At 73.4% G+C, this 57,102-nt stretch carries 49 protein-coding genes and 2 pseudogenes (1 of these 51 only partly in view); 31 read left to right on the top strand and 20 right to left on the bottom strand.

Annotated features, from left to right (window positions below; all coding sequences use genetic code 11):
- Together AB0C84_RS13915 and AB0C84_RS13910 are read right to left on the bottom strand one after the other, a co-directional pair.
- A pseudogene (locus AB0C84_RS13915) lies at nt 1-251 on the bottom strand (UvrD-helicase domain-containing protein); its annotated part reaches 6 nt to the left of the window's first position; the annotation flags it as partial.
- Nucleotides 252-482: 231 nt separating this feature from the next.
- Nucleotides 483-1,133 carry an NUDIX hydrolase gene (locus tag AB0C84_RS13910; protein ID WP_361065239.1) on the bottom strand — a complete coding sequence of 217 codons (651 nt, stop codon included), beginning with the start codon at nt 1,131-1,133 and terminating at the stop codon, nt 483-485.
- 183 nt (nt 1,134-1,316) lie between these two features.
- Here AB0C84_RS13910 and AB0C84_RS13905 point away from each other — a divergent pair, with 183 nt between their 5' ends.
- From AB0C84_RS13905 to AB0C84_RS13890, 4 genes are all read left to right on the top strand, one after another.
- Nucleotides 1,317-1,709 (top strand): hypothetical protein, encoded by a 393-nt coding sequence (locus tag AB0C84_RS13905; RefSeq protein WP_361065236.1) that lies wholly within the window; start codon nt 1,317-1,319, stop codon nt 1,707-1,709.
- Between the two features lie 177 nt (nt 1,710-1,886).
- Nucleotides 1,887-3,173, top strand: coding sequence for a PAS domain-containing sensor histidine kinase (locus AB0C84_RS13900; protein ID WP_361065233.1), 1,287 nt, complete (start codon nt 1,887-1,889; stop codon nt 3,171-3,173).
- Between the two features lie 107 nt (nt 3,174-3,280).
- A complete protein-coding gene (locus tag AB0C84_RS13895; protein ID WP_179847730.1) occupies nt 3,281-3,841 on the top strand; it encodes a hypothetical protein in 561 nt (186 codons plus the stop codon).
- A gap of 14 nt (nt 3,842-3,855) precedes the next feature.
- Nucleotides 3,856-4,383 carry a hypothetical protein gene (locus tag AB0C84_RS13890; protein ID WP_361065230.1) on the top strand — a complete coding sequence of 176 codons (528 nt, stop codon included), beginning with the start codon at nt 3,856-3,858 and terminating at the stop codon, nt 4,381-4,383.
- Between the two features lie 13 nt (nt 4,384-4,396).
- On the opposite strand, the gene AB0C84_RS13885 is transcribed toward AB0C84_RS13890, so the two are convergent.
- Nucleotides 4,397-5,215, bottom strand: coding sequence for a zinc-binding dehydrogenase (locus AB0C84_RS13885; protein ID WP_361065227.1), 819 nt, complete (start codon nt 5,213-5,215; stop codon nt 4,397-4,399).
- Between the two features lie 112 nt (nt 5,216-5,327).
- On the opposite strand from AB0C84_RS13885, the gene AB0C84_RS13880 reads away from it, so the two are divergent.
- From AB0C84_RS13880 to AB0C84_RS13865, 4 genes are all read left to right on the top strand, one after another.
- Entirely contained in the window at nt 5,328-5,975 is a 648-nt protein-coding gene (locus AB0C84_RS13880) for a helix-turn-helix domain-containing protein (RefSeq protein WP_361065224.1), read from the top strand.
- Nucleotides 5,972-6,880, top strand: coding sequence for a hypothetical protein (locus tag AB0C84_RS13875; RefSeq protein ID WP_361065221.1), 909 nt, complete (start codon nt 5,972-5,974; stop codon nt 6,878-6,880). The genes AB0C84_RS13880 and AB0C84_RS13875 overlap by 4 nt, the downstream gene beginning before the upstream one ends.
- A gap of 460 nt (nt 6,881-7,340) precedes the next feature.
- Complete coding sequence (locus tag AB0C84_RS13870) at nt 7,341-7,661, top strand: DUF6355 family natural product biosynthesis protein (protein WP_361065218.1); 321 nt, start codon at nt 7,341-7,343, stop codon at nt 7,659-7,661.
- A gap of 292 nt (nt 7,662-7,953) precedes the next feature.
- A complete protein-coding gene (locus AB0C84_RS13865; RefSeq protein ID WP_361065215.1) occupies nt 7,954-8,319 on the top strand; it encodes an Mth938-like domain-containing protein in 366 nt (121 codons plus the stop codon).
- Nucleotides 8,320-8,391: 72 nt separating this feature from the next.
- Here AB0C84_RS13865 and AB0C84_RS13860 read toward each other — a convergent pair whose 3' ends face one another.
- Nucleotides 8,392-9,837, bottom strand: a complete 1,446-nt coding sequence (locus AB0C84_RS13860) for a serine/threonine-protein kinase (protein ID WP_361065212.1) — start codon at nt 9,835-9,837, stop codon at nt 8,392-8,394.
- Between the two features lie 735 nt (nt 9,838-10,572).
- Between AB0C84_RS13860 and AB0C84_RS13855 the strand changes: the two genes are divergently transcribed.
- Entirely contained in the window at nt 10,573-11,373 is an 801-nt protein-coding gene (locus tag AB0C84_RS13855) for a hypothetical protein (protein ID WP_361065209.1), read from the top strand.
- A gap of 134 nt (nt 11,374-11,507) precedes the next feature.
- Here AB0C84_RS13855 and AB0C84_RS13850 read toward each other — a convergent pair whose 3' ends face one another.
- Together AB0C84_RS13850 and AB0C84_RS13845 are read right to left on the bottom strand one after the other, a co-directional pair.
- Nucleotides 11,508-11,702, bottom strand: a complete 195-nt coding sequence (locus AB0C84_RS13850; protein ID WP_361065206.1) for a DUF397 domain-containing protein — start codon at nt 11,700-11,702, stop codon at nt 11,508-11,510.
- Nucleotides 11,699-12,514 carry a DUF5753 domain-containing protein gene (locus tag AB0C84_RS13845; protein ID WP_361065203.1) on the bottom strand — a complete coding sequence of 272 codons (816 nt, stop codon included), beginning with the start codon at nt 12,512-12,514 and terminating at the stop codon, nt 11,699-11,701. The genes AB0C84_RS13850 and AB0C84_RS13845 overlap by 4 nt, the downstream gene beginning before the upstream one ends.
- Before the next feature lie 103 nt (nt 12,515-12,617).
- Between AB0C84_RS13845 and AB0C84_RS13840 the strand changes: the two genes are divergently transcribed.
- Nucleotides 12,618-13,043, top strand: coding sequence for an ATP-binding protein (locus AB0C84_RS13840; RefSeq protein ID WP_361065199.1), 426 nt, complete (start codon nt 12,618-12,620; stop codon nt 13,041-13,043).
- Between the two features lie 136 nt (nt 13,044-13,179).
- Here the strand turns inward: AB0C84_RS13840 and AB0C84_RS13835 are convergent, their stop codons facing one another.
- Nucleotides 13,180-13,632: a hypothetical protein gene (locus AB0C84_RS13835; protein ID WP_361065196.1), complete on the bottom strand. Its 453-nt coding sequence runs from the start codon at nt 13,630-13,632 to the stop codon at nt 13,180-13,182.
- 282 nt (nt 13,633-13,914) lie between these two features.
- On the opposite strand from AB0C84_RS13835, the gene AB0C84_RS13830 reads away from it, so the two are divergent.
- Nucleotides 13,915-14,463, top strand: a complete 549-nt coding sequence (locus AB0C84_RS13830) for a hypothetical protein (protein WP_361065193.1) — start codon at nt 13,915-13,917, stop codon at nt 14,461-14,463.
- A 260-nt stretch (nt 14,464-14,723) separates the two neighbouring features.
- Complete coding sequence (locus AB0C84_RS13825) at nt 14,724-15,275, top strand: hypothetical protein (protein ID WP_361065190.1); 552 nt, start codon at nt 14,724-14,726, stop codon at nt 15,273-15,275.
- A 48-nt stretch (nt 15,276-15,323) separates the two neighbouring features.
- On the opposite strand, the gene AB0C84_RS13820 is transcribed toward AB0C84_RS13825, so the two are convergent.
- The gene (locus tag AB0C84_RS13820; protein WP_179847718.1) at nt 15,324-15,731 is read right to left on the bottom strand and encodes a limonene-1,2-epoxide hydrolase family protein; all 408 of its coding nucleotides are present in this window, start codon (nt 15,729-15,731) and stop codon (nt 15,324-15,326) included.
- A gap of 50 nt (nt 15,732-15,781) precedes the next feature.
- Here AB0C84_RS13820 and AB0C84_RS13815 point away from each other — a divergent pair, with 50 nt between their 5' ends.
- The 7 genes from AB0C84_RS13815 (at nt 15,782) to AB0C84_RS13785 (ending at nt 24,096) form a co-directional block, all read left to right on the top strand.
- Nucleotides 15,782-18,868, top strand: a complete 3,087-nt coding sequence (locus tag AB0C84_RS13815) for a BTAD domain-containing putative transcriptional regulator (RefSeq protein WP_361065186.1) — start codon at nt 15,782-15,784, stop codon at nt 18,866-18,868.
- Nucleotides 18,869-18,936: 68 nt separating this feature from the next.
- Nucleotides 18,937-20,475, top strand: coding sequence for an MFS transporter (locus AB0C84_RS13810; RefSeq protein WP_361065183.1), 1,539 nt, complete (start codon nt 18,937-18,939; stop codon nt 20,473-20,475).
- Between the two features lie 125 nt (nt 20,476-20,600).
- Nucleotides 20,601-21,515, top strand: a complete 915-nt coding sequence (locus AB0C84_RS13805; RefSeq protein ID WP_361065472.1) for an SPFH domain-containing protein — start codon at nt 20,601-20,603, stop codon at nt 21,513-21,515.
- Nucleotides 21,516-21,527: 12 nt separating this feature from the next.
- Nucleotides 21,528-21,770, top strand: coding sequence for a hypothetical protein (locus AB0C84_RS13800; protein ID WP_179847715.1), 243 nt, complete (start codon nt 21,528-21,530; stop codon nt 21,768-21,770).
- 2 nt (nt 21,771-21,772) lie between these two features.
- A complete protein-coding gene (locus AB0C84_RS13795) occupies nt 21,773-22,396 on the top strand; it encodes a GPP34 family phosphoprotein (RefSeq protein WP_361065180.1) in 624 nt (207 codons plus the stop codon).
- 98 nt (nt 22,397-22,494) lie between these two features.
- Entirely contained in the window at nt 22,495-23,184 is a 690-nt protein-coding gene (locus tag AB0C84_RS13790) for a lysophospholipid acyltransferase family protein (RefSeq protein WP_361065177.1), read from the top strand.
- Nucleotides 23,185-23,247: 63 nt separating this feature from the next.
- Nucleotides 23,248-24,096: an ATP-binding protein gene (locus AB0C84_RS13785; RefSeq protein WP_258943786.1), complete on the top strand. Its 849-nt coding sequence runs from the start codon at nt 23,248-23,250 to the stop codon at nt 24,094-24,096.
- 3 nt (nt 24,097-24,099) lie between these two features.
- Here the strand turns inward: AB0C84_RS13785 and AB0C84_RS13780 are convergent, their stop codons facing one another.
- The gene (locus AB0C84_RS13780; protein WP_361065174.1) at nt 24,100-25,530 is read right to left on the bottom strand and encodes an MFS transporter; all 1,431 of its coding nucleotides are present in this window, start codon (nt 25,528-25,530) and stop codon (nt 24,100-24,102) included.
- Nucleotides 25,531-25,637: 107 nt separating this feature from the next.
- Between AB0C84_RS13780 and AB0C84_RS13775 the strand changes: the two genes are divergently transcribed.
- Both AB0C84_RS13775 and AB0C84_RS13770 read left to right on the top strand, forming a co-directional pair.
- The gene (locus tag AB0C84_RS13775; protein WP_361065171.1) at nt 25,638-26,270 is read left to right on the top strand and encodes a TetR/AcrR family transcriptional regulator; all 633 of its coding nucleotides are present in this window, start codon (nt 25,638-25,640) and stop codon (nt 26,268-26,270) included.
- A 69-nt stretch (nt 26,271-26,339) separates the two neighbouring features.
- Nucleotides 26,340-27,581, top strand: a complete 1,242-nt coding sequence (locus tag AB0C84_RS13770) for a lipase (RefSeq protein ID WP_361065168.1) — start codon at nt 26,340-26,342, stop codon at nt 27,579-27,581.
- Here the strand turns inward: AB0C84_RS13770 and AB0C84_RS13765 are convergent.
- Entirely contained in the window at nt 27,571-28,632 is a 1,062-nt protein-coding gene (locus tag AB0C84_RS13765; protein WP_361065166.1) for a mechanosensitive ion channel family protein, read from the bottom strand. The two genes, AB0C84_RS13770 and AB0C84_RS13765, sit on opposite strands and share 11 nt — an antisense overlap.
- Nucleotides 28,633-28,800: 168 nt before the next feature.
- Between AB0C84_RS13765 and AB0C84_RS13760 the strand changes: the two genes are divergently transcribed.
- The gene (locus AB0C84_RS13760) at nt 28,801-30,441 is read left to right on the top strand and encodes a CocE/NonD family hydrolase (protein WP_361065163.1); all 1,641 of its coding nucleotides are present in this window, start codon (nt 28,801-28,803) and stop codon (nt 30,439-30,441) included.
- A gap of 17 nt (nt 30,442-30,458) precedes the next feature.
- Here AB0C84_RS13760 and AB0C84_RS13755 read toward each other — a convergent pair whose 3' ends face one another.
- Nucleotides 30,459-30,914 carry a peroxiredoxin gene (locus AB0C84_RS13755; protein ID WP_361065161.1) on the bottom strand — a complete coding sequence of 152 codons (456 nt, stop codon included), beginning with the start codon at nt 30,912-30,914 and terminating at the stop codon, nt 30,459-30,461.
- A gap of 223 nt (nt 30,915-31,137) precedes the next feature.
- Here AB0C84_RS13755 and AB0C84_RS13750 point away from each other — a divergent pair, with 223 nt between their 5' ends.
- The 3 genes from AB0C84_RS13750 (at nt 31,138) to AB0C84_RS13740 (ending at nt 36,568) form a co-directional block, all read left to right on the top strand.
- The gene (locus AB0C84_RS13750) at nt 31,138-32,394 is read left to right on the top strand and encodes a glycosyltransferase (RefSeq protein WP_179847709.1); all 1,257 of its coding nucleotides are present in this window, start codon (nt 31,138-31,140) and stop codon (nt 32,392-32,394) included.
- 98 nt (nt 32,395-32,492) lie between these two features.
- Nucleotides 32,493-35,444, top strand: a complete 2,952-nt coding sequence (locus AB0C84_RS13745; RefSeq protein ID WP_361065158.1) for an AAA family ATPase — start codon at nt 32,493-32,495, stop codon at nt 35,442-35,444.
- Between the two features lie 296 nt (nt 35,445-35,740).
- Complete coding sequence (locus tag AB0C84_RS13740) at nt 35,741-36,568, top strand: nitroreductase/quinone reductase family protein (protein ID WP_361065155.1); 828 nt, start codon at nt 35,741-35,743, stop codon at nt 36,566-36,568.
- On the opposite strand, the gene AB0C84_RS13735 is transcribed toward AB0C84_RS13740, so the two are convergent.
- Together AB0C84_RS13735 and AB0C84_RS13730 are read right to left on the bottom strand one after the other, a co-directional pair.
- Nucleotides 36,565-37,647, bottom strand: coding sequence for a dihydrodipicolinate reductase (locus tag AB0C84_RS13735; RefSeq protein WP_361065152.1), 1,083 nt, complete (start codon nt 37,645-37,647; stop codon nt 36,565-36,567). The two genes, AB0C84_RS13740 and AB0C84_RS13735, sit on opposite strands and share 4 nt — an antisense overlap.
- Nucleotides 37,644-38,432 carry an SDR family oxidoreductase gene (locus AB0C84_RS13730; protein WP_361065149.1) on the bottom strand — a complete coding sequence of 263 codons (789 nt, stop codon included), beginning with the start codon at nt 38,430-38,432 and terminating at the stop codon, nt 37,644-37,646. The genes AB0C84_RS13735 and AB0C84_RS13730 overlap by 4 nt, the downstream gene beginning before the upstream one ends.
- A 183-nt stretch (nt 38,433-38,615) precedes the next feature.
- Between AB0C84_RS13730 and lanKC the strand changes: the two genes are divergently transcribed.
- From lanKC to AB0C84_RS13710, 4 genes and pseudogenes are all read left to right on the top strand, one after another.
- A complete protein-coding gene (gene lanKC, locus AB0C84_RS13725; RefSeq protein ID WP_361065146.1) occupies nt 38,616-41,231 on the top strand; it encodes a class III lanthionine synthetase LanKC in 2,616 nt (871 codons plus the stop codon).
- Nucleotides 41,232-41,236: 5 nt separating this feature from the next.
- Nucleotides 41,237-41,347 carry a SapB/AmfS family lanthipeptide gene (locus AB0C84_RS13720; RefSeq protein ID WP_089315262.1) on the top strand — a complete coding sequence of 37 codons (111 nt, stop codon included), beginning with the start codon at nt 41,237-41,239 and terminating at the stop codon, nt 41,345-41,347.
- Nucleotides 41,348-41,408: 61 nt separating this feature from the next.
- Nucleotides 41,409-43,094, top strand: a complete 1,686-nt coding sequence (locus AB0C84_RS13715; protein WP_361065143.1) for an ABC transporter ATP-binding protein — start codon at nt 41,409-41,411, stop codon at nt 43,092-43,094.
- An 800-nt stretch (nt 43,095-43,894) separates the two neighbouring features.
- A pseudogene (locus AB0C84_RS13710) lies at nt 43,895-44,557 on the top strand (ABC transporter ATP-binding protein); the annotation flags it as partial.
- A gap of 228 nt (nt 44,558-44,785) precedes the next feature.
- Here AB0C84_RS13710 and AB0C84_RS13705 read toward each other — a convergent pair.
- Together AB0C84_RS13705 and AB0C84_RS13700 are read right to left on the bottom strand one after the other, a co-directional pair.
- Complete coding sequence (locus tag AB0C84_RS13705; RefSeq protein WP_179847701.1) at nt 44,786-45,391, bottom strand: response regulator transcription factor; 606 nt, start codon at nt 45,389-45,391, stop codon at nt 44,786-44,788.
- A 288-nt stretch (nt 45,392-45,679) separates the two neighbouring features.
- Nucleotides 45,680-46,633 carry an ornithine cyclodeaminase family protein gene (locus tag AB0C84_RS13700; RefSeq protein WP_361065139.1) on the bottom strand — a complete coding sequence of 318 codons (954 nt, stop codon included), beginning with the start codon at nt 46,631-46,633 and terminating at the stop codon, nt 45,680-45,682.
- 256 nt (nt 46,634-46,889) lie between these two features.
- Between AB0C84_RS13700 and AB0C84_RS13695 the strand changes: the two genes are divergently transcribed.
- Nucleotides 46,890-47,963, top strand: a complete 1,074-nt coding sequence (locus AB0C84_RS13695) for a S1 family peptidase (RefSeq protein WP_361065137.1) — start codon at nt 46,890-46,892, stop codon at nt 47,961-47,963.
- 290 nt (nt 47,964-48,253) lie between these two features.
- Nucleotides 48,254-49,309 carry a S1 family peptidase gene (locus AB0C84_RS13690; RefSeq protein WP_339154002.1) on the top strand — a complete coding sequence of 352 codons (1,056 nt, stop codon included), beginning with the start codon at nt 48,254-48,256 and terminating at the stop codon, nt 49,307-49,309.
- A gap of 80 nt (nt 49,310-49,389) precedes the next feature.
- Here the strand turns inward: AB0C84_RS13690 and AB0C84_RS13685 are convergent, their stop codons facing one another.
- From AB0C84_RS13685 to AB0C84_RS13665, 5 genes are all read right to left on the bottom strand, one after another.
- Nucleotides 49,390-50,124, bottom strand: a complete 735-nt coding sequence (locus AB0C84_RS13685; protein ID WP_361065133.1) for an alpha/beta fold hydrolase — start codon at nt 50,122-50,124, stop codon at nt 49,390-49,392.
- A complete protein-coding gene (locus AB0C84_RS13680) occupies nt 50,121-50,783 on the bottom strand; it encodes a GNAT family N-acetyltransferase (protein WP_258943802.1) in 663 nt (220 codons plus the stop codon). Before AB0C84_RS13680 ends, AB0C84_RS13685 begins: the two co-directional genes overlap by 4 nt.
- Nucleotides 50,776-50,985: an MbtH family protein gene (locus AB0C84_RS13675; protein WP_179847696.1), complete on the bottom strand. Its 210-nt coding sequence runs from the start codon at nt 50,983-50,985 to the stop codon at nt 50,776-50,778. Before AB0C84_RS13675 ends, AB0C84_RS13680 begins: the two co-directional genes overlap by 8 nt.
- Nucleotides 50,986-51,010: 25 nt before the next feature.
- Complete coding sequence (locus AB0C84_RS13670; RefSeq protein ID WP_361065130.1) at nt 51,011-54,967, bottom strand: amino acid adenylation domain-containing protein; 3,957 nt, start codon at nt 54,965-54,967, stop codon at nt 51,011-51,013.
- A partial coding sequence (locus AB0C84_RS13665) for a condensation domain-containing protein (RefSeq protein ID WP_361065127.1) occupies nt 54,964-57,102 on the bottom strand: 2,139 nt, incomplete at its 5' end. The genes AB0C84_RS13670 and AB0C84_RS13665, both read right to left, overlap by 4 nt.

The following is a 57,102-nucleotide window of genomic DNA, read 5'->3' as shown; positions in this document are numbered from 1 at the left end:
GAGCCGGACGGCGGAGCCGAGGATCTCGTGGGTGGTGCGGTAGCTGAGGGTGAGGCGGGTCGAGCGGCGGCCGCGGATGTCGATGCCGAGGACGCTCAGCGACACGTGGTCGTCGTAGAGGCGCTGGTGGACGTCGCCGACGAGGAAGATGTCGTCGGGGCCTTCGGGGACCATGGCGCGCAGCATCTTCCAGTGCGCGGCGGCGAGGTCCTGCGCCCGTCCACGACGATGTGCCGGAAGCGGAGCCGCATGCGGGGGAGCGAGGCGTCCTCGGTCCGAGGAGGCGGTGCCGGTGGGAGGCGAACCACATTGGCGGCTTGGAGGAGGCCGTGGGTTCTGGTGGGCGGCGTCGGGACGAAGATCAGGGCCCGGCGGTGTGCGCCGGGCCCTGAGTTGTGCGTTGATCAGCCGGCGACCTGTGGGAAGCCGGACGGTGGTGTCAGGAGGGCCGGTGACCCGTCCCTCCTACTCGGTTGCGGTCGTCAGGCCGCCGCGAACCAGTCGGTGAGCATGCCGACGTGGTTCTCGGAGGTCACCTCACCTCCGTGGGCGTTCTTCAGATCGGCGGTCAGCTCCTGGAGCGTGTTGGCACGCACCCAGGCCGCCTGCTTCGCGTCGTCCCGAGGGAACACCCTCGGGAAGTCGCGCCGGTTCAGCGTTCCCAGGTCCACCGTGCACGGCACGGTGACGATCCAGGCCTCGTCCGACGAGCGCTTGCTGGGCACGTAACGCGGCTTGGTCGCGTACCACACCCGGCGCCGCAGGTCCAGGCTCGCTTCCTCGCGCAGCTCGCGGCACGCCGCGATCACGGAGGTCTCACCCGGGTCCTGGAAGCCGCCGGGGAGGCCCCAGCCGCGACCGCGGTTCCGCTCGACCAGGACGATCCAGCGGTTGCCGTTCTCGTCCCGAACCGAGGCGAGCGCGTCCGAGGTGCGGTTCTCGGCCCAGCCGCCCAGCAGGTTGCGACCACGCTGGATGGACGTCTTCTCGCACGGGTTGACCGGACGGCCGTTGACCACCTCGAAGGGGATCAAGGCCAACCGCTGCCGGGCCGGCCAGTTGATCCTGGTCGGGTCCGTCTCGGGATCCGCCCAGTCGGCTGCCAGCACCTTCGGGTCTGTGTGCTCACGCATGTTGGTTTTCTCCTAGTTTGTTCCGCTTGATCGGCGGGGGCTCTTTCACACTCCCCCGCCGATACAGTCCGGAGACCCCGGACGGTCGCAAGCTCCGCGCGTCGAGTCATCCCGATCCCCCGGCCCCGGACGTGGAGGGAAAGTCGATGGACACGCAGGTGCGAAGGTCCGCATCCTGCTCATGTGGGGAAGATGGAGATGATCGCCGCCCGGGTCGCCGAGGGCGCGACCGTGGACTTCCGGCCCTCAGGGTCCTCGATGGTCCCGCTGATCCGGAGCGGGGATCCGGTCACCGTCGCGCCGGTCGATCCGGCGAGACTGGAGGTCGGTGACATCGTGCTCGCCCGCGTGGCCGGGACGGTCTACCTGCACCTCGTCTCGGCCCTCGACCCCGCCAGGGGCCGCGTGCAGATCAGCAACAACCGCGGCCGGATCAACGGCTGGACGGGACGCGAACGGGTCTTCGGGATCTGCGTCGCCGTCAAGGGAGATCAGCGCGCGGGTGCCATGGCGAAGGTCGTGGCCCAGGAGCCGGCCCCCCGGGCGTCCGGCCGAACTCCGCCCAGTGATCAGTGAGCCCCGGGTTCTGGGCGACGGCCTCGGGCGCCTGCTCGGCGGCGCCGTCATGGTGACCAGCGGACGCGGTGCCGGGGCGGTGCGGCCGCGCCACCTCCCGAGCAATTGGTGATTCGTTGAGGGCATTTCGCCTCTTTGTTGGACGTTGGTTGCCCACAGCATGGATAGAACAGGTATATGACCGATGTCGACTTCTCAGCGATCTTCGAGGCGTCGCCGGTGGCGATTTCGATCTTGTCGTCCGCTTGGGAGTACGTCACGGTCAACCGCGCCTACGAGCGGCTGACGGGCTGGTCACGGGACCAGCTGATCGGCCGGAACGTGTTCGAGGTCTTCCCGGGCGGGCCTTCGGGGCGCAGCGCCGACCAGCTGCGGGCCTCGTTGGAACGGGTGGTGGAGACGGCCGAGGTCGACACCATGCCGTTGCAGCGCTACGACACCGAGGAGCCGGGCCGGCGAGGAGTCTTCCACGAGCGGTACTGGACCATCGTCAACGCCCCGATGCCGGGGCCGGACGGACAGGTGGCGAGGGTCATCAACCGGGTGGAGGAGGTGACGGGCTTCCTCCAGGCGCTGCGCGAGGCCGAGAGCGACACCGGCTCGCAGCCGCGGGCGCTGGCCGCGCAAACGAGTGCGATCGAAGCGGAGCTGTTCGTGCGGGCCCGTGAACTGCAGGAGGTCAACCAGCGGCTGCGGCGTGCCCAGGAAAGCGAGCGGCTGGCCACGGTCGCGGCACGGCAGGCGTTGCGGCATCAGCAGCAGGTGGTCGCCGACACGTCCCACGATCTGCGCGGTCCGCTCGCGGCCCTGCGGACTCGTCTGGAGGCTGCCCTGCCCGATCTCGACGCCGATTCCCGCCAGGTCCTGCACGCCGCGCTGTGCGACGCTGAGCGTATCGGCGACATCGTCGCCGACCTGCTGGAACTGGCCCGACTTGAGGCCGGCGTCCCCATGCGGACGCAGCAGGTCGACCTGGCGCACCTGGTCCGGACCGAGACCGACCGCCATATCCAGAGCCACCGGCCCCTGGACCTCCATGTCGCCGTCGACGCCGACGCCGGCGTCGCCGTGGCGGCTTCGCCCGTCCAGATCGCCCGCCTGCTGAACAACCTGATCGACAACGCCGAACGCCATGCCCGGACCCGCATCGACATCACGGTCGCCCAGGGACAAGGGGAGGCGGTGTTGAACGTCACCGACGACGGGAGCGGGATCCCCGCCGAGGAACGTGAGAAGGTTTTCCAGCGCTTCTACCGGGGTCCCGACGCCCGCCGATCCGATCCCGGAGGCACCGGCCTGGGCCTGGCCATCGCCCGTAAGATCGCGCAGAGCCACCACGGGGACCTGTACATCGCCGACCACTCACCCGGCACCCGCCTCACACTGCGACTGCCCCTCCAACACCCTGAAAGCCCCGCCAGCGGCAGTGCTGCTTCGGGTGGCGACACCCCCGACGACCGGTGAGGTTCCCGCACGCACCCGGCTCAGGTCTCCTCGGCCGATCGTGAAACCGGCGGGGCGGTTCGGGAGTCTCACCTCCGTTCCCTGATCCTCCCCGACGAAAGGTGATCGTGAGCGAGCAGCTCGACCAGGTCTTCGGCCGGTTGGTCCACCGCAGCTGGGAGCGTTTCTCCGAGGAGCTCCACACCCGCGAGATCGACGATCTTCTCGTCGGCGCCGTGATCACCGCGGCGGTCGCCCACGGCAACGCGCTCATCGACCTGAACTCCGACGGCAACCACCACTACCTGCGGTTCCAGCACCGGGAGCGCAAGCATCGCCTGATGTTCCAGCTCACGCACCGGGCCGGCACCGTCACGGCCGCCAAGACGCTCGGCCAGCACGCGGCCGTGACGATCGCCTACGGCGAGTACGTGCGGGACGCCCGGACGGTGTGGCAGGCACTGAAGTCCGAGGTGAAGAGCGGTTTCCTGGACGTCGGAGAACCCGGCGTGTTCACCGTCGACGCGGACATCGCGTCCGGCTACGTCTACGTGCAGGTGCCCCTGCTGCTGGACCTGGACCAGTACTTCGCCGACCACTACACGGTGAAGTACCCCGTCCTGCAGGAGCACATCGCCGCCGTCACCCAGGCCTGCGCGAAGTACCTGCACGGCCGCATCGCCGCCTGAACCGGAGGACCGCCATGCTTTCGATGATCAACAAGTTCAAGAACAGCGCCGAGGAGCGGGAGAGCAAGGACGAGGCCCTCATCGGCGAGATGGTGTTCACGATGGCGCACCTGGGGTGCCCCGTCATCGGGATCAAGTCCGGCGCGGATCTGCAGTACGTCCGGTTCAAGCCGGTCGGCGACCCGGTCCTGTACAGCTTCACGATCGTGCTGGACCGCAAGACGGGGGACGGCGTGCTCCAGCAGGCCGTCCTCGGCAGCAAGGCGACGCTGACGTTCGTCGCCGAGGTCAAGAACCACATCGCCGATCCCGACGATCTGGTGGCGATGTTCCGGACCGACATGGCGAACATGCTGCGCAGCCCGTGGTTCGGCGACGTCAAGCTCGACCACCAGCTCAACTCGATCACCGCCACGAAGAAGCAGCTCATCGACATCGACGACTACGCGGACGCCGACGGCGCCGACCGCGACCGGCTCCGGCAGCTCCTCCAGGGCACCATGCAGGAACTGCGCGAGAAGGTGGCCCCGTACAAGAAGTGATCCGCCGGCCGGGTCAGGGGGTCAGGACGATCCTGCCGAACACCTCGCCCGCGTCCATCTTCTGGTGGGCCGACGCCGCATGGTCGAGTGGCAGCACCTCATGGACGGCCGTGTGCAGGTTCCCGTTCGCGGCCTCGGCGAACTGGGACGTCCGCACGGCCGTCCTGTCAGGGGTGGGGACGGTGTCGGAGCTGAAGGTGGCGAATGACAGCGACCTGCGGAAGGCGTCCATCAGCCGCATACCGAAATTCTCGGGTGGCTGTCCGCCGACCACTCCGACGGCCATGAACCGCCCGTCGGGGTTCAGCCTGTCCAGGAAATGAGGCAGCCGGGGCCCGCCCACGACGTCGATCACCACGTCGAAGCCCAGGGGCGCGCCAGGGCCACCGCCCTCCCCGGAACGGTCGAGGACATGGGTCGCGCCCAGGTCCCGCAGGCGGGCGCCGCGCTCGGCCGACGAGGTGGTGACGGCCACCGCGGCGGCGCCGGTCAGGCCGTCGGGCAGCGGCAGGACGTCCTCGACCGCGGCGACGGCCTGCTCGGCGTACCCGCCCGCCAGGCCGGTGGACGCCCACACCCGCCGGCCCCTCCACGAGGCGTTCACGCCCTCCCCCACCGCGGTCACGCGGCCCGCGACCTCGCTGCCGAGGAGATGGCCCTCGCGGAAGCCGTGGGCGGCGAGCATCCCGCGGCGGATCACGGCGTCCACGCCGCCCACCCCGATGGCCTCCACGGCGATCCGCACCTGCCCCGGCGCGGGGACGGGCGCGGGCAGGTCGACGACCGCCAGCCCCTCGGGGGCGCCGAACTTCCTGATGACGACGGCTTTCATCCTGACTCCTCCGGGCGGTGCGTGGGCGGTGACCCGGCCCCCAGGGCGAGGCGGCGCCACCGGTCTCGGAACGTCATGGGCGCACCCGCCCGGCTGGCTAAAGTGAGACGCGATGAACGGCCGTCTGCCTCACACCGAGCGCTCCGACGCACGCGACAACCGGGCCCGTATCCTGGCCGCCGCCCGCGCGGTGTTCGGTGAGGAAGGCCTCGGTGCGCCGATGCGGAAGGTCGCCCGGCACGCGGACGTCGGCCAGGCCACGCTGTACCGGCCTTTCCCGACCAAGCAGGATCTGATCGCGGAGGCCTTCGACGAGCAGCGGCGGGCTTGCCGGGCCATCGTCCGCGACGCCCTCGCGGACCCGGATCCGTGGCACGGATTCCGGAGCCTGGTCGAGCGGATCTGCGAACTCCACGCCCGCAGCCGGGGGTTCGCCGACGCATCCATGGCGGCCTTCCCCGAGGCCATGGACTTCGCCGCCGATCGCGAGCGGACTCTGCGGGCGGTCGCCGAGTCGGCCCGCCGCGCTCAGGAGACCGGCCGGCTGCGCTCCGGGTTCGTCGTCGACGACCTGGTCCTCATGCTCATGGCCCACCGGGGCTTGCAGGACGCACCGCACGACGCCGGGCTCCGCGCGTCCCGCCGTTTCGCCGCCTACGTCATCGAGGCCTTCCACGCCGCTCCGGAGTCGGACGCGCCCGCGCCCCTGCCGCCCGCACCGCGCCTGCACCTGGGCCTCGCGAACGAGCAGCCTTCATGAGCACAACGGCAAGAAGCCCGCTGGATGGCCTGGAGGCGGTCAACTGGGCTGAACTCCACCACGCGTACGGGTCGGCTGAAGACGTCCCCGGCCAGCTCAGGACACTACTGTCGGCAGACGCCGAGGAACGTCACCAGGCTCATGCCCGGCTGGGCGGGAACGTCTACCACCAAGGAACCCGCTGGCAGGCGAGTTGCCATGTCGTTCCGTTCCTGACCGAAATGGCGGACGATCCGGCAACGCCGGACCGTGCGGCGGTGGTCGATCTGCTTCGCGCCGTCGCGCTCGGAGACCGCGACGACACCTGTCTCCCTTTCGAGCCCGACCGTGAGTTCGCCCAGGCCGACAACGTGACCGCCACCGACGTGGCAACGGTCGTGGAATGGCTCTATAACGAAGACGACGAGCCCGGCGAATGCGAGGCCGTCGCGGTTTCCTGGGACCGCGACGCCTACCTTGCGGCAGCCGCGATCAGCGACCGGTTCGTCGTCTGGACGAAAGATCCTGACCCCGTGGTCGCCGCGATGGCGGCTGAGCTGCTGGCCTGGTTTCCCGCCACCCCACGCGCGGTCTCGCATCTGATGGAGATCCCCGAAACCCGGGAACACCAGATGGCGCGGGCGAGCGCCAACCTCAGCCTCGGCTATCTCGCCCCGGACGAACCGGCGATCGATGACCGGTTGACTGCCTTGCTCGCCGCCGGGACGTTCGGTGTCCAGCTCACCGCGGCCGTCGCCCTCGCGATCCGGCTCGGCGAGCAGATACCCGACGCCGGACTGCGCGTACTCGCCGAGGCCCGGGACCATACTGACGAGATCAGCGCGACCGCGTTCCCGCTCCCCTGGGACCGATCACTTCTCGGATTCGCCGCCCTGGCCCTCTACCGCATAGGCCTGTCGCCCTAGCTCCAGTTCTTCGGCGGAAGAGAGCCGAACTGCACGGATACGTGGGTTCTTCGGTCTGACGGCACGGTGGTGCCGAGGCCTGGGACGAGACCGCCACGACCGTCACCCCGGGTCGCCCTCGCGCACCTGGTGGAGGGTGGTGCCGACGCCGCGCGAGGGCAGGACAGGGACGAGGCCGGGCCTGAGTGGCGATCGACGCATACCGGCCGCCCGCCGGCCACCGCCTCGGCAACGAAGGCGCCGACGGTGTCGATGACCGGCGTCGTAGTGGGCGCGGGGTCGTCCAACGTGTTCATCCGGAGGGCCCCGAAGAAGTGAACCCGAGCGGTACTCATGGACGACGCCGGATCCCCCCAGAGAAGGATACTAAGCGTAGTCAAGTCATTGCACTATGTGTTCATGGGGTCCGGCCGCGCATGGAATGCCCATGTAACCGGGCCCCTGTGTCAGGAGGACGACCATGAACACATCCACGCGTCTGAGCATCGGGGCGTTTGCCGTGGCGGCGAGTTGCACGCTGCTGACCGCTGCGACCCAGACCGCGCAGGCCGCTCCGGGCGGCCGGGCGGCGATGGCAGCGCCTCCGCCGTGCGGTCTGCACGTCCGCGGGAGCCAGGACTACTACACCAACTGCGCGGCGGTCAGCGAGAAGATCTGGGTCACCGTCAACTGGGGCTACGGCAAGGAGAACCACTTCCGCTGCATCCAGGCCGGTGAAAGGCAGAGGCTCGGCTACTACCTGTCGATCCACAACACCTACCACGACAGCTGGAACTGCTAGCCGGTGATGGTCCGCAGGCATGTCGTGCGGCGATGATCGGTCCCGCGCTGGTCGGGCGGCCTCGACGGTGGTCGAGGCCGCCGCGGCCGCTCCCGGGGAGGCGCTCTTGACCGTGCCGACCCAGGTCTGCGAAGCGCAGGTCCGCACGGCCCAGGGGCCGCGTCGGTGAGGTTCGCGCGGCTCAGGTTCGCGCCCGGCCGCCGGCGCCGCGGCTCGGGCGGCTCCAGGCGCCGATCGGCGGGGATACTGCTCTGCACAGCAGGAAACGCCATGGGACGGAGAGGAAGCCGCGATGACGACGTCACCTCAGATCACTCATGTCTCGTGGGGCCGCATGGAGGTCGAGGGTCTCGAACCGGGCAAGGATTTCAAGCTTCACCCCGGTGGGGGTCGTGCCTGGGACTGGTCCGAGACGGGGACGCGTCACGAGCCGGGGATCCAGCCCGCCGACGTCCAAGAACTCCTCGACCATGGATGCACGGTGATCGTGCTCAGCCGTGGCATGGAACTACGGCTGCTGACCATGCCGGAGACCCTCAAGCTGCTGGAGAAAGCGGGGGTCGAAGTGCATGTGAAAGAGACCGCGGTCGCCGTGGAGCTCTACAACGAGCTTGCCCGGTCGACGGCTGTCGGCGGTTTGTTCCACTCCACGTGCTGATCGGGCGGCATGCCAGGTGGAAGTGCCTGCTGGACGGGTCACCAGCGAGTCTTACAGCCGGCCCCGGCGGGTTCAGAGCTTCTCCTTGAGGGCCCTTTCGATGATTTCGGCGATCTGGAGGACCTTCGTCCGCCGCTCCTCGTCCGTGCGCGACGAAGAAGATTCGCTGAGGTAGACGCCTATCTCGGCGTTCCGGAGGGTGAAGATGAGCATTTCGGCATGCCAGTCGCTCTGTCCGTCGCCGGGCAGGTTCTTCCGGACCGCCGCATCTCCGAGGCCCGGAACCTTTGTCCAGGCCGGCAGATCGGCCACCGTCGATCTCCGAGGAAGGGAGGCGCGGATCGCGAGCGTGCCGTCGACGGTCTTGGAACTGCCGTCGTCGGAGACGACGTCGCTCCACGTGCAGGCGTCGGCGTCTCCATGATCTTGATAGGGGCCCCAGTCCAGGATCTCGCTCTCGTCGGGGTCGGACAGGGTCTCCCTGAGGGCGGGGCCGTCGCTGACGATGGCGCAGGCGTCCGGGATCGACTCGAACTCGTCCTTCGAGCCCGAGGCGGACGAGCCCTGGAAGGGAAGCTTTCCCCCGCCCGCGACCGCGACCAGGACGAGCGGGATGAGGAGGACGAGAACGCCGGCGAAAATCAGGACGCCCTTTCCCGGTTTCTGCGGTGCGGCCTTCTCCAGCAGCGGCCTCGTCGGGGTTCGCCCGTCCTCAACGGCTTTCAAGCCCTGCGCGGCCTGCCGCGAGTCCCAGCGTTTGCCGGGATCTCTGTCCAAGAGGCCCTTCAGGACCGGCTTCAACGCGCCGGATTGAACGAAGGCGGGGTCGTCTCCCATGAGGAGCCGGCCGATGAGGACCTCCAACTCATCGGCCTGGAAAGGCGGATGACCCTCCACCGCCATGTACAGGGTCGCCCCCAGTGACCACAGGTCCGACGCCGGGCCCGGCGTGCCGGTACGGAACCGTTCGGGGGCCATGAAGACGGGCGTTCCGACGAAACCGCCCGTCCTGGTGTACGCGGTGGCGTTGGAGACCGCCGCGATCCCGAAGTCGGCGAGGAGGACACGGCCGTCATCGGCGACCAGGACGTTGGCGGGCTTGACGTCGCGGTGCAGGATGCCTGCTCTGTGCGCGCAGTCCAGCGCGTCCAGCAGGGCGAGCCCGACCTGGGCGGCCCGGGCGGCGGGGAGCGGTCCGACGTCGCGGACGATCTGCTCCAGAGAGCGGCCCTGGACGTACTGCATGACGATCCACGGGCCCGCCGTGTCGTCGACGACGTCGTACACGTTGATGATCGAGGGGTGCTCCAGGCTCGCGGCGGCGCGGGCCTCACGCAGGAACCGGCCCTTGAGGACGTCCCGGTCCTCCTCGGCCAGGTCGTCGGGAACTTGGAGCCGCTTCATCGCCACCTGGCGTTCCAACGACCGGTCGTACGCCTTCCACACGATCCCCATTCCGCCCCGGCCGATCTCCTCGCCGAGCCGGTACCGGCCGCTGATCACGTCCCCTGGCACCACAGGGGAGACTCTATCTCCGTACAGACGCGGCTGTACGTTTGATCTGACGTTCGAGATCCGAGGGCCTCAGCCAGGGCCGGCCGCCCGCCTGCGGGCCTGTGGAGTCCCTGGCCCCGACGCCCTCGAGCAACGCACCCCTAACGCCTTTCGGCGGGCCTTCTCGATGACGGCGCTTCCGACATCGGACGTTCTCCCGGCTTGGACGAACGCCGAACGCCCGAGTCACATCGCACGAACTCCTCACCGCCGGGCAACCGTTCCGAGGGTCCAGCCGGTAGGTGTCGGTGACAGATCTGCTGGAGGGTCGGATGCGGGAGCGACCGGAGTACGCGGTGTCCGTGGCGGAGCGGTCGCGGCTACTCAGGAACGGCCTATCTGCCGTGCCGCGACTGGGCGCAGGCGGACGACCTGCTGCAGACGGCGCTGGTCAGTGTTCGACTGTGAGAGCGCCGAGTCCCTGGGCATCGTCTGGGACCAGTGCGTCGAAGGCGGGACGAGCAGGATCGAGATCGCGGTGCTGCCAGCGGAGGCGGGCAGGGTGCACGGCACCGGCGCCACCGCGCCGGCAAAGGCGGGCGTGGAACCGGGCCGGGAAAGTGGACGCTGGAGGTCTTTGCCCGCTGAGCCCCCGCAGAACCGCCGGGCGGCGCGCGTCCACCCTGCCGCCGCCGAGTCCTGGGTATTTTCTGTTATGCCAATTGACACAAGTCCATGATCGGTTCTAACGTCCTCCGCGTGAGCACCGGCAAGGGGCGTGGACGACCGCGCAAGGATCCGGACCGCCTGGCGCGATGGACGCCCCCGGAAGGCTGGTCGCGGCTGGTCGCCTGGGTCTCCCCCGAGGAGAAGAAGGCGCTCAAGCACGTCGCCGTCGACGCCGGGGTCTCCGTCGCCGACCTCGTCCGGGCCCTGGCCGGCGGGCTGGCCGCCGGCGCGATCACCCACGACGAGCTGCTCGGGCACGTCGAAAGGGGAAGGGACGTCATGGAGAAGATCCCCACGCTCTTCGAGCGCGATGACCGGTTCCGGGTCGTCGACCGCCCCAGGGCCGAGTGCGCCTGGGTGTTCGAAGGGGCCGGGACCGGCACCGAGAAACTCGACGGCACCAACGTCCGCCTCACCGTGCGGTCAGGCCTGCTGGTCCGGGTCGAGAAGCGGCGCAACCCGAGCAAGGCGCAGAAGCACCAGGGGATCGTGGACGGCTGGTACGTCGACGCCGCGGAGGGGGCCGAGGACAAGTGGATCCAGGCGGCGGCCCGCAACACCGACGTCTCCGAGTGGCCGGACGGCGAGCATCCCTGCGAGGCGCTCGGCCCCCGCATCCAGGGCAACCCGCTGGGGCTCGAAGAACACCGGTGCGTCCCCTTCGACGTTCAGGTGCCGACCTACGAGGACGTGCCCCGCAGCTATGACGGCCTGCGGGACTACCTCGCCACGCTGGACAGCAGGTTCGCTCCAGGCCACCTCGCCGAAGGGATCGTCTTCCACCATCCCGACGGCCGCCGAGCCAAGATCAAGCGCAGGGACTTCGCCTGACCACCACCGTTGATCAACTCGTCACCACCTGCTCATCGCCCAGAGCCCCTTGCCCCCGGACTACAACTCCTTCTGGCCGCCGAGCCCGCAGCCGGTCCTGGAGCGCCCAGCTCCAGGACCGGCCCGCACATTCGTCAGGTCCGGTCGAGAGCCCCATCCTTGATCCGCCGAAGCAGACTCTCGAACGCCTCCCCACCCACGGTCAACCGTCCCCCCTCGGGGTCCTTGGAGTCCCTGACCCCGACCCCCTCCGGCAACGCGGCCAACTCGACGCATGCCTCATCTGTCGCGCCACCGCTGTGCGAACTCTTCCGCCACGCGCTGGTCATGTGCACTCCTCCATCACCTTGCGGATCAGAGCCCGGGAGGCGTCCTCATGGAGGGCTTTCGCTCCGATCCGCTCGAAGTCCATGCTCAACTGCCTAATTTCGGAGGGCACCTCCACCAACCGGCCTCCGCGAAAAGCCCCGATGTAGGCGATGTCCCGAGTTTCCAGACTCATGATCTGGAACGGGCCGTCAAGCCCTAGGTAGGCCCCGGCCGACCTAGGGATGACCCGCATGATCACGTCGGCACGCTCGCTGAACTCCAGCAGGCGCTGGAGCTGGGCCTTCATCACCTCGGGTCCGCCGACTGGACGGTAGAGGACACCCTCGTCCAGCAACACGAGCAGCAGAGGTCCGCCCGTACCGCTCAGCAGCATCTTCTGGCGGGCCATGCGCGCGGATACGACGGTCTCGACATCGGAAGCGCCACCGGCCTGGACGAACGCACGCGCGTACTCCTCGGTCTGGAACGGGACGGGGATGACCTGACCCTGGTAGATCCTGATCATGGTGGCTTGCGACTCGTACTGGACGTACTGCCGGAACCAGTCCGGCTCATGCGCCGTACGAGCGAACCAAATCAGCATTTCAAAGAGTCTGGGGGTGTTGTACTTTTTATCGAGCACTCTCGCCTGGTCATCGTGCAACTTGAGGCGCCCGGCCTCCATGTTGGAAACAGTCGATCGCGCGGCACCGATGATCTGCCCACACTGGGCCAGCGAGTGATCATGCTTCTCCCGCTCAAAGCGCAGTGCGTACGCCAGAAAATGCCAGAGAGAGATCTTGGGGTCGAGCGGCTCCCGATTGTTGGCCATGCCCCCTCCAGTGTTTCCGGTTTTCCTAGATACACGCGAGGCTAGCTTGCGCGTCCGATCCTGGGGACGGAAATCCGGAAACACACAAGGAAAGGGCAGGGCAATGCTGACCACGCCGGACTGCCTGCTGCTCTCCATGCCGGCGTCGAAGGCCGCGCCGGGACTGGCGCGCACGCTGACAATGGCGCGACTCCACAAGTGGGACTGCGCGCATATTTCGGACGATGCATTCTTGATCGCCTCGGAATTGATCACCAATGCCGTCGTGACCACACCCGGCGAGGAGATCCGCTACCAATGCAGCCGGGACGTCGCCGGCGTCCTCATCGCCGTGTGGGACGCCAGCACGGCCGGCCCGCAACCGCGTCCAGTGGTGGAGCTGACGCTCGACACCCTGGACGTCTCCGAAGAGCACTGGGACGACAACGGCGGCCGGGGCCTCCCGATCGTCACGGCCCTGGCCGCCGAGTGCGGCTACTCGCCCGACCCGACAGGAGGCAAATGGGTCTGGGCCCGCCTCAAACCATGAACTCCACCGCTACGGCTCGGCCAGTGGCCTGCCTGGCCCCGGTGACGGGCGTGTCGATCCGCTTCGTGGCGGCTCCTCCGGAACGACGGGTGATCACGAAACGGGGGCCTGGCGTCGCCAGGCCCCCGCGGGTGGGTCAGACGTCGGCGATCGCGTCGCCGACGACGGCGCCGGCGGCGAAGCCGCCGATGACGGTGATGGCGGTGAGGAGGCCGAAGCCTCCGACCGAGACGAGGACCACGACGCCGAAGACGGCGGCGAGGACGAGACCGCCGGCGACGAGGCGCCCGCAGTCGTCCCTCGGCATGGCCGCGCCGTGGGCGGCGCGGTAGGCGCCGCGGACGACGGCGCCGGTGAAGCCGACGAAGCCGCCGAAGGCGCCGGCGATGAAGCGGTCGGAGAGGCCGGGGCCGACCACGTCGGCCAGGAAGCCGGAGCAGGCGGACCCCGCCGGGGCGCCGCCGAAGGCGTGGGCGATCTCGGCGATGTAGGAGGTGTGGAGCAGGTGCTCGACGAGCCCTCCGCCGCACACGCCCGCGAGGGCGCCGACCGCTATCGCGAGCAGCCCGTTCAGGACGGTTCTCTTCATGTTGGTTCCCGGTTTGCGTTGGGGCGCTCGTGCTTCACGAGCGCCGGTCGGTTGTTGGAGACCCCGTGCTTCACCACGGGCGCTGGGCTCTACCGTGCCGGGCCCGGCACGCTCGGCAAGCCGGCCGGAGACCGGCGGGGCCTGCGCCCGGACCGGGCGGTTCTCCCCCGGACCCGGTCAGCGGTGGTCAACGCGGCCGGAGTCCGGACGGTCCTTCGCGAAAGGGTCAGTGGCATACGTGTGTCCGGCGTCGCGTCGGACCTGTCAACTGACATACAAACCATGAACGTATTTCTTGGTGTCCGGATCCCCGTACGCAAGATCCTCAGGGGCGCCGCAGTAGCGGCGGCGGGCCTCGCGGCCGTCGTGGCCGCAGGGTGCTCCACCCACTCCGACTCGGAGACCCCGAACAACGAGCGGCCGCCGGCGGCGACCGCCCCCGTCGAGCCCGCGACCCCCGTCGCGAGCACGACCGCGACCGCGGAGCCGTCCGCGGAGCCGTCCACCAGCCAGCCGGAGGCCACGGCCTCCGACTCCGCCGCCCGCCCGGGCAAGGTCGTCGCCGCGTTCGAGGACGAGCCCGGGGGGCCGTTCCTCGTCCTCACGTCGATGGACGAGGACCAGGGCGACCTGGAGTACGCGGCGTCGCAGAAGTACGCCCTCCGGGCCCTGGACGTGACGGCGCTTCCGATCTCGACGGCCTGGAAGGTGAACGTCTCCAGCGACGTGCTCCAGGCCTGCGCGCCCAACCTGACGCGCATGGTGTTCAAGGACTACCCGTCCTGCGCGGGTTCCGCGGACGCCGCGCCCAGCACGACGACCGACCGGTGACGAGCCGGCCGGTGTGAGGCCGATCCCCGGGGCACGCAGCCCCGGGGATCACTTCTTTCGCGCGGTGGACCGCGCCGGCGGCGATGTCGTGGACGACGAGCCCTCCGCCGCACACTCCGGCGAACCCGGACCAGGCGGTTCTCCCCCGCGTCCGGTCAGCGGTGGTCGTCGCGGCCGAGGTCCGGACGGTCCTTCGCGAAAGGGTCAGTGGCATACGCGTGTCCGGCGTCGCGTCGGACCTGTCAACTGACACACAAACCATGAAGGCATTTCTTGGTGCCGGGCTCGGTTCCGTACGCAAGATCCTCAGGGGCGCCGCAGTAGCGGCGGCGATCCTCGTGGTCCTCGTGGCCGCCAGGTGCTCCACCCACTCCGCCTCGGAGACCCCGAACGACGAGCGGCCGCCGTCGGCGACCGCTCCCGTCGAGCCCGCGACCCCCGTCGCGAGCACGACCGCGACCGCGGAGCCGTCCGCGGAGCCGTCCACCAGCCAGCCGGAGGCCACCGCCTCCGACGTCTCGCTCCGCCCCGGCCAGGTCGTCGGCGCGTTCGAGGACGGGCCCCAGGGTCCGTTCCTCGTCCTCGCGTCGATGGACGAGTACCAGGGCGACCTGGAGATGATGTCGAAGGACAGCGACGCCCTCCGGGAGCTCGACGTCACGGGGCAGGAGATCTCGATGCTCTGGAAGGTGAACGTCTCCAGCGACGTGCTCCGGGCCTGCCGGCCCAACCTGACGCGCATGGTGTTCAAGGACTACCCGTCCTGCGCGGGTTTCCCGAGCGCCACGCCCAGCACGACGACCGACCGGTGACGAGCCGGCCGGTGTGAGGCCGATCCCCGGGGCACGCAGCCCCGGGGATCACTTCTTTCGGGCGGTGGACAGCGCCGCGGTCAGCAGGCCCTTGGCGGAGGCGGTCAGGAAGGTGGTCCAGTCGAAGTAGTCGCGCCAGAGGGTGATCTTGCCGTCGTGGACCTCGAAGGTGCCGCAGACCCAGAACTCGGCGCGCCAGGAGCCGCGTTCCAGGACGTCGGTGCGTTCGGTGAGGACGACCGGGCCGGTGGCGGCGATGTTGTGGACGCGGGCCTCGAAGCCGGTGCCGTAGCGGGTCATGGTGCGCAGGGTCTTCTCCACGGCGCGCAGGCCGCGCGCGGGAGGAAGCGGGACGTTCTGGTAGACCATGGCGGGGGCGGCGTGGGCGAGGGCCCGGTCGACGTCCAGGTCTTCGAGGGCGGCGAGGAAGTCGGTGACGATCTGGATCTCGGTCATGGCGTCCTCCAGAGGTCGGTGGAACCACCGTAGTGCGGGAGAATCGGGCCATGCGGTTCGGCATCTTGGGACCCGTCGAGGTCTGGGCGGACGGGGCGGTCGTCCCGGTGGGCGGGCCGCTGGTGCGGTCGCTGCTGGCCATGCTGCTCCTGGACGCGGGGCGGCTCGTCCCGGCCGAGCGGCTCATCGACGGGCTGTACGGGGAGGATCCGCCGAGCGGGGCGGCCAACGCGCTGCAGTCGCAGGTGTCGCGGCTGCGGCGGGGGCTGGGCGACCCGGCGCTGGTCGAGGGGACGCCCGCCGGGTACCGGATCGCCGTGGAGCGCGAGGACGTCGACGTCCACCGGTTCCAGCGGCTCGTGGCGGACGCCGGGGCCGCCGGGCGGCACGAGGCGGCCGGGCTGCTCGGGGAGGCCCTCGGGCTGTGGCGGGGGGCCGCGCTGGCGGGTGTGGGCGCGCCGTTCGCGGCGGGGCAGGCGGCGCGGCTGGAGGAGGAGCGGGCCTGCGCCGTCGAGGAGTACGGCGAGGCGGTGCTCGCGGAGGACCCCGGGGCCGCGGTCGCGGCGCTGCGGGACCTGGTGGACGCGCAGCCGCTGCGGGAGCGGGCGCGGGCACTGCTCATGCGTGCGCTGCACCGCGGCGGGCGGCAGGCCGAGGCGCTCGCGGTGTTCGAGGACGGGCGCAAGGTCCTGGCCGAGGAGCTCGGCGCGGACCCGTCGCGGGAGCTGGCGGACGTCCATCTGGCGATCCTGCGCGGGGACGCGCCGGCGGCCGTCCGGGCGAACCTGCCCGCGCAGCTCACGAGCTTCATCGGGCGGGAGGAGGAGCTGCGCCGCGTCGGGAGGATGCTCGCGGACGGGCGGCTCGTCACGCTGCTCGGGCCGGGCGGGGCGGGCAAGACGCGGCTGGCGATCGAGGCGGCGGCACGGGACGGCGGCGAGGTCTGCTTCGTCGACCTGGCGCCCGTGGTCCCCGGCGAGGTGGGCAAGGCACTGCTCGGGGCGCTCGGGCTGCGCGAGGGCGGGATGCTGCCGGCGCCCGGGGAGCAGCCGCCGGACGCGGTGGAGCGGCTGGTCACGGCGCTGGAGGGGCGGCGGGTGCTGCTCGTCCTGGACAACTGCGAGCACGTGGTCGCGCCCGTCGCGGAGCTGACGCACCGGCTGCTGAGCGCCTGCCCGGAGCTGCGGGTGCTGGCGACCAGCCGGGAGGCCCTCGCGATCACGGGTGAGGCGTTGCGGCCGTTGCCGCCGCTGGAGATCCCGCCCCCGGACGCGGCGCTCGGGGAGCTGCCCCGGTACCCGGCGGTGCGGCTGTTCCTGGACCGGGCCGCGGCGGTGCGCCCCGGGTTCGCGGTGGACGGGGGCAACGCCGGGGCGGTGCTGCGGATCTGCCGGGCGCTGGACGGGCTGCCGCTGGCGATCGAGCTGGCGGCGGCGCGGCTGAGGTCGCTGCCGGTGGCGGAGGTCGCGACGCGGCTGGACGACCGGTTCCGGCTGCTGTCGCGCGGCAACCGGACGGCTCCGCCGCGCCACCAGACGCTCCGCGCGGTCGTGGAGTGGAGCTGGGACCTGCTGGACGAGGCGGAGCAGACCCTCGCGCGGCGGCTGACGGTGTTCGCCGGGGGGCTCACGCTGGAGGCGGCGATGGGCGTGTGCGGCCTGGACGACGCCGACGAACTGCTGGTGGAGCTGGCCGACAAGTCGCTGGTGCAGAGCGACGGGTCCCGGTACCGGATGCTCGACACCGTCCGGGCGTTCTGCGCGGAGCGGCTCGCCGCGGCCGGTGAGCTGGAACGGTTCGAACGGGCCCACGCGGAGTACTTCGCCGGGCTGGCCCGGCGCGCGGAACCCCATCTGCGGGGCGCCGAGCAGCTGGAGTGGCTGGAGCTGCTCGCCGCCGACCACGGGAACCTGCACGCCGCGCTGCGGCGAAGCGTGCGGCCCGACCCCGCGCTGGCGCTGCGGATCATCGCGCGGCTGTCGTGGTACTGGTGGCTGCGGGGGCGCGTCGAGGGCGCGCAGCTGGCGTCGGACCTGCTGGACGTGGTCGGCGCCGGGCCGCCGGAGGGCTTCGACGAGGAGTACGTCCTGTGCGTCACGAACGCGGTGTCGGGCGGGATCACGGGCGAGCGCGCGGTGGCGTGGCTCGACCGGGCCGCCGAGCTGCTGCGGGGCATCGACGGTCCCGTCCGGTACCCGGCGGTCATCGTGCTGTGGGCGCTGACGGCGGGCCCGGAACGCACCGACCTGGAGGTCTTCCAGCGGCAGGTGGGCGACGACCCGTGGACGCGCGCGCTGGTGCGGATGAGCGACGGGTTCCTCGCCCAGTTCGGCGGCGACCTGGCCGAGGCGGAGAAGGCGTGCGAGGAGGCGGTGCGCGGTTTCCGGGCGTGCGGGGACCGCTGGGGGACGGCCAACTCGCTCGACCCGCTCGCGCAGGTCGCCGACTGGCGCGGCGACCGGGAGCGGGCCCGCGCGCTGCTGGACGAGGCGCTGGACCTGGTCGGGCAGCTCGGCGCCCTTGAGGACACCGCCGACCTGCTCTACCAGCGCGCCCTCGTCCACATCCGCGCGGGCGACCTGGACGCGGCGCGGGCCGACTACGAGCGCGGCATCGAGCTGGCGCGCCGGGCCGGCACCCCCGACAAGATCGCCGGGGGCTGCCTGGGGCTCGGCACGGTCGCGCGGCTGCGCGGGGACGCCGCCGGGGCGCGCGGCATGTACGAGGCGGCGCTGACCGGCTACGGCTCGGAGCGGTTCATCGCCGCCGCCGTGCGGGGCGGGGCGCTGGTCGGGCTGGGGTGGCTCGCGGCGGACGAGGGCGACGCCGGGCGGGCCCGGGGCCTGCTGCGCGAGGCGGTGGACATGTCGTTCGACCACCCGATCTTCGGCTACCAGGCGGACGCGGCGACCGCGATGGCGGGGCTGGCCGCCCGGGAGGGGGACGGGGAGCGCGCGGCGCTGCTGCTCGGCGCGAGCCGGGCGCTGCGGGGCGTGACGGTGTCCGGCGACCCCGACACCGAGCGCGTCCTCGCCCAGGTGCGGGCCCTGCTGGACGAGGACGCCCGCGAGGCCGTGTTCGCGCGGGCCGCGGCCCTGCCCCGCGACCGGGCGTTGGCCCTGCTCACCGGCGCCTGACCGGCCGCCGGCGGCGCCGTCAGCGGACGGTGCGCGGACGGTCAGCGCGCCGCGCGAACCTTCCGGGCATGAACTCCTCAGCCCGCAAATGGAGCACCTTCGCGATCTGCCTGCTCGTCGCGCTCGTGCCGAACATCGACCTGACCGCGCTGAACCAGGCCGTCCCGCACCTGTCGGCCGACCTGCACCCGTCCGGCACGCAGATCCTGTGGATCGCCGACGCCTACGGGTTCGCGCTCGCCGGCCTGCTGATCACCATGGGCGGTGTCGGGGACCGCATCGGCCACAGGAGGCTGCTGCTGATCGGGACGGCGGTGTTCGCGGCCGCGTCCGCCGTGACCGCCTACGCGCCGAGCGCCGAACTGCTGATCGCGGCCCGCGCGCTGCTCGGGGTCGCGGGGGCGACGCTGATGCCGTCCTGCCTGTCGCTGCTGCGGCGCGCGTTCACCGAGCCCAAGGAGCGGACGATGGCGGTGGGCGCGTTCAGTGGCGTCGCGGGGCTCGCGGTCGGGCTCGGGCCCGTCGTCGGCGGCGCCCTGCTCGACCACTTCTGGTGGGGCTCCGTCTTCATGATCAACGTGCCGCTGATGGCGGTGGCGTTCGTCGCCGGCGCGTTCGTGCTGCCCGAGTCGCGCACCTCCGTCCCGGGCCGCCTCGACCTGATCAGCGTGCCGCTGTCGGTGGCCGGCGTCCTCGGCCTGGTGTTCGCGGTCAAGGAGGCCGCCGCGCACGGCGTGGACGAGCCCGCGGTGTACGTCTCGGCGCTGGCCGGCGCGCTCTCGCTGGCGGCGTTCCTCGTCCGGCAGGGGCGGGTGGCCGAGCCGCTGATCGACATCCGGCTGTTCCGCCGCGCCGCGTTCTCCGGGTCGGTCGGCACCAACATGTTCGCGATGTTCACCCTGGTCGCCCAGTCGCTGATCTTCTCGCTGTTCTTCCAGCTCGCGCTCGGCTGGTCGCCGCTGCGGTCGGGCCTGGCGGGCCTGCCCGGCGCGGCGGGCGCCATGATCGGCGGCGCCGCGCTCGCCCCGCCGCTGATCGGCGCGCTCGGCCGCGCCCGCGTCGTGGCGGCGGGCATGGTGCTCTCGGCCGGCGGCTTCGCCCTGTTCGTGACGTTCGGCCTGCACACCTCCTACTGGGCGATGGTCCCGGCGATGCTGCTGTCCGGCATCGGGATGGGGCTGGCGATGACCGTCACCGCCGACACCGTCCTCGCCTCGGTCCCCAAGGACCGTTCCGGCGCCGCGTCCGCGATCTCCGAGACGGCCACCGAGCTCGGCGGCGCGCTCGGCATGGCCGTCCTCGGCAGCGTGCTGAACGCGGTGTACCGGAACGTCCTGGACCTGCCCGCCGGCGTCCCGGCGCCGGCCGCGTCCGCCGCCCGCGACTCCCTCGGCGGCGCGCTCCAGGCGGCCGCGAACCTGCCGCAGGCGCTCGGTGACCAGGTCGCCGCCGCCGCCCGGGCCGCCTTCGTGGACGGCATGCACGCCGCCCTCACCTGCAGCGCCGGCCTCGCCGTCCTGGTCGCGGCGTTCGCGCTGGTGACGCTGCGCAACGTCCCCAAGCTCATCCCGGACACCGAGGAGCCGGAGCTCGTCTCCGCCCGCTGACCACCGCGTTCCCGTCCGGGGCCCGGACGGGAACGCGGCCTTCCTGGGAGATCGAGGTGGTATGTCCGGAATTTATGTGATATCACTTTGCTATGCCGATGATGGCACGGGAGAACGGGGACGACATGGTGGACGCGGCGGCGACGGTGGACATGCCACGGCCGAAGATCACGGAGCGGGCGGCGGCGGACCGCGGCGGCTGGGGGATGCTCGGGGTCGCGGTGGCGCTGATCCTGGCCGGGGCGGCGGCGGTGGTCGGCGGGGTGGCGGCGGGAGGCGAGCCCGCCATCGCGGTGGGCGTGGTGGCCGGGTCGCTGCTGGCGCTGGCGGGGCTGGCCGTCTCGGCGGGGCTGACGCCGGTGGCGCCCGGCGAGGCGCGGGTGCTCCAGCTCCTCGGGCGCTACAAGGGGACGGTCCGGAACGACGGGCTGCGGTGGGTGAACCCGCTGACGGAGCGGCGCAAGGTGTCGACGCGGATCCGCAACCACGAGACCGGGCTGGCGAAGGTCAACGACCTGGACGGGAACCCGATCGAGATCTCGGCCGTGGTCGTGTGGCAGGTGGCCGACACCGCGCGGGCCGTGTTCGAGGTGGACGACTTCGTGGAGTTCGTGGCGTTCCAGACCGAGGCGGCCGTCCGGCACATCGCGGGCAGTTTCCCCTACGACGCCCACGACCGGACGTCGCTGCGCGACAACGCCGACGAGATCACCGGACAGCTGTCGGACGAGCTGGCGCTGCGGGTGGCGTCCGCCGGGGTGAAAATCGTCGAGTCGCGGATCACCGGGCTGGCGTACGCGCCGGAGATCGCGCAGGCGATGCTGCGCCGCCAGCAGGCGGGCGCGGTGGTGGCGGCGCGGCAGCGGATCGTGGAGGGCGCGGTCGGCATGGTGCAGCTCGCGCTCGACCGGCTGGACGAGGAGAACGTGGTCGACCTGGACGAGGAGCGCAAGGCGGCGATGGTCAGCAACCTGCTGGTGGTGCTGTGCGCCGACCGCGACGCCCAGCCGGTGCTCAACACCGGCTCGCTCTACCAGTGACCGCGCCGACCAGTGGCGGAACGCAAGAAGATCCTGCTACGGCTGGACCCGGCCGTGCACGACGCGCTGGCACGGTGGGCCGCGGACGAGCTGCGCAGCACCAACGCGCAGATCGAGTTCCTGCTGCGCAAGGCGCTCGCGGACGCCGGGCGGATGCCGGGGTCGGCGGGACGGATGCGAGGGCCCGGGCGGCCGCGCAAGGCGCCGGCCGGCGAGGACGAGGAGAGCCCGCCGGGCGGCGGGGGCGAGGACTAGCGATGGTCGAGGTTCCGGAGTCGCTGCCGGCGCGGATGTACCTGCTGGCGTACGACCTGCGCAGGCAGCGGATGAGCAGTGGCGGCGCGCGGCTCGGCTACGTGCTGCGCGCCGCGGCGCTGACCGAGCTGTACCTGGACGGGCGGCTCGGCGAGGAGCGGCGCAGGCCCGTCCCGGGGACGCCGGGCGACGACCCGTACGGGGTGCTGGCGCAGATCGCGGCGTCGCGGCCGCGGTCGTGGCAGCACTGGGTGCGCAAGGACGCGCGGGCCGTCGAGGCCGCGGTCCGCGACGAGCTGGTGCGGGGCGGGTGGATCCGGGTCCACTCGCGCCGGGCGCTCGGGGTGTTCCCGCGCCGGGAGGTCGCCGTGAAGGACCCGCGGGTGGTGAAGTCGCTGTGGGGCGGGGCGTCGTCGGCGCTGCGGGGGCGTCCGGTGGCCCATGTGAACAGCTACGACGCCGCGGCGGTGGCGCTGGCGGCGGCGGGCGGGCTGACGACCGTCCTGCCGAGGCGGGACAGGCGGCGGCACCGGCGGCGGATCGCGGAGCTGACGGCGCGGACGGGGCCGGCGGCGCCCGCGGTCACGAAGGTGATCCGCCAGAAGAAGGCGGCGGCGAGCGGCTGAGCGGCGGGCAAGTGCGGATTCCTACAAGGTCCGGAGGGCCGAACTTGTATCGGCCCCCAGCGGCGGCGGGGGCGGCGCGCCCCATAGCCTGCTCGGACATGGACCCCGAACGCCTGATCTATCCCCTTATGAAGCACGTGGTCATGGGACCCGCGATGCGCCTGGCCTTCCTGCCGAGCGTGAGCGGCCTGCGGCACGTCCCGCGGATCGGGCCGGTGATTCTCGCGGCGAACCACCTGGCGTTCCTCGACTCGTTCGTGCTGCCGCTGATGGTGCCGCGCCGGGTCCACTTCCTCGGCAAGCACGAGTACTTCACCGGGGCGGGGATGAGGGGCCGCGTCACCGCGACGTTCTTCCGCAGCGTCGGCGCGATCGCGGTCGACCGGTCCGGGGGGCGGGCCGCGTTCGACGCGCTCGACACCTCGGCGGCGGTGCTGGAGGACGGCGGCGTGTTCGCGATCCACCCCGAGGGGACGCGGTCGCCGGACGGGCGGCTATACCGCGGCCGCACGGGCGTGGCGCGGCTGGCGATGCGGACCGGGGCGCCCGTCGTCCCGGTGGCGATCGCGGGCACCGACAAGGTGCAGCCCCGGGGGCAGGCCGTCCCGCGGCCGGGCCGGATCGGGCTGCGGATCGGCGCGCCGATGGACTTCCGCGACCGGGACAAGGGCGTGCCGCGCGGCCGGGCGGCCCGGCAGGTCACCGACGAGATCATGGAGGCGATCCAGGAACTGTCGGGCCAGGAGTACGTGGACGACTACGCCCCGATGCCCGCCGGACCGCGCTGATCGTCCGCCCCATGTTTCACCGTGTCCGATTGGGCACCTTTTATGGGGACGGATGGAGATGATGTGGAAATCACGATGGACCTCGTGCTTCCGCGCGACGTGGCGAGCGTTCCGGCGACGCGCAAGCTTCTGGACGCGGCACTGGCCGCGCTCGGTGTCGAGGGCCACATCCGCGACGACATCGAGATGATGCTGACCGAGGCGTGCACCAATGTGATCAAGCACGCCGAGCACGGGGCGGACTACACCGTGCGGGCGACGATCCAGGACCGGCGCTGCGTGATCAAGGTGATCGACTCGGGCACGGGCTTCGACGCGGCGCTCGTCCCGCTGCCCGATCCGGCCGCCGAGCAGGGGCGCGGCCTGATGATCATGCGGGCGCTGGCCGACGACGTCCGGTTCGCCTCGTTCCCCGAGGACGGGGCGCTGGTGGCGCTGGAGAAGCACCTGTCCTACGGCGAGGACAGCCTCGGCGGGCTCCTCACCGCCGGCAGCGACGTCCCGCGCGGGGACGGCTTCCGGCCCGCCTCGGACGAGCCCACGGCCCGGCTGTTCGAGATGGCGCGGACCGGCGACACGCGGCGCCTCCTCTCCCAGCTGGACAACGGGGTGTCGGTGGACCTGTCGGACCACAGGGGCGAGACCCTGCTGATGCACGCGGCCTTCCACGGGCACCCGGAGACCGTCCGCGCGCTCGCGATGCGCGGCGCCGACCCGGACCGGGCCGACGACCGCGGCCACCGCCCCCTCACGGGCGCGGTGTTCAAGCGGGAGAACGAGGTCGTGCGGGTCCTGCTGGAGGCGGGGGCCGACCCGCGGGCGGGATCGCCGTCGGCCGCCGACACGGCGCGGCTGGTCGGCGCCGACGAGATCCTCGCTTGGTTCGAGGAGGCCGCTCCCCCGCCCGCGTGAGGCTCAGCGCCGGACGCGCAGCACGAGCAAGGCCACCAGCAGAGCGGCGGCGGCGAACACCGCGCCGGTCGCGAACGCCGCGTCCATGCCGTCGACGGCGTCCGCGGGGCCGTGTCCGGACACCGCGGACCCGTAGGCGGTCACCATGACGGCCGAGCCGAGCGATCCGCCCGACCACAGCATGGCCTGGGCCACCCCGGCGGCCGCGCCGGACTGCTCCGGCTCGACGCTGCCCAGGATCGTCGCGTTCAGCGGCAGGATCGACAGCCCGCCGCCCGCGCCCATGAGGACGAACGGCCCCAGCAGCGCGCCGGTGTAGCCGTCCCCCGGGGACAGCCGCGACAGCCACAGCAGCCCGGCGCCGAGCAGGACCGTCCCGGCGATGACCAGGGGGCGGGCGCCGACGCGCGCCAGCAGCCGCGGCGCCGTCCGGACGACGGCGAACTGCATGCCGACCATCGGCAGGAACGCGGCGCCGGCGCGCAGCGGCCCGTAGCCGAGCACCTGCTGCAGGTACTGGGTCAGGAAGAAGAACGCGCCGAACATGGCGGCCGCCAGGCAGAGTTGGGTCAGGTAGGACGCGGCCCGGTCGCGTCCGGTCAGCAGCCACAGCGGCATGAGCGGGCGGCGGGCGCGGGCCTCGACGGCCACGAAGGCGGCCAGCAGCGCGGCCGCCGCCGCGAACGCCGCGACCGCCCGGCCGTCGCCCCAGCCGTCCGACCCGACCCGGATCAGCGCGTAGACCAGGGCGGACATGCCGCCGGTGGAGACGACGGCGCCGAGGGCGTCGAACCGGCCGGGGCGGCGCGGCGTCTCGGTGAGGACGCGCGGCGCGGCCAGCGCCAGGACCAGGCCGACCGGGACGTTGACGAAGAACACCCAGCGCCACGACCCGGCCTCGGTCAGCGCCCCGCCGACGATCATGCCGACGGCGGCGCCGGCGCCGGTCACGGCGGAGAAGACGCTCAGCGCGCGGACCCGGGCCGCGCCCTCGAAGTTGGTGGCGATCAGGGCCATCGCGCTCGGCGCGGCGACGGCGGCGGCGACGCCCTGGGCGGCCCGGGCGGCCAGCAGCCACCACCCGGCGTCGGCGAAGCCGCCCGCCAGGGACGCGGCGGTGAACAGCACGATTCCGGCGGTGAAGGCGCGGCGGCGGCCGAACACGTCCCCGGCGCGCCCGCCGAGCAGGAGCAGGCCGCCGAATGCGAGCATGTAGGAGTTCTGGATCCAGGCGAGGCCCCCGGTGGTCAGGCCGAGGCCCGTCCGGACGTCCGGGAGCGCGATGGTGACGACGGAGGTGTCCAGGCCGATCATGAGCTGGCAGCCGACGATGACGGCGAGGACGGTTCCTGCACGATGATGGAGGGGCGGCGCGGCCGGGCCGGGAGGTGTCGACTCCCGGTGCGCGGCCGTCCGCCCGCTGGCTGCGGTCAAGGCGAACCTTCCCAGAAATAAGGAACGGCGAAGTACACTATGTGGGGAACGTACCACCGACGCACGCGAAAGAGAACGCTAGCGTTCACTATTTTCGGGATCGTGCCGTGACCCGTGCCAACTCCGGTCCCCGGGCCGAGGCGGAGCCCTCCGCCGACGCGGGGCCCCCGGCGACCCGCCGCCGCGGCGGCGACCTGGAGGCCGCGATCTTCGACGCCGTGTTCGCCCAGCTGGAGGCCGTCGGCTACCGCGGGCTGACCATGGAGGGCGTCGCCGCCGGCGCCCGCACCGGCAAGGCCGCCCTCTACCGGCGCTGGCGGTCCAAGAACGAGCTGATCACCGACGCGCTCAGGCACGTCCTGCCCGAGCCGCCGACCCCGCCGGAGACCGGCTCGGTGCGCGAGGACATGCTCCAGGTCCTGCGGTGCCTGCGCGACACGCTGATCACCTGCCGCGGCGCGGCGTTCCGGGTGCTCAAGGAGGAGAGCGAAGAGGGCGTCGGCCTCATCCACGACGTCGTGCGCGACCGGCTGTCCAAGCCCGTCCGCGACCTGCTCTACCAGGCGCTCCGCGACGCCGCCGCGCGCGGGGAGATCCGGCCGGAGGCCGCGACCTGGCAGATCGCCAACGTGGGCCCGGCGGTGATGGTGTACGGCAACCTCACCGAGGGCGGCCCGATCACCGACGACGACCTGGCGTCGATCGTCGACGAGGTCCTCATGCCGATCGTGCGCCCCTGACGAAGGTCGGGGTGCGCGGCGGCCGTTCGACCATGATCGGGAGCGGTCCGGGGCCGGAAGGCTCGGGGCATGCGATCACTTGTGCCCCTCCGGCTGCTCGCGGCCGCGGCCGTCCTTCCCCTCGCCCTGTCCGCGTGCGGGGCCTCCGCCCGCGCGACGAAGACCGCCGCCACCGCGCCCGCCCGCTTCGAACTCCCCCGCCCCACGGGCACGCACCAGGCCATCGGGACGACCGAACTGCACCTCGTGGACGCCGGGCGCGCCGACCCGTGGGTCCCCGGCCGGAAACGCGAGCTGATGGTCAGCGTCTGGTACCCGGCCGCCCGGTCCTCTGGCCCGAAGGCGCCGTACCTGCGTCCCGGAGTCGCGAAGGCGCTGTCGGAGGCCGACGCGCTCGGCGTGTTCAAGGCCGGGACGGTCGACTGGGCGGGCGCCCGGACCCACGCCGCCGAGGGCGCCCCCGCGGACGCGCGGCGCGCCCGGCCCGTCGTCCTGTACTCCCCCGGGTTCGGCGTCCCGCGCGCGCTCGGCACCACGATCGCCGAGGAGCTGGCCGCCCGCGGGTACGTGGTGGTGACCGTGGACCACACCTACGAGACGGCGCCGGTCGAGTTCCCCGGCGGCCGGGTCGAGCCGCAGCGTCTTCCCCCGCAGGGGCCGCAGCGGCTGAAGACCGCGCTGGACGCGCGCGTGAAGGACACGCGCCTCGTCCTCGACCGGCTCGCCGCCCTGCGCGCCGGGAGCAACCCCGACGCCGAGGGACGGGCCCTGCCCCGCGGCCTCGGACGGGCCCTCGACCTGTCCCGGGTCGGCATGGTCGGGCACTCCGCGGGCGGCATCGAGGCGGCCGAGGCCATGCGCACCGACCGGCGAGTGGACGCGGGCATCGACATGGACGGCACCATGCAGTACGCGGAGAACGACTACGTGCGGGTCGCCGAGACCGGGCTCGACCGCGCGTTCATGCTGATGGGCGCCGCTTCCGGCGGCTCTCCGCAGACGCACCTGACGACCCCGTCCTGGGGGTCGTTCTGGAATCACTCGACCGGCTGGAAGCGCGACCTGAACGTGCCCACCGCGAGCCACTACTCCTACACCGACGTCCAGTCCGTCCTTCCGGCGCTGGACGCCGAGCTCGACATCCCCGCCGAGGACCGCGCCGCCCTCATCGGGACGGTCGACCCGGGACGGATGACGGCGTCGGTGCGGGCCTACGTCACCGCGTTCTTCGACCGGGCGCTGCTCGGACGGCACCGCCCGGTCCTCGACCGCCCGTCGCCCCGCTTCCCCGACGTGCGGTTCATCCGCTGATCAGGCCGTGCACGCCCTCGCCGCCGGGCAGGATGATCTGGCGGCGGGGGTAGGGCATCTCGATGCCCTCCTTGGCGAAGCGGCGGTGCAGCCGCTTGACGAACTCGTGCTTCAGCCGGAACTGGTCGCCGAACTCGTCGGTCCGCAGGATCACGGTGAAGCCGATCGAGGAGTCGCCGAAGGTGTGGAAGCGCACCAGCGTCTCGCTGTCCTTCACCCCGCCCTGGACCTCGTGCATGACCTCCTGGCCGACCTCGATGACCACGCTCTCGACGTGCTCCAGGTCGCTCTCGTAGGCCACGCGGGCCTGGATCAGCAGCGACATGTCCTCGGCGGGGCGGTGGTAGTTGGTGAGGATCGTGTCGGAGAACCGCTGGTTCGGGATGACCTCGATGTTGTCCGACAGCGTCCGGATGGAGGTGTTGCGCCAGTTGATGTCGACGACGTACCCCTCCTGCCCGCTGCTGAGCTTGATGTAGTCGCCGGGCTCGATCGTCTTGGACGCCAGGACGTGCACGCCCGCGAAGAGGTTGGCCAGCGTGTCCTGCAGGGCGAGCGCCACCGCGAGACCGCCCACGCCCAGGGCGCCGAGCAGCGGCGAGATGGAGATCCCGAGGCTCTGCAGCATCACCAGGACGCCGACGCCGATCACCAGGACCCGGGTGATGTTGGCGAAGATCGTCACATTGGCCGCGACGCCCTGCCGGACCATCGCGATCGAGGTGACCGAGCCCGCGATCAGCCGGGCCATCGCCAGCGAGACGATGAGGATGGCGGCGGCCGTGAGCGCCTTCGCGATCACGTCCAGCGTGCCCCGGGGCAACTCCAGCGCCAGGGCCGCGCCCCACAGGCCGAGCAGCACCGAGACGGGCACCGCCAGGTCCTTGACCAGGCGGGCGGCCAGGTCGTCCCACGCCCACCGGGTGTCGCCCGCCCGCTTGAACAGCCGGCCGGTCAGCAGCCGCAGGACCACCGCGATCCCGACCGCCACCACCAGCACGGCGGCGGCCCCCACAACCCGATGCCAGCTCAGATCGCCCAGATGGACCATGACGCGGCAGATTCCTCCTCTGTCCGGGGAGGCATGGTGCCGCCCGTTGAAATTTCCGATTTGCGTGTTTACGCCTCCCCGATCGTAGTGAAGACCCGGGGCACTGCGAGGCACATCACGGCACATCTGGCCGCGGGGTCCGGCGACCTGGCGGATACGATCGATCAAGTGGTGAGCGTGGGAGTGATGCGCCGGCTCGGGGTCACGGCGCTGGGACTGCGGAACGGCCCCCACCGGGTGACGGTCGAGCGGGACCTGGAGGTGCCGGCCGCCGACGGCGTGACGCTGCTGGCCGACCGGTACTCGCCCGCCGGCGTCGAGAAGGCGCCGACGGTGCTGGTCCGCTCGCCCTACGGGCGGCGCGGGCCGTTCGGCCTGATGTGCGGGCAGGGGTTCGCCTCGCACGGGTTCCAGGCCGTCGTGCAGAGCGTGCGCGGCGGCTTCGGGTCCGGCGGCGTCTTCGAGGCGCTGGACGAGCGGGAGGACGGCCTCGCCACCATCGAGTGGCTGACGTCGCAGCCGTGGTTCGGCGGCACGTTCGCCATGCACGGGCCGAGCTATCTCGGCTACGTCCAGTGGGCCGTCGCCGCCGAGGCCGGACCCGAGCTGAAGGCGCTGTCGATGCAGGTCACGGCGTCCACCTTCCGCGACGCCGTCAACGTCGGCGGCACCTTCGCGCTGGAGTCGGCGCTCATCTGGGTCGACCTGACCGCGCGGATGAAGAACTCCCTGTCGGGCATCACGACCGGCATCATGTCGCCGCGCCGCGCCCGCCGCGCCACCCTGTCGGGACGCCCGCTGGCCGAGCTGGACCGGCTCGCCACCGGCGAGCAGCAGCGCTTCTTCCAGGACCTGCTCGTCAACGGCCCGGACACCCCGTTCTGGGACAAGCGCGACTTCAGCACCACCGTGTCACAGGTCACCGCGCCGGTGAACATGACCGGCGGCTGGTACGACATCTTCCTGCCCTGGCAGATGAAGGACTACGCGGCCCTGCGCGCCGCCGGCCGGCGCCCCTACCTGACGATCGGCCCCTGGTTCCACGCCGACCAGCGCATGATGCGCGGCTCGGTCGCCGACGCGATCGCGTGGTTCCGCGCCCACCTGCTGGACGACCCGTCCGGGCTGCGCGCGCAGCCCGTCCGGCTCTTCATCACCGGCGCGGACGAGTGGCGCGAGTTCCCCGACTGGCCCGTCCCCGGCATGCGCGAGGAGCGCTGGCACCTGCACCCGGCGGGCGCCCTGGCCCCGGACGGGCCGCCGGAGTCCGATCCCGACGCCTACCGCTACGACCCGAACCACCCGACCCCGTTCCTCGGCGGCCCGACCCTGCTCGGCGAGACGCACCCGTCCACCGACCAGAAGCGCCTGGAGCGCCGCCGGGACGTGCTGACCTACACCTCGGGCGTGCTGGACGAGGACATGGAGGTCATCGGCCCGGTCACCGCCGACCTGCACGTCCGCTCGAACCGCGAGCACACCGACTTCGTCGTGCGGCTCTGCGACGTCACCCCCGAGGGCGAGTCCCTCAACCTGTGCGAGGGCATGCGCAGCCTCGTCCCCGGCACCCCGGAACCCGGGGACGACGGCGTCCGCCGCGTCGCCATCGAACTCTGGCCGGTCGGCCACCGCTTCCGCCGCGGGCACCGCGTCCGCGTGCAGGTCGCCAGCGGCGCCTACCCCCGCGTGGCCCGCAATCCCGGCACCGGCGCCCCGATCGGCACCGCCACCGAGATGCTCACCGCCGACCAGGAGATCTTCCACGCCCCGGGCCACCCGTCCTCGATCACTCTGCCGATCATCGGCTGAGCGGCGGGGCGGCCGGGTCAGCCGCGGCGGGCCCTGAGGGCCTCCAGGGCCCTGTCGGCGTGGGCGTTCATGCGGATCTCGCTCTTGACGACCGCGAGGACGCGGCGGTCGGTGTCGATGACGAACGTCTGGCGCCTGGTCGGCATGAGGGCCACGGAGCGCTTGACGCCGAAGCGCGCGCGGACCTCGCCGGACGGGTCGGACAGCAGCGGGTAGCCGAGCGCGTGCTTCTCGGCGAACTCCTTCTGCCTGCCGACCGGGTCGGCGCTGATGCCCACGGCGTGGCCGCCCGCCTCGGCGAGCTCGGCGACCACGTCGCGGAAGTGGCAGGCCTCGGCGGTGCAGCCGGGGGTCATGGCCGCCGGGTAGAAGAACAGGACCACGGGGCCCTCGGCCAGCAGGCCGGTCAGGGTGCGGGGTTCGCCCGTCTCGTCCGGGAGTTCGAAGTCGTCGACGACGTCACCGGGTCTCATGGGTCGAACCTAGCCGAGCAGGCGGGCGGGACGGACCAGAGCGGTTCGTCGTTCATCGAGAAAAGTATCGTCGCAGGGTGGGCGCCCTCCCGAGGGTCCCGGGGGTAGGTATTCCGTTTCGTCAGGTTTGACGGAGAGCGGGGAGGGATAGGAAACTGACCGAGCAGGTGTCTACGACGCAGATACCTCCGAGCTTCCCCTGCGTAGTCCCGGAGGATCCGTCATGCATCACCCGCTTCACATTGCTCTGGTGTCCGCCTCCGACCTTGACGGCGAGCACCTGCAGTCAGTCCACGTCCGGGATCTCGCTCGTTCCCTCACCCGTCCGCTGACCGCCGACGGTGAGCCGAACCAGGTCACGGTCTACACGCGCCGCCAGGACAGGGCCGCCCGCGGTCGCGTCAAGCTCGCTCCGGGCGCCGCCCAGGTGAACCTGGACGCCGGGCCCGCCCGCCCGCTGTCGGACGACGAGCTGCTCCAGCACCTTCGCGACTTCGCCGACGGGCTGCGCCGCCGCTGGTCCGGCTCGGCGCGACCCGACATCGTGCACGCGCACGGCTGGATCGGCGGCCTGGCCGCCTGCGCCGTCGCCCGCGAGCTCGACATCCCCTTCGTGCAGAGCTACCACGGCGTGGCCGCCGTCGAGCGGCAGGCCGGACGCCAGGTCCACCCCCACCGCGACCGCCTGGAGAAGGCCATCGGGCGGGACGCCGACCTGGTGCTGGCCGGGCACGCCGAGGAGGCCACCGCGGTCGTGCGGACCGGCGTCCCGCGGCCCTCGGTCGCGGTCGTCCCCTACGGCGTGGACTCCGAGCTGTTCGCGCAGGTCGGCCCGGCCATGCCGCACGGCGACCGGCCCCGCCTGGTGATGGTCAGCGAGGACCTCGGCTCCGACGTCGAGACCGCGCTGCGCGCCCTGGTGCACGTCCCCGACGCCGAGCTGGCCGTCGCCGGCGGCCCGGAGCGCGAGGACCTGGAGCACGACTCGGCCGTCCACCGGCTGCGGCTGCTGGCCAAGGAGCTGCACGTCGCCGACCGGGTCATCTTCCTCGGGCGGCTGCCCCGCAAGACCCTGCCGAAGCTGCTGCGGACCGCGAGCCTCGCGCTCTGCCTGGCCCCGCACCAGCCGTCCCCGACGGCGCCGCTGGAGGCCATGGCCTGCGGCGTCCCCGTGGCGGCGACCCCGGTCGGCGGCAACGCCGACGAGGTCCTGGACCACATCACCGGCATCCACGTCCCGGCGGGGCGGCCGGTCGTGATCGGGCGGGCGATCCGGCAGCTGCTGTCGGAGGACACCACCCTGCACGGCTACTCGATCGCCGCCGGCGACCGCGCCCGCTCCCGCTACTCCCTGGAGCGGATCGCCGCCGAGACCCTCCGCGCCTACCTGAAGGTGCTGCCCGTTCCGGAGCCGGAGCCGGCGGCGCAGGAGGACGAGGCGGAGCGCGAGACCGACAAGGCCCCCGCCCTCGCCGGCTGACGCGCACCGGCCCCGCGGGCCCCGGACCTGCCGGTCCGGGGCCCGTTCACGTCCCCCCGGGTGGGATACTCGACCGAGATGACCAGAAAGGGCATTTCGTGCTGATCGGCAGGGCGACGGAGCTCGCGGAGCTGACCGCCGCGCTGGACCGCGCCACCGCGGGCGGCGCGGGCGTCGTGCTGGTCAGCGGGGACGCGGGGGTCGGCAAGACGCACCTGGTGTCCGCGCTCACCGCCGCCGCCGTCGACCGCGGCTGCGCCGTGCTCGTCGGGCAGTGCGCCGAGCTGGGCGAGAGCATGCCCTACCTGCCGCTCACCGACGCCCTGTGGGCCGCCGCGCACGCCGCGACGCCGGAGGCCGGCGAGGTGCGCGCCGCGCTGGAAGCCCGGCCCGCGCTCGCGCGCCTGCTGCCCGACGGCGAGGGCGGCCCCGGCGCGGGCTCCGAACTCGGCCAGCAGCAGCTGTTCGGCGCGGTGCTCGGGCTGCTCGGCGAACTGGGCGACGAGCGGCCCGTCTTGCTCGTCCTGGAGGACCTGCACTGGGCCGACCGGTCGACGCGGCACCTGCTGACGTTCCTCAGCCGCGTCCTGCAGCGCGAGCGGGTCTGCCTCGTCGGGACGTACCGGTCCGACGACCTGCACCGGCGGCACCCGCTGCGGCCCGTGGTCGCCGAGCTGCTGCGGCTGCCGAACGTGACGGGCGTCGAGGTCCGCCCGTTCGGCCGGGGCGAGACGGCCCAGTACCTCGCCGAGCTGGCGCGCGGGTCCGGCCCGGTCACGGCGCGGACCGTCGAGCGGGTGCACCGCCGGTCGGAGGGCAACCCCTTCTACGCCGCCGAGCTGTACTCCTCGGGCCTGGACGACCGCGACGACGGGGCGGCCGGGCTGCCGTCCGCGCTCGCCGACCTGCTGCTGTCGCGGATCGAGCGGCTGTCGGACGCGGGCCAGCGCGTGGTGCGGGTCGCGGCCGTGGCGGGACGCCGCGTCGACGACGAGCTGGTCCGCGTCGTGGCGGGGCTGGACGAGGCGACGGTCGGCGAGGCGCTGCGCGAGGTGGTGTCGCACCAGCTGCTCGTCCCGTCCGGCACCGGGTACACGTTCCGGCACGCGCTGCTGCGCGAGGCCGTCTACGCCGACCTGCTGCCCGGCGAGCGGACCCGGCTGCACGCCGACTTCGCCCGGCTCCTCGCCGGCCTCCCCGCCGGCACGCGCGGATCGGCCGCCGAGCTGGCGCACCACAGCCTCGCCGCGCACGACCTGCCCGCCGCGTTCGCCGCGTCCGTCCGGGCGGGCCGGGAGGCCGACCGCCTCGCCGCGCCCGCCGAGGCCTACGAGCACTACGACCGGGCGCTGGAGCTGTGGGACGCGGTCACCGACCCGGAGGCCGCCGCCGGCACGGACCGGATGCGCCTGTCGCTGGCGGCCGCCCAGGCGTCCGCGCGGGCCGGCGAGCTGCGGCGGGCGGTGCACCGGCTGCGCCGGGTGCTGGCCGCCGCCGACCCCGCCGACGTGCGGCTCGGCTGCCTGCTGCGCGAGCACCTGGCCGGCTACCTCGGCGACATCGACGAGGACGCCGAGTCGCAGGCGGTGGCGCGGGAGGCGGTGGCGATGCTGCCGGCCGACCCGCCGACCGTGGAGCGCGCCGACGCGCTCGCCACCTACGCCCGGACGCTGATGTACCGGGACGAGGCCGGGGAGATGCCCGGGTACGCCGAGCGCGCCATCGAGACGGCGCGCGAGGCGGGCGCCACCGGCGCCGAGGCCAGCCTGCTGGTCACGCTCGGCCTGTACCGCGAGTCGCGGGAGGCCGACACCGGCGTCGCGGAGGTGTTCGCCCGCGCCCACGAGCTCGCCGCGGCCGCCGGCGACAGCTCCATGATCGCGATGCGGGCGGCGTTCCACCACGCCCGGACGAAGTTCGACCGCGGCGACCTCGCGGGCGCGGTCCGCGCCGCCGACGCGGGCGTGAAGTACGCCGTCGACAACGGGATCGTGTGGAGCACGTTCGGCATCGTGCTGCGGTCCCTGCGCTACCTGGTCCACTACACGTCGGGGAACTGGGGGGAGGCGGGGCGGCTCGCCGACGAGTTCGCGGTGCAGGTCGTCCGCACCCCCGAGGCGCAGGTGTCGGCGTACGCCCTGTTCCTGGAGGTCGCGCAGGGCGCCCCGACGGTCGAGGAGCGGCTGCGCTGGATCGCTCCGCTGTGGGGGCAGGACGGGTTCGTCAACTACCTCGCCCGGGGCCTCGCCGCCGAGCACGCGCTGTGGCGCGGCGACCCGGACACGGCGGCAGAGCACGTCCGCGACCTCCTCGACACCGTCTACATCCAGACGGTCGGGGCCATCCGCATCGCCGCGACCGGGCTGTGGGCGGAGGCCGACCGGGCGGCCCGCGCCCGCGCCGCCGGCGACGAGGAGACGCTGCGGGCGGCGCGGGAGACCGGCGACCTGCTCCTGCGGACCGCGCGCAGCGTCGTCGCGGTCAACGTCGACGGGCAGCCGCGCACCTGGCTCGGCTGGGAGGGGCAGGGCTGGCTGGCGCGCGCCGAGGCCGAGCGCCGCCGTCTGGACGGCGTCCACGACGTGGAGCTGTGGCGCCGCACGGCCGAGCTGTTCACCTACGGCGACGCCGACGGCGGGTTCGTCTACGAGGTGGCGCGGTCGCGGTGGCGGCTGGCGGAGGCGCTGGCGGAGAACGGCGACCGGGACGAGGCCGCCGTGCAGTGGCGCGCGGCGGTGCAGGCCGCCGAGCGGCTCGGCGCCAGGCCGCTGCTGGCCGCGCTGCGCGACCTCGGCGCCCGTGCCCGGCTCGGGACCGGCCGCGCGGGCGCGGCGCCGAGGACCGGGCCGTCCGGTCCGCTCGCCTCCCTCACCGGGCGGGAGCGGGAGGTGCTCAAGCTCGTCGCCGAGGGCCGCAACAACCGGGAGATCGCGGCGGCGCTGTTCATCTCCCCGAAGACGGCGAGCGTGCACGTGTCGAACATCCTCGGCAAGCTGAACGTCTCCAGCCGCACCCAGGCCGCCGCCGTCGCCCACCGCGAAGGCATCTGATCTTGCAATTCCGGAGCTCGCGCCGGTAATGTGCATTTCGTGACTGCCGGGTCGGCCATGGGCCACGAGCGAGTGAGGTTCCCGGCCTCCGAGTGAGGCCGGAGCGGGCGCGAGGCCCGCCTCTTCCACTCCCCTTCCCCTCCTTCTTCCACGTGCGCCGCACGCCGTTTCTCGCGTGCGCAGCACGACGTCATCCCGCATGCCCGCGCTTTCGGCATGCCCTTTCACACCTTTCCCAAGCCACGGCCGCGCGTTCTTTCCGTGGCTTATTCGCCATGCCCGGAAACAGGAGACAGATGGATTTCAACAAGCAGGTCATCGAGGAGTTCCGCGCCAACGGCGGACGGGTCGGCGGCCCGTTCGAGGACGGGCGGCTGCTCCTGCTGACCACGACCGGGGCGCGCAGCGGCGCCCCGCACACGACGCCGCTCGGCTACCTGCCCGACGGCGTCGGGCGCGTCCTGGTCATCGGCTCGGCCGGAGGAGCGCCGCGGGACCCGGCCTGGTACCACAACCTGGTCGCGAACCCGCGCGTCACGGTCGAGAGCGGCGTTTTCGCCTACGAGGCCGAAGCCGTCGTTCTGGAGGGCGACGAGCGCGACCGCGCCTTCGCCCGGGCCGCCGAGGCCGACCCCGGCTGGGCCGAGTACGAGGAGAAGTCGGGACGGACGCTCCCCGTCGTCGCCCTGGTCCAGGTCGCCGCAGGGCCGCCCTCCGGGCCGCGGTCGCCGAGCGCCATGCTGGTCGCGGTGCACGACGCGTTCCGCGGGGAACTGGAGCTGATCCGCAAGGAGGTCGCCGCGTCCGGGGCCGCCGTGGGCGCTCAGCTGCGGGTCAACTGCCTGACGATGTGCCAGGGGCTCGGCCACCACCACATGGGCGAGGACCAGCAGATGTTCCCGCTCCTGGAGCGGGAGCATCCGGATCTCGCGCCGGCCCTGGCGCGCCTGCGGGACGAGCACGAGGTGGTGGCGGAGCTGCTGGACGAGCTGCGCCGGGCCCTCGACTCCGGCGACTCCGCGTCGCTGCTCGCCGAGGTCGAACGGCTCACCGCCGCCCTGGAGGCGCACCTGGACCACGAGGAGGAGCGGCTCCTCCCGCTCCTCGACGCCCTCGTGTTCTAGCGCGCCTCCCGGGCCCGGAGGAGCCCGCGGCCCGGGATCAGCGGAAGGTCCAGGGCGGTGAGCAGGCCGGGGGGCGCCTCGACGACGGCGGGGACGGCGTTGACGAGGCGCATCGCGGTGGCCTTCAGGCCCGCGGTGTTGTGGTCGCCGTCGGTACCGAGGAGCCGCAGGTCCACCGTGTAGTTCGGCTCGCCTCGGACCTCGACGCGGTAGCAGCCCGCCCCGGCGGGCTGCGGCCAGTCGGGGGCGAGGTCGTCGCGGAGCCGGGTGACGTGCTCCAGGACGACGACGGCCTCCCCGCCGCGCATGCCCCGCACCTCGAACCGCAGTGCGGCGGCCGTGCCCTTCTCGATCGTCCCGGCGGAGACGGCGAAGGTCTCGGGCGCGGGAAGGCGGGTGTGCCATTCGGCGATCTCGTCCAGCTCGGCGCCGAGGCCGGCGGCGATCTGCCGGACGACGCTCCCCCACGCCATGGTGAGCACGCCGGGTTGCAGCAGCATCGGGACGTCGTCCAGCGGGCGGCCGAAGCCCATGATGTCGAACAGGACCGTGGCCTGGTCATAGGTGTTGTAGTTGAGGATCTCCATGCAGCGGACCTGGTCGATGCGCTCGCTGATGCCGGTGACCGCCAGCGGCAGCACGTCGTTGGCGAAGCCGGGGTCGATGCCGTTGACGAACACCGACGCGCCGCCGGCCGCCGCCGCCTCGCGCACCGGGTCGGACATCTCCGGCGGGACGACGCCGTCCGGGAACTGCAGGAACACCGGGCTGCTGGAGACGACGTTCACCCCGGCGCGCAGGATGCGGCACAGGTCGTCGATCGCCTCCATCAGCCGGACGTCGGCCATCGAGGTGTAGACGACGCAGTCGGGCCGCAGGGCGAGCAGCGCCTCGGCGTCGCCGGTGGCGGCGACGCCGAGGTCGCGGCCGAGGCCCGCCAGGTCCCCGGCGTCCCGGCCGATCTTGGCCGGGTTGGAGACCCAGACCCCGGCGAGTTCGAGGTCGGGCCGGGCGTCGATGCCGGCGATCGCGTGCCGCCCGACGTTGCCGGTGCTCCACTGGACGACGCGGTAGGTCACAGGTCCTCCAGGCCGAGGTCGAGGTTGGGGGCCTCGATGCCGCCGTCCACGCGCAGCACGCTGCCGGTGACGTAGGCGGAGGCGGGCGAGGCGAGGTAGAGCACGGCGGCGGCCACGTCCTCGGGCTCGCCGACGCGGCGCAGCGGCGTCCTGCGCTCCATCTCGGTGCGCAGCTCGTCGCTGGTCATGACGACGTCGAGCGCGGACGTCGCGACGGAGCCGACGGCGATCGCGTTGACCCGCACGCGCGGGGCCAGGTCGAACGCCGCGAGCCGGGTGTAGTGGGCGAGGGCCGCCTTGGCGCTGCCGTAGGCCAGGTAGCCGCGGCCCGCGATCCGCCCCATGGCCGAGGAGATGTTGACGACGCTGCCGCCGTCCGCCTTCAGCAGGTGCGGGACGGCCGCGCGGGTCAGCGCGTGCGCGGTGCCGACGTTGAACCGGAACGCCTTCTCCATGTGCCGGGGCGAGGTGTCCAGGAAGGCGGCGGGCATGGCGCCGCCCATGTTGTTCACCACGATGTCCAGGCGGCCGAACTCGCCGGCGGCGAGGCCGGCCAGCTCGGCGGCGGTCTCGGGATCGGCGAGGTCGGAGGGGACGACCAGCGCCCGCCGCCCGGCCGCCTCGATCCCGGCGGCGACCTCGTCGAGCTGCTCGCGCGTCCGGGAGGAGATCACCACGTCGGCGCCCGCCTGGGCGAGCGCGACCGCGGTGGCCGCTCCGATCCCCCGGCCCGCGCCGGTCACCACCGCCACCCTGCCGTCGATTCGGAACCGCTCCGAGATCACCGGCGTCACCTCCGGTCCGTCGCCTTGCCGCCCGCACAGCCTACGCAGGAACTAGAACCTGTTTCAATACCGCTGGGACGGGCGGCGCGTGACGGGCGCACACCGGCGGACGGTACATCTTCACGGGTCATTCGTGATGTCCGCTACTGGTCCATTTCCGACATTCCTGTAACTCTTTCTCCAGTGCGTTCCGACAACCGGCGCACGAGGAAGGGGAAACCGGCCGTGGACAAGGGGTACGAGCTTTACTGCCTCGCAGACGAGCTCTTCTACGATGCTCCGCCGGTGACCCGCAGCACCGACTTCGACATCACGCGGCGCGAACTCCCCGCCGGCTGGGAAAAGGTCTTCGGCGACGAATGGGTCGTCTATGTGCCGCCGGTTCAGCGCACCCCGGAGCAGGGCTGGAAAGTGCACGTCTCCGGATGCCTGGAAAGCGCGGAGGAGTCGCTCGCCGGCACGTGGGAGTACTGCGTCGCCCGGGGAATCGAGTTCAAGCACCTGCGCGGCCCGGGAACGCTCCGCAGGCGCAACGCCAAGTACGCGCCGCGCGGCGCGAGCGGGAAGCTCGTCACGATCTATCCCGAGGACGAGCGCGAACTGGCGGAGGTGCTCGCCGGGCTCGGCGCCCGGCTGGAGGGCCTCCCCGGCCCCTACATCCTCAGCGACCTGCGCATCGGCGAGGGCCCGCTGCACGTCCGGTACGGCGGCTTCGCGGAGCGCCGGTGCCTGGACGAGCAAGGGCGGCTCGTGCCCGCGCTGCGCGACGGCTCCGGGGAACTGGTGCCGGACCGGCGCGATCCCGTCTTCTCCGTCCCCGGCTGGGTGCCCCTTCCCGCCTGCCTGGAATCGCATCTCAGGGCACGCGGCGCCACGACGACGACCGATCTGCCCTACCGGATCGACAACGCCCTCCACTTCTCCAACGGGGGCGGCGTATACGCGGCGACCGACACCCGGAGCGGCACGAAGGTGGTCCTGAAAGAAGGGCGCCCCTATGCGGGCCTCGCCGCCGACGGCGCGGACGCGGTGACCCGCCTCCGGCGCGAGCGGGACATTCTGGAAAAGCTCGACGGAATCGAGGGGGTGCCCGCCGTCCTCGACTGGTTCACGCTCGGCGAGCACCATTTCCTGGTCCAGGAGTTCATCGAGGGGCGCACGCTCAACACGTTCTTCGCCGAACGGCACCCGATGCTCGATCCCGAGCCGGATCCCGCGAAGACCGCCGAGTACACCAAGTGGGCGCTGCGCGTCCACGAGGGGGTGGAACGCGTCGTCGCCGCCATCCACGAGCGCGGCGTCGTCTTCAACGACCTGCACATGTTCAACGTGATGGTGCGCCCGGACGACTCGGTCGCGCTGATCGACTTCGAGACGGCGGCGCCCGCGGCCGACGGCGGCCGGCAGACCCTCGCCAACCCCGCCTTCCTCGCCCCGCCCGACCGGCGCGGCGCCGACGTGGACCGCTACAGCCTCGCCTGCCTGCGGCTCGCCCTGTTCGTCCCGCTGACCACGCTGTTCGTGATCGACCGGGGCAAGGCGCGGCAGCTCGCCGACCTGATCGCCGAGAACTTCCCCGTCCCCCGGGCGTTCCTGGACGAGGCGGTCGCGCAGATCGCCCGGGACGCCGCGCCCGCCCCCGCGCCGGCGTTCGCTCCGGACGCCCCCGGCTGGGAGCGCGCCAGGGACGCCCTGGCGCAGGCCATCCTCGAAAGCGCCACGCCCGGGCGCGTCGACCGGCTCTTCCCCGGGGACGTGGAGCAGTTCTCCGGCGCGTCGCTCGGGCTCGCGCACGGCGCCGCAGGCGTCCTGTACGCGCTGGACGCGACGGGCGCCGGCCGGGTCGCGGCCCACGAGGAGTGGCTGGCGGAGCGGGCGTCGAACCCGCGGCGCGGGACCGGGATCGGCCTGTACGACGGCCTGATGGGCGCCGCGTACGTGCTGTCGCGCCTCGGCCACCGGGATGCCGCGCTCACCGCCGTCCGGCACTGCCTGGGCGAACGGTGGGAGCGGCTCGGCGACGACCTCTACGGCGGCCTGCCCGGGTTCGCGCTCGGCCTGGACCATCTCGCCCGCGCGACCGGCGACGTCTTCCTGCGCGAGGCGGGCCGCCGCTGCGTGGAGATCGTGGCCGAGCGGGCGGGCGGAGGGGGCGGCGGGCGTCCGGGCCTCATGTACGGCGGCGCCGGGGCGGCGCTGATGTTCGTCCGCGCCTACGAGCGCGACGGCGACCCCGGACTGCTCGACCTGGCCGCCTCCGCGCTCCGCCGCGACCTCACCGCCTGCGTCACCGACCACAACGGCGCGCTGCACGTCGACCAGGGCGGCCGGGTGCTGCCCTACCTCGGGCGCGGCAGCGTCGGCATCGGCCTCGTCCTGGACGAGTACCTGGCCCACCGTCCCGACGAGCGGTTCGAGGCCGCGCGCGACGCGATCCGCGTCGCCGCGACGTCCCGGTACTACGCGCAGCCGAGCCTGTTCAGCGGGCGTGCCGGGATGCTGCTCTACCTGGCCCGGCACGCCCGGTCGGGCGCCGGCCCGAAGGACGGGGCGCGCGTGGCGGGGCACGTCCGCGACCTCGCCTGGCACGCGCTGCCGTACGCGGGCGGGCTGGCGATGCCGGGCGAGCACATGTACCGGCTGTCGATGGACCTCGCGACCGGCACCGCCGGGGTGCTGCTCGCGCTCGGCGCGGCCCTGCACGACCCGGCCCCCGGACTGCCGTTCTTCGGAACGGCGCACGGACCCTCCGTGGGAACCCCCATGGCGGCCACCTCGATCCAGCCCGAAAGGAGGTGAAGAACATGGCGCTTCTCGACCTTCAGGGGATGGTGAGCGAGAACGGCGGCGGCGGCGGCAACAGCAGCCTCAGCCTGCTCTGCCACAGCTCCCACAGCATCACGATCTGCCTGTGATGACGCTGGCGGCCATGGTCCCCGTGCCGGGGCCATGGCCGTCACCGTGTTTGGAGACCCCATGACCTCCCCTCCCCCGGCGCCCGGCGCGGACCGGCTGCTGGTGCGCGCCGCCGGGCGCGCCCGCGGCTGGACGGCGCTCGTCGCGGCCACGGCGCTGGCGGACGCGGCGGCGGCCGTCCTGCTCCCGTTCGCGCTGGCCCGCGCGATCGACGCGGTCCCGCCGGGCGGGCCCCCGGCCGCGGCCGCGCTGTGGCCCTGCGTCGCGCTGGTCGCGGCGGCCGCCGCGGCGGAGGTGCTGTCGGAGCTCGCGACCGGCTGCGCGGCCGCGCGGGCGACGGCGTGGCTTCGGCACGCGCTCGTCCGGCATCTGCTGGCGGCGGGCCCCGCGCCGCGCGTCCCGCCGGGGGACGTCGCCGGGCGCATGGTGGGCGGCGCGGCCGAGGCGGGCACGGCGCCCGCCGCCGCGACCGAGGCCGCGGCGGGGCTGCTGCCGGCCGCCGGGGCGCTCGCGGCCCTCGTCCTCGTCGACTGGCGGGTCGCGGCGGCGATCGCGGCCGCGCTGCCGGCCGTGGCGCTGCTGATGCGCGCGTTCGTCCGCGACATCACCGCGTCCGCGCACCGCTACCTCACCGTCCAGGGCACGATCGCGGGCCGCCTCGCCGAGGCCCTCGCCGGGACCCGGACGATCGCCGCCGCCGGCACAACCGAACGCGAGGCGGCGCGCATCCTGCGGCCCCTCCCCGGCCTGCGCGCGGAGGGCGAGGCGATGTGGCGGGTGCAGGGCGGCATCGCGGCGCGCGGCCTGCTGGCGCTGCTGCTCCTCCAGGTCGCGGCCGTCGGGATCGCCGGCGCCGAGCTCGCGGCGGGCCGCCTCACGCCGGGCGAGCTGGTCGCGACCGTCCAGTACGCGGGGCTCGCCGCCGGGTTCGGGCCCGTCCTCACCCAGCTGCTCCGCCTCGGCCGCGCCCGCGCCGGCGCCCGCCGCGCCGCGGAGATCCTGGCGTGGCCCGCGCGGCGCCACGGCACCGCCGACGCCCCGCCGGGCCCCGGCCGCCTGGAGTTCCGCGGGGTCTCGGTCCCCGGCGCGCTGGACGGCCTGGACCTCACCGTCCCCGGCGGCCGGGCCGTGGCCGTCGTGGGGAATGCCGGCTCCGGCGCCGACGCGCTCGCCGCGCTCGCCGGGCGGCTGGCCGACCCCGACCGCGGCGAGGTGCGGCTGGACGGCACGCCGCTGCCCCGCCTCGGCCGGGCCGCGCTGCGCCGCGAGATCGGCTACGCCTTCGCCCGGCCCGCGCTGTTCGGCGCGACCGTCCGCGACGCCATCGCCTTCGGCCCCTCCCGCCCGCCGGACGACCGGCTGCGCGAGGCGGCGCGGGCCGCCCGCGCCGACGGCTTCGTCCGCCGCCTCCCGCAGGGCTACGACACCCCGCTCGCGGAGGCGCCGCTGTCGGGCGGGGAGCTGCAGCGCGTGGGCCTGGCCCGCGCGTTCGCCCACGCCGGGCGCGTCCTCGTCCTGGACGACGCGACCTCCAGCCTCGACACCGTGACCGAGGTGCAGATCACCGACGCGCTGCTCGACCGGTTCGCCGGCCGGACCCGCCTCATCGTGGCCCGCCGCGCCTCCACCGCCGCCCGCGCCGACCTGGTCGTCTGGCTCGACGGGGGCCGCGTCCGCCGGGTCGCCCCCCACGCGGCCCTCTGGCCCGACCCCGACTACCGCGCGGTCTTCGGGAGCCCGGCGTGATCGGGAGGCGGGAGGCGGCGCGGGTCGTGTGGCGCGGCGCCGGGGACGCCGTCCGGGCGCGCCCGCGGGCGGTGGCGCGGGCCGCCTGGTGGTCGGCGGTGGAGGCCGTGCCCACGGCGGTGTTCGGGCGGGCCGTCGGGGAGGCCACCGACGCGTTCCGGGCGGGACGCACGTCCGGCGCGGTCGCCTGGCTCGGCGTGCTCACCGTGTCGGCGCTGGTGGGGGCGGTCGGCGCCCGGCGGCTGTATCCGGCGCTGGCGGCGATCGTGGAGCCGTTCCGGGACGACCTGGTCCGGCGGGTCGCGACGGGGGCGCTGCACCGGTCGCTGCGGGGACGGCCCGACACGGGCGCCGTCGCGCGGCTCACCCACCAGGTGGAGATCGTCCGGGACACGTTCGGGGGGCTGCTCGTCGTCGCGCGCGGTTTCGTGTTCACGGCCGGGGCGGCGCTGCTCGGGCTGGCGGCGACGACGCCGGAGGTGGCGGCGCTGGTGCTGCCGCCGCTCGTGTTCGGGCTTGCGCTGTTCGGGGCGGTGTTCGGGAGGGCGGCCGCGCGGCAGCGCGAGCTCGTCGTCGGCGAGGAGGAGATCGCCGAGCGGACCACCGCGCTGGCCGCCGGGCTGCGGGACGCCGCCGGGTGCGGCGGCGAGGACCTGCTGCGGGCGGAGCTGGGCGCGGCGGTGGAGGCGCAGGCGGCGGCCGGGCGCGCGGTGGCGCGGCTCGCGGCGGTGCGCGCCGTCGCGCTGGCGGTGAGCGGCTGGCTGCCGCTGCTGCTGGTCCTCGCGGCGGCGCCGTGGCTGATGCGGCGCGGCGCCACGGCGGGGACGGTGATCGGCGCGCTGGCCTACGTCCTGCACGGGCTGCAGCCGGCGCTGCGCACGCTCGTGCACGGGATGGGCGGCAGCGGCCTGCGGCTGGCGGTGACGCTCGGCCGCATCCTGGAGACGGCCGCGCCGGACGCGCCCGTCCCGCCCGCGGCCGCCGAGCCCGTGCCGGGGGCGCCGGCGGTGGAGCTGCGCGGCGTGACGTTCGCCTACGGGGACGGCGCGCGGCCCGTGATCGAAAACCTGGACCTGGTCGTCCCGCACGGCGACCACCTGGCCGTGGTGGGGCCGAGCGGGATCGGCAAGTCGACGCTCGCCGCGCTGATCGCCGGGCTGGCCGCGCCCGGGGCGGGCGAGGTGCTGGTCGAGGGGCGGCCGGCGGGCGACCCGGGCCGCCGGGTGCTGGTCCCGCAGGAGGCCTACGTCTTCAGCGGGACCCTGCTCGACAACCTCGCCTACCACGCGCCGGACGCCGGGCCGCGGGAGGCGGGCCGGGCCGTGGACGCGCTCGGCCTCGCGCCGCTCGTCCGCGACCTCGGCGGCTTCGGGGCGCGGCTGGAGCCGGACGCGCTGACCGAGGCGCAGCGGCAGTGCGTCGCGCTGTGCCGGGCCTACCTCGCGCCGCAGCCCCTCGTCATCCTGGACGAGGCCGCGTACCGGCTCGACCCGGCCGCCGAGGCGCGGATGGAGGAGGCGTTCGCGCGGCGGCCCGGCACGCTGGTCGTCATCGCGCACCGGATCAGCTCGGCGATGCGCGCCCGCCGCGTCCTGGTGCTGGACGGGACCCGCGCCCACCTCGGGCGGCACGCGGACCTGCCCGCGGTGTGCCCGCTGTACCGGGACCTGATCGGCCGCTGGGAGGAGGGCTCACAGCCACCCGGCGTCCTCGGCGATCCGGATGGCCTGGACCCGGTTCTCGGCGCCGATCTTGCGGTTGATGCGGGAGAGGTGGTTGCGGACGGTGCCGATCGTCAGGACGAGGTCCTCGGCGATCCGCGCGGCGGACGCGCCCCGTGACGCCAGGGTGAGGACCTCGATCTCCCGTTCGGTGAGCGGGCTCTGAGCCGAGCCCAGTTCGGTGAAGGCCATCTCGGGGTCGATGACGCGCGCGCCCTCGGCCGCCCGCCTGATCGCGTCCATGAGCTCGCCCGGCGAGGTGTCCTTGAGCACGAGCCCGGCCGCCCGCGCGGCCACCGCGCGCCGCAGGTCGCCCGTCCGGCAGCGGCCCGCCATGAGGACGGTGCGGCACTCGGGGACGGCCTCGCGTAACGCGCGCGCCGCGGTGAAGCCGTCCAGTCCCGGCAGCCCGACGTCGATCAGCGCGACGTCGGGCCGCCGTCTGCGCGCCGTGCGGAGCACCTGATCGCCCGAGCCGACCGCCGCCACCACGTCGAGATCCTTCACCCGGTCGAACAGCGCGACCAGCCCGCCGCGCAAGAGGGGTGCCCCCTCGGCGAGCAGAATCCGAATCATTTTCGTCTCCAACACGGCCACCCGTCCGCGACCTGAGAAAGGAACAATCATCGAACGCGCTTCACTGCGAAGTCAGGGCGGCCGGCGAGAAGCGATACCGGGGATTCGGTCGGTGCAAAATCGAACTTTCATTGGGTCACCTTCGACAGGCCTCACGACTACTAAAGTCTTACCGGATGGAGCCAACACTATTCACTGCGTCATTGTAAAGAACACCGGGAAAACCAGGAATCCAGCGATGGGTATTCCGCCAATTCGCGGTCGTACACCTGATGGGCCGGAACCGGTTCAGGCGAGGAAATCGAAACCCTCGCCCACGCCCGCGGCGCGGGCCGCGGTGTAGGCCGTCCAGCTCAGCGCGAGGTCCTGCCAGGGCAGCCCGACGGGCGCGTAGACCGTGATCTCGCCGTCCCGCACCCGGCCGGGCACCTGGCCGCACATCAGGTCGCGCAGCGTCCCGGCGGCGTGCTCGACGTCCAGGCCCGCGCCCGCCAGCACGCCCATCTCGACGGCCAGGTGGACGTCGTCGACGACGACGCGGGCGCCCTCCAGCAGGTCGGCGCCCAGTTCGGCCTTGCCGGGCTGGTCCGCGCCGAGCGAGGTGAGGTGCGTCCCGGGGGCCACGTCGGCGGCGTGCAGCAGGGGGCGGCGCGCCCAGGTCGCCAGCACGGCGATCCCGGCGTCGTGGACGGCGGCGCGCGGGTCCGGCGCCACGGTCGCGGGCGCCTCCAGCCGGGCGCCGTGCCGCGCGGCGAAGTCCGCGGCGCGGGCGGCGTCCAGGTCGAACACGGTGAGGCCGCGCACCTCCCGCAGTTCGCTCAGGCCCCGCATGACCAGTTCGGCCTGCGCGCCCGCACCGATCACCGCGACCTCGCCGGCGGCGGGACGCGCCAGGGCGTGGGTGCCGAGCGCGGCGGCCAGACCGGTGCGCCAGGCCGTCACGGTCGCCGAGTCCAGCAGGGCCAGCAGCTCGCCGGTCGCCAGATCGTGCAGGCAGACGACGCCGCGCAGCGCCGGGCGGCTGCCGGGGAACTTGGCGTTCACCTTGACCGTGTAGGCGGGGATCCCCTCGATCACGCCGGGGATCAGCGCCGTCGCGGTGCCCTGCCCCGGCAGCTCGGTGATCACCCGGCGGGCGGCGGTTCCGCCGTCCCCGGCCGTGAAGCCGCGGCGCAGGGCGTCCAGGCAGGGGGCGGGTTCGAGCAGCGACTCAAGGATGGAACGGGCCAAAAGGAGCGTCACCGAACCATCCTCCCGCGCCCCCGAGGGCGGAGTCACCCCCGGGAGGGCACCTCGATTGGACCTACCGCCCGGCCCGAAACCAGCCAAACGGACAGTCCTCCCCGAGGATCGACCACGGAACCCGCACCCATTGTGACAATCCGTAGATGGTCGATTGGTCACTTTCTCGCCTTACATGGGCGTTCAGGAATCTTCCAGCATGACCCGTGACCTCCGGCGCGCCATTCGGGCGCGCCCAATCCCCCCTGGAGGCATAGTGAAGATCCGTCCCAACCGCGTCCGCGGAGCCGCCGCCGCCACGGCGGCGGCCGGGCTCGTGGCGACCGCACTGGCCGCCGCCCCCGCCGCGAACGCGACCCTCGACGCGCCCGGCGGGCGCGCCACCGCCCCGGCCGACACCGGCGGGGTGGCCGCGAAGCTGGCGCAGCGGCTCGGCGACCGCAGCGCCGGCGCCTACGTGGACCAGGCCACGAGGAACCTGGTCGTCACGGTCACCGACGCCAAGGCCGCGCAGGCGGTCCGGGCGGCCGGGGCCGTGCCGAAGAGCGTCACGCGCAGCGGCGCGGACCTGAAGAAGGTCATGGCCGCGCTCAAGCGCGACGCGACCGTCCCGGGCACCGCCTGGGCCGTGGACCCGGCCGCCAACCAGGTCGTCCTCACCATGGACAGCACGGTCAAGGGAGCCAGGCTGACCAAGGTGCGCGGCGCCGCGACCAAGCAGGGCGCGGCCGTGCGCACCACGCGGGTCGCCGGGAAGTTCCGCACGTTCACCGCGGGCGGCGACCCCATCTACACCGGCGGCGCCCGGTGCTCACTGGGCTTCAACGTCAAGAAGGGAAGCGAGTACTACTTCCTCACGGCGGGGCACTGCACCGAGGCGGGCTCCACGTGGACCGACGAGTCGGGAGGCACGCTCGGCGGCAACGCCGGGAGCAGCTTCCCCGGCAACGACTACGGCCTCGTCAAGTACGCCGCCGCCCCTGAGGACACGCAGGGCGGCGTCACGGTCAACGGCCAGTTCCAGGACATCACCGGCGCCGCGGAGGCCACGGTCGGCGAGACCGTGACCCGCAGCGGCAGCACCACCGGCGTCCACGACGGGCAGGTCACCGCGCTCGACCAGACGGTGAACTACCAGGAGGGCAGCGTCAGCGGCCTCATCCAGACGACGGTGTGCGCCGAGCCGGGCGACAGCGGCGGCCCGCTGTTCGCCGGGGCCGGCGCGGTCGGGCTGACCTCGGGCGGCAGCGGCGACTGCTCGTCCGGCGGCGTCACGTTCTTCCAGCCCGTGACCGAGCCGCTGTCGGAGTTCGGGGTCGAGATCTACTAGCGGCCCCTCGGCGGCCCGCCCGAGCTCCCAGGCGGCGGGAGGCCTCGCGAGTTTCGGCCCCGGCCCTTTCCGCCTTTCCGGCGGAAAGGGCCGGGGCCGAACTTCGTTCTCACCCGGCGGGCGGCGGTTGGTATTGCCGGACTGACCACGCACGCCGCCCCGAGAGTGCCAACGGGAACGTGCCGAATTGGTCACCTTCTGCGTCTTACGTCCGCCTTGACGGTTCTTACACCATGTCGATGACCTCCGGCGCACCACACGGGTGCGCCCTATCCCCCGTGGAGGCACAAGTGAAGATCCGTCACAGGCGCGTCCGCGCCGCGGCCGTCACCACGACCGCGGCCGGCCTGGTGGCCGCCACCCTGGCCACCGCTCCCACCGCGTCCGCGGCACCGGCGGCCCCCGCCGCCCCCGCCGCTCCCGGCGACGTCGCCACGTCCCTGGCGCACCAGCTCGGAACCCGCAGCGCGGGCTCCTACATCAAGGACGGCAAGCTGGTCGTCACGGTCACCGACGCGCAGGCCGCCCAGGCCGTGCGCGCCGCGGGCGCGGTGCCGCGGACCGTCGCGCGCAGCGGCGCGGACCTGAAGAAGGTCGAGGCCGCCCTCAAGCGCGAGGCGACCGTCCCGGGCACCGCCTGGGCCGTCGACCCGGCGAGCAACCAGGTCGTCCTCAGCGTGGACGGCACGGTCAAGGGCGCGCGGCTCGAGAAGGTGCGCGCGGCCGCGAGCAGGCAGGGCGCGGCGGTCCGCACCGAGAGCGTCGCCGGGAAGTTCCAGACGCTCACCCGGGGCGGCGAGGCCATCTACACCGGCGGCGCCCGGTGCTCGCTGGGCTTCAATGTCAGGAGGGGCGGCGGCTACGCCTTCATCACGGCCGGGCACTGCACCAACATCGGCTCGACCTGGACCGACAGCTCCGGCCGGACGCTGGGCCGCACCGCCGGCAGCAGCTTCCCCGGCAACGACTACGGCATCGTCACGTACTCCTCGACGCCCACCGACACGCAGGGCTCGGTCAGCCTGTACAGCGGCACCCGCGACATCACCAGCGCCGGGAACGCCGCGGTCAACCAGACCGTGTACCGCAGCGGCAGCACCACCGGCCTGCACAGCGGCCGGGTCACCGCCCTCAACCAGACGGTGAACTACCAGGAGGGCAGCGTCAGCGGCCTCATCCGCACCACGGTGTGCGCCGAGCCGGGCGACAGCGGCGGCTCCCTGTTCGCCGGGAACACCGCGCTCGGCCTGACCTCGGGCGGCAGCGGCAACTGCTCCTCGGGCGGGACGACGTTCTTCCAGCCCATCACCGAGCCGCTGTCGGTGTACGGCGCGTCCGTCTACTAGACGACCTCAGGAGGCTCCCCCTTCGGGGACGGGCCGCCCCCACCACGGACTCCCGTGGGGGGGGGCGGCCCGTCCGCGCGTCAGACGGCGGGGACCTCCAGGGTCCGCAGGACCTCGGCGAGCACGGCGGGCCGCTGGTCGGCCAGGTAGAAGTGCCCGCCGGGCAGCACCCTGAGCGCGAACCGCCCGCTGGTGGCGCGCGCCCAGCCGCGGGCCTGCTCCTCGTCCACGTGCGGGTCGGCGTCCCCGATGATCGCGGTGACCGGGGCGGTCAGCGGCGGCCCGGGCCGGTGCGCGTACTCCTCGACCAGCGTGAAGTCGTTGCGGACGTACGGCAGCACGAGCTCGCGCAGCTCCGGATCGGCCAGCAGCTCGGCGTCGGTCCCGCCGAGCCGCGCCAGCTCGGCGACGAGGCCGTCGTCGTCCTTGTCGCGGATGCGCTCGTCGCCCCGGTCGTCGGGCGGGCGGGCCCCGGACGCGAACACGTGCACCGGGGCGGTGCCCCGCTCCTCCAGCAGCCGCGCCACCTCGTAGGCGAGGACGGCGCCCATGCTGTGCCCGAACAGCGCGGCGGGCCGGTCCATCAGCGGCGCCATCGCCCCCGCGATGAGCCGGGCGAGCTGGTGCGCGTCGGTGACGAACGCGTCCGCCATCCGGTCGGCGCGCCCCGGGTACTGGACGGACTGCACCTCGACGGCCGGGCCGGCCTCCTTGGCCCACGACCGGTAGAACACCGCCGACCCGCCCGCGTGCGGTAGGCAGAACAGCCGCATCGACGCCCAGGGGCGCGTCTCGGGGCAGCGGAACCAGGTCACGTGATCAACTCCTCCTCCTCGTGCCGGCGGGACGCCGCGCGGGGGTCGCGCGGCAGCGGCCACGGCGCGACCCGCGGGTCCGGCACGAGCTTCGGCGCGGTGCTCTCCGCCGCCACCTTAAAGCCCCGCCGCCGGTAGTTGGCGATGGCGTTCGGATGGTCGAGGCTGCTGGTGCGCAGCCACACCCGCGCCGCGGGCCCGCTGGTGAGGGCCCACAGCTCGCCGCGCTGCCAGGCGCGGCGGGTGCACTGCTCGACGAGGTAGCCGCCGTAGCCGCGCCCGACGAACGCGGGGGTGAGCCCCACCAGGTGGATCTCGGTGTCGCCGCCGGGCTGCGCCTCGATCTCGAAGAAGCCGGCGATGGTGCCCTCGGCCATGGCGATCCACGTGGACAGCTCCGGGCGCTCCACCCAGGCCCGCCACCGCTCCCATGTCCACGGGAAGCGGTCGGTCCAGCAGACGCGGGCGCCGACGGTCGCGTACAGGGCGCGGCTGACGTCCGGGGACGGCACCCCGGCGAGGGTGAACGTCATCTCGACGCCCGGCAGCGGCGCTGGACGCAGGTCGGCGGCGTCCAGCATCTCCATCTCCCACTCGGTGACCGAGGGGATCCGCAGATGTGCGGTCTCCGGATGCGGCCCCGAGCCCGCCTCACTCACCCATGGCCTCGATGAGGCTCTTCGGCCGCATGTCCGTCCAGTTCTCGTTGACGAAGTCGAGGCACGCCTGGCGGGTGTCCTCGTCCTTGGCCACCGTCCAGCCGGCGGGGACCTCCGCGAACGACGGCCACAGCGAGTGCTGGCCCTCGCCGTTGACGAGCACGAGGTAGGTGCCGTCGGGGTCCTCGAAGGGGTTCGACATGGGTTGTTCCTTTCCGTGCCTGGCTTCAGTGGTCCCGCGTTCCGCTGTGCAGTTTGTCGAGCCTGGCGGCCAGGACGGCGCCCATCTCGGCGGCCGGGCCGGGGTCCAGGAGCAGGTGGTGCTCGGCGTCGACCGGGTAGTCCTCGATCTCGCCCTCCACGAGCGGGCCCCAGTTGGCCCGCCCGGTGGGCGACTCGCCGGTGCGGCCCTGGAGGGCGGTGAAGAACACCAGGTCGCCGCGGAACCGTCCCGGCCGGTACTCCTCGGCCTGCCGGAGCCCGTTCTCGTAGTTGCGGTAGACGTTGACGAGGTCGTCCTCGCCGAGGGTGGCGAGGGCGTCGTCGCGGTCGGCGAGGATCCCCATGATCTGCTGCATGTCGGGGTCGCCGTCCGGGGCGATCGCCGCGGCGTCGACGCCGATGCCCTGGAGCAGCTCGTGCAGGATCTTCCGCTCGTCCCCCGCGAGGTCCTGGCCGTGGTAGGAGTCGATGAGCGCGAGCAGCCCGACGGTCTCGCCAGCGGCCTGGAGCCGGACGGCCATCTCGTAGGCGACGAGGCCGCCGAGGGACCAGCCCACGAGGTGGTAGGGCCCGGCCGGCCGGACGGACCTGATCTGCTCCAGGTAGTCCGCGGCCATCTCCGCGACCGACTCCGGCAGGTCGGACCTCGTGAACGCGCGGGCCTGGAGCCCGTAGACCGGCTGGTCGGGCCCGAGGTGCCGCTGAAACTGCAGGTAGGGCCAGGCGAGGCCGCCGGCGGGGTGGACGAAGAACACCGGCGGGCGGGATCCGGACGTCCGGATGGGGAGCAGCACCTCGAAGCCGATCCGGTCGTCCGGGTCGCCGACCCTGGCGAGCGCCTCGACGGTCTGGTGGGTGAACACGTCGCGGGGCGTCAGCTCGACGCCGGCCTGCCGGGCGCGGGTGGAGAGCCTCAGCGCGGCGATGCTGTCGCCGCCGAGGTCGAAGAAGCTGACGTCGGCGGCGACCCGGTCGAGGCCGAGGACGTCGGCGACGATCCCGCACAGCCGCTCCTCCTCCGGGGTGCGCGGGTCGCGGCCGCCGGCGGCGCCGGCGTAGTCGGGGGCGGGCAGGCTGCGCCGGTCGAGCTTGCCGGTCGGGCCGACGGGGAACGTGTCCAGTCCGACGAACGCGGCGGGCACCATGTACTCGGGCAGCCGCGCCCGGACGAACTCGCGCAGGCCGGCCAACGGCCGCCCCCCGCCCGCCTCCTCCGGGGAGCCGTGGCCCCCGGGGGACAGCGCGGGCGCGATGACGTAGGCGACGAGGGCCTTGGCGCCGGACGCCTCCTCGCGGGCGATCACGGCCACGTTGGCGACGTCCGGGTGCGCGGCGACCGCCGCCTCGACCTCGCCCAGCTCGATCCGGAATCCGCGGATCTTGACCTGGAGGTCGGCGCGGTCGACGTACTCCAGGTTCCCGTCGGGCCGCCACCGCATGAGGTCGCCGGTCCGGTACATGCGCTCGCCCGGCGCGCCGAACGGGTCGGCGACGAACCGCTCGGCGGTGAGCGCGGGCCGCCGCAGGTAGCCGCGGGCGACGCCGGCGCCCGCGAGGTAGGCCTCGCCGACGACGCCGGGCGGGACGGGGCGCAGCCCCTGGTCCAGCACGTACACGCGCATGTCGTCGTAGGGCCGGCCGAGCACGGGCGTGCGCTCCGCCGGGTCGGCGAGGGGCCCGCGCAGCGGCGCGGCGGTCGCGTACGTGGTGGCCTCGGTGGGCCCGTACATGTGGACGACCTCGGTGTCCGGGCAGGCGGCGAGGACCTTGCGCATCACGGCGGGCGACCCGGCCTCCCCGCCGGTCAGCACCTCGCGGAGCCGGGCGAAGGCGTGCGGGCGCTCCTCGCCGACCAAATTGAACAGGGTGGTGGTGAGGAAGGCGGCGGTGAGGTCCTCGGTCTCGACGATCTCCTGGAGGGTCGCGCCGTCGAGGGGGCCGGGGGGCGCGAAGACGGCGGTGCCGCCGTTCAGCAGCGGCGTCCACAGCTCGTAGGTCGACGCGTCGAACGCGTGCGAGGAGTGGACGAGGACCCGTTCGTGGGCGCCGCCCCGGAGCCGGCCGTCGGTGACGAGGTCGACGGCGTCGCGGTGCGTCACCATGACGCCCTTCGGCAGGCCGGTGGAACCGGAGGTGAAGAACACGCAGGCGAGCCGGCCGGGGAGGCACGGCACGCCCGGGTCGGTGTCCGGCGCGCCGGCGAGGTCCGGGTCGTCCACGGCGACGATCCGCGCGGCGGTGCCGAGGGCGGCGGCCTTGCCGCGCATGGGGCCGTCGACGAGCAGGACGGGCGCGCCGACCTCGCCGATCGCCCACGCGATCCGCTCCGGCGGCTGGCCGGGGTGGAGGGGCGCGTAGGCTCCGCCCGCCTTGAGGACCGCCAGGGACGCGACGGCGACGTCGGCGGACCGTTCGAGCAGGAGCGCGACGCACGTCTCCGGGCGGACGCCCAGTTCGATCAGCCGGTGCGTCAGCCGGTTCGCGCGCGCGTCCAGTTGCGCATAGGTGATCGACTCGCCCGCCGCGCGGACGGCGGTCGCGTCCGGGGTCTTCGCGCACTGCGCGGCGAACCGGCCGGTGAGGGTGCCGGGGGCGCGGCCCGTCCCGGTCCCCTGCCAGTTCCGCAGGACGTCGTCGCGTTCCCCGTCGTCCAGGACGGGGACACGGCCGAGGGGCAGGTCCGGCCGGTACGCGACGGCGTCCAGGACGCGCAGGAGGCGCCGCATCAGCCGCTCGGCGTCGTCCGGGCCGAACAGGTCGGGGCGGTGGTCGACGCGCAGGGACAGGCGGCGGCCGGGGACGGCGGCGAACGTCAGCGGGTAGTGGGTGGCGTCGTACCCGTCCACGTCGCGGAGGGTCAGCCCGCCGAGGTCGGCTCCGGCGGCGTCCGGGTCGAACGGGTAGTTCTCCAGGACCGTCATCGTGTCGAACAGCGTCCCGGCGCCGGTGAGGCGCTGGATGTCGGCGAGGCCGAGGTGGTGGTGCGGCATCAGCGCGGCCTGCTCGTCCTGGAGGCGGGTGAGCGCCTCGGCGACGGTGTCGGCGGGGCGGACGCGGACGCGGATCGGCAGCGTGTTGATGAACAGGCCGACCATCTGCTCGACGCCGGGGAGCTCCGGCGGGCGGCCCGACACGGCGGCGCCGAACACCACGTCGCTCGCGCCCGTGAGGCCGCTGAGCAGCGTCGCCCAGGCGAGCTGCACGACCGTGTTCAGGGTGACGCCCTGGGCGCGGGCGCGCGCGTTGAGCGCGGCGGTGAGCTCCTCGGTGAGGCGGGTCCGGACGCGCCCGGGCGTGCCGTCGCCGTCGCCCGGTTCGGGCGCGCCGGGCGCGACGAGCGTGGGCTCGTGGACACCGTCGAGGGCGCGGCGCCAGGCGTCCTCCGCGGCGGCGCGGTCCTGCTTCGCGAGCCAGGCCAGGTAGTTCTTGTAGGGGGTGACGCGCGGCATGCCGGTGTCGTCGCCCCTGGTGAGGTAGAGCGCGAACAGCTCGGTCTGCAGGACGGGCGTGGACCAGCCGTCCAGCAGGATGTGGTGGTTGGTGAAGACCATGCGGTGCAGGCCGTCCTCCAGCCTGATGAGCATGAACCGCAGCAGCGGCGGCTTGGCCATGTCGAACGGGCGGGCGCGTTCGGCGGCGGCCAGTTCGCGGGCCCTGGTCTCGCGTTCGGGTCCGGGCAGGGCGGACAGGTCCTCGTCCTGCCACGGCAGCCGCACCATGCGGTGGACGACCTGGACCGGGGAACCCTCCTTGCGCTGCCGGAACCCGGCCCGCAGGTTCGCGTGCCGCCGCAGGAGGGCCGCCGCGGCGGCCTTCAGCGCGTCCGCGTCCAGCGGGCCGCGCAGGTCGAGCACGATCTGCGCGGTGTAGACGTCGTGACCGGAGTCGTAGAGGGCGTGGAAGAACAGCCCCTCCTGCAACGGGGACAGCGGGAGGATGTCCTCGAGCTGCGACTTGCTCACTCCGGCTCCCATTCGCCGTCGAGCTCGGCGGCGAGCTCGTCGATCTCGTCCTGGCTGACGTCCACCAGGGAAAGGTCCGAGGGGGTGAACCCGCCGACGGGGCCCTCGGCGGCACCGCCGGCGACGTGCGCGACGAGGCCGCGCAGCGCCGCGAACCACCGGCCGGCGAGGTCCTCGATCGCGGCGCCGTCGAACAGGCCGCCGGCCCACGTCCACGTCGCGGACAGTTCGGGGCCGCCCGGCAGGTCGCGGGTGTGCGCGTTGACCTCGACGGCGTGGACGAGGCCGAGCGCGGCGTCCTGGCCGGTGCCGAGGGCGTCGCTCTCGGCCTGGTCCGCCGGCCCCCAGTCGGTGGCCTCGGGGGCGGCGGAGCGGCCGAGGTAGTTGAACGCGAGCTGCGGGTGCGCGCGCAGCCGCTCGCCGGTCGCGGGGTTGAGATGGCGGAGCAACCCGTACCCGATGCCGTTGTCGGGGATCTCGCGCAGCTGCTCCTTGACCCGCTTGAGGGCGGTGCCCACGGCCTGGCCGCCCTCGCGGACGTCGGCGGGCTCGACCAGGCCGGCGTCGAGGCGCACCGGGTGGATGGAGGTGAACCAGCCGGCGGTGCGGGACAGGTCGACGCCGGGGACGATCTCCTCGCGGCCGTGCCCTTCGAGGTCGATGAGGACGGCCGTCTCCTCGGACGTGCCGCGCTCGCGCCGCCATTCGGCGACGGCGAGGGCGAGCCCGGTGAGCAGCACGTCGTTGACCCGCCCGTGGAAGGCGGCCGGGACCTCGGTGAGCAGCGGGCCGGTCACGTCGGCGGGCAGGCCGAGGGTGAGGTGCCGGGCCGTCCCGAACGTGTCGGCGGCCGGGTCCAGCGGGCGGGCGCCGAGAACGGGGTCGGGGGTGGCGAGGACGTCCTCCCAGAGCGGCAGCTCCGCCGTGCGGGCGGGGTCGGACGCCTCGGCGGCGAGGCGCTGCGCCCAGCGGCGGAACGAGGTCGGGACGGGGTCCAGCGCTCTTCCGGCCCACGCGGTGACCAGGTCGGGCAGCAGGATCCGCCAGGAGACGCCGTCCACGGCCAGGTGGTGGAGGGTGAGCAGGAGGCGGCCGGACGCCGCGGGGCCCGCGTCGAACCAGACGAGCCGCGCCATGATCCCGGCGGCCGGGTCGAGGGCGCGGCGGGCGGCCTCCGCCTCGGCGGCGAGCACGGCGCGCAGGTCCGCGGCGCCGAGTCCGGCGACGTCCACGCGGCGGACGAGGGGCGCGGCGTCGACGGCGCCGGGCTCGGCGACCTCGAACTCGGCGCCGGTCACCCGGAGGCGGAGCATGTCGTGGTGGTCCAGGACGGCCTGGAGCGCGCCGGTCAGCCGGCCGGCGCCGAGGCCGGGCGGCACCTGGAGCAGCATGCGCTGGCTGTAGCCGTCCACGGGGCCGCGCAGCTCCTGGAACCAGTGCATGATCGGGGTGGCCGGGACGCGGCCGATGCCCGCGCCGGGCGCCTCCGCTTCGGTCCGTTCGCCTTCGCCGACCGGGCGGGCGGTCGCGGCCAGTTCCTCGACGGTCTGGTGCTGGAACACGTCGCGCGGGGTGATGACCAGGCCGGACTGGCGGGCGCGCGAGACGAGCTGGATCGCGATGATCGAGTCGCCGCCCAGGTCGAAGAACCCGTCGTCGATCCCGACCCGCTCCAGGCCGAGAACTTCGGCGAACAGGCGGGCGAGGGTCTCCTCCTCCGCGGTGCGCGGGGCACGCGACGACGCCCTGGCCGCGAAGTCCGGCGCGGGCAGCGCATCGCGGTCCAGCTTGCCGTTGGAGGTCAGCGGCAGGGCGTCCAGCTCCACGACCGCCGCCGGGACCATGTGGTCGGGGAGCGACTTCGCGGCGAAGCGGCGCAGCTCGGCGGTGTCGGCGCCCGACGCGACGACGTAGGCGACGAGGCGCTCGTCGCGGACGATCACCGCGACGTCGGAGACGGCGTCGTGCCTGGTCAGTACGGCCTGGATCTCGCCCGGCTCGATCCGGAAGCCGCGCAGCTGCACCTGCTGGTCACCGCGACCGAGGTACTCGAGCGTCCCGTCACGGCGCCAGCGGCCCAGGTCACCCGTCCGGTACATCCGGGCACCGGGCACACCGTGCGGGTCAGCGACGAA

Source organism: Actinomadura sp. NPDC048955 (genome assembly GCF_040649435.1).
Taxonomy (GTDB): Bacteria; Actinomycetota; Actinomycetes; order Streptosporangiales; family Streptosporangiaceae; genus Spirillospora; species Spirillospora luteofluorescens.
The sequence above is the reverse complement of the archived record's forward strand: the minus strand, read 5'-3'. Positions and strand labels throughout refer to the sequence as shown.

Bases quoted from the DNA above. Each gene is read 5' to 3' on its own strand.
- AB0C84_RS13910 (WP_361065239.1), bottom strand. From the start codon at position 1,133: ATGCGTGAGCACACAGACCCGAAGGTGCTGGCAGCCGACTGGGCGGAT.
- AB0C84_RS13900 (WP_361065233.1), top strand. From the start codon at position 1,887: ATGACCGATGTCGACTTCTCAGCGATCTTCGAGGCGTCGCCGGTGGCG.
- AB0C84_RS13890 (WP_361065230.1), top strand. From the start codon at position 3,856: ATGCTTTCGATGATCAACAAGTTCAAGAACAGCGCCGAGGAGCGGGAG.
- AB0C84_RS13885 (WP_361065227.1), bottom strand. From the start codon at position 5,215: ATGAAAGCCGTCGTCATCAGGAAGTTCGGCGCCCCCGAGGGGCTGGCG.
- AB0C84_RS13880 (WP_361065224.1), top strand. From the start codon at position 5,328: ATGAACGGCCGTCTGCCTCACACCGAGCGCTCCGACGCACGCGACAAC.
- AB0C84_RS13875 (WP_361065221.1), top strand. From the start codon at position 5,972: ATGAGCACAACGGCAAGAAGCCCGCTGGATGGCCTGGAGGCGGTCAAC.
- AB0C84_RS13870 (WP_361065218.1), top strand. From the start codon at position 7,341: ATGAACACATCCACGCGTCTGAGCATCGGGGCGTTTGCCGTGGCGGCG.
- AB0C84_RS13865 (WP_361065215.1), top strand. From the start codon at position 7,954: ATGACGACGTCACCTCAGATCACTCATGTCTCGTGGGGCCGCATGGAG.
- AB0C84_RS13850 (WP_361065206.1), bottom strand. From the start codon at position 11,702: ATGACCAGCGCGTGGCGGAAGAGTTCGCACAGCGGTGGCGCGACAGAT.
- AB0C84_RS13845 (WP_361065203.1), bottom strand. From the start codon at position 12,514: ATGGCCAACAATCGGGAGCCGCTCGACCCCAAGATCTCTCTCTGGCAT.
- AB0C84_RS13840 (WP_361065199.1), top strand. From the start codon at position 12,618: ATGCTGACCACGCCGGACTGCCTGCTGCTCTCCATGCCGGCGTCGAAG.
- AB0C84_RS13835 (WP_361065196.1), bottom strand. From the start codon at position 13,632: ATGAAGAGAACCGTCCTGAACGGGCTGCTCGCGATAGCGGTCGGCGCC.
- AB0C84_RS13830 (WP_361065193.1), top strand. From the start codon at position 13,915: ATGAACGTATTTCTTGGTGTCCGGATCCCCGTACGCAAGATCCTCAGG.
- AB0C84_RS13825 (WP_361065190.1), top strand. From the start codon at position 14,724: ATGAAGGCATTTCTTGGTGCCGGGCTCGGTTCCGTACGCAAGATCCTC.
- AB0C84_RS13820 (WP_179847718.1), bottom strand. From the start codon at position 15,731: ATGACCGAGATCCAGATCGTCACCGACTTCCTCGCCGCCCTCGAAGAC.
- AB0C84_RS13815 (WP_361065186.1), top strand. From the start codon at position 15,782: ATGCGGTTCGGCATCTTGGGACCCGTCGAGGTCTGGGCGGACGGGGCG.
- AB0C84_RS13810 (WP_361065183.1), top strand. From the start codon at position 18,937: ATGAACTCCTCAGCCCGCAAATGGAGCACCTTCGCGATCTGCCTGCTC.
- AB0C84_RS13805 (WP_361065472.1), top strand. From the start codon at position 20,601: ATGGTGGACGCGGCGGCGACGGTGGACATGCCACGGCCGAAGATCACG.
- AB0C84_RS13795 (WP_361065180.1), top strand. From the start codon at position 21,773: ATGGTCGAGGTTCCGGAGTCGCTGCCGGCGCGGATGTACCTGCTGGCG.
- AB0C84_RS13790 (WP_361065177.1), top strand. From the start codon at position 22,495: ATGGACCCCGAACGCCTGATCTATCCCCTTATGAAGCACGTGGTCATG.
- AB0C84_RS13770 (WP_361065168.1), top strand. From the start codon at position 26,340: ATGCGATCACTTGTGCCCCTCCGGCTGCTCGCGGCCGCGGCCGTCCTT.
- AB0C84_RS13765 (WP_361065166.1), bottom strand. From the start codon at position 28,632: ATGGTCCATCTGGGCGATCTGAGCTGGCATCGGGTTGTGGGGGCCGCC.
- AB0C84_RS13755 (WP_361065161.1), bottom strand. From the start codon at position 30,914: ATGAGACCCGGTGACGTCGTCGACGACTTCGAACTCCCGGACGAGACG.
- AB0C84_RS13750 (WP_179847709.1), top strand. From the start codon at position 31,138: ATGCATCACCCGCTTCACATTGCTCTGGTGTCCGCCTCCGACCTTGAC.
- AB0C84_RS13740 (WP_361065155.1), top strand. From the start codon at position 35,741: ATGGATTTCAACAAGCAGGTCATCGAGGAGTTCCGCGCCAACGGCGGA.
- AB0C84_RS13720 (WP_089315262.1), top strand. From the start codon at position 41,237: ATGGCGCTTCTCGACCTTCAGGGGATGGTGAGCGAGAACGGCGGCGGC.
- AB0C84_RS13715 (WP_361065143.1), top strand. From the start codon at position 41,409: ATGACCTCCCCTCCCCCGGCGCCCGGCGCGGACCGGCTGCTGGTGCGC.
- AB0C84_RS13705 (WP_179847701.1), bottom strand. From the start codon at position 45,391: ATGATTCGGATTCTGCTCGCCGAGGGGGCACCCCTCTTGCGCGGCGGG.
- AB0C84_RS13675 (WP_179847696.1), bottom strand. From the start codon at position 50,985: ATGTCGAACCCCTTCGAGGACCCCGACGGCACCTACCTCGTGCTCGTC.